The sequence below is a fragment of the Aeromonas fluvialis genome (assembly GCF_000819885.1).
GTDB classification, from domain to species: Bacteria; Pseudomonadota; Gammaproteobacteria; order Enterobacterales; family Aeromonadaceae; genus Aeromonas; species Aeromonas fluvialis.
The window spans coordinates 1-57671 of the sequence record NZ_CDBO01000005.1 but is presented as its reverse complement, the minus strand read 5'-3'; the positions used below and the strand labels follow the sequence as shown (position 1 = coordinate 57671).

The window sequence follows — 57671 nt, the reverse complement described above, 5'->3', positions numbered from 1 at the left end:
CGAATGTGCAAAATATGCAAAATATGCAAGTTGTTAACAAGGACGAGAGTATGTTACGGCCCAGTCGCCCGGAAGACATGGAAGAGATCGTCGAAATCTGGTTGCTGGCCTCCCTGCAGGCCCACGATTTCGTCGATGCCTCCTGCTGGTGGCTGGCCCAGGAGGATCTGCGTACCCGCTATCTCGAACGCGCCACCATCTGGGTGTTCGAAGAGCGCGGCGATCTGCTCGGATTTATGGCGCTGGTGGACAACTTCCTCGCCGCCCTGTTCGTGCGCCCCGATCGTCAGGGTCGCGGTGTTGGCCACGCCCTGCTGCAGGAAGCGAAGCGTCAGGGGGCATCGCTCCAGGTTCGGGTCTTCGTCGAGAACGATCAGGCGGTGCGTTTCTATCGCCGCCACGGCTTCATGATCGAGGGTGAGGAGTCCGATCCCCTGACCGGCCACCCGCAATATCGGATGCGCTGTATACCCGCCTGACGGTAAGCTGGTGGCCTGTTTTCCTTGAAAAAAGCGAGAGGGATCCTCATCTTGTCTTCATCGGGTGCCTCAGGCACCATCCCTGCAACCGGGCTGCTTTCCAATGAAAATCCTCCATACCGCCGACTGGCATCTTGGCCATCAACTCCATGGTCATGATCGCCGTTTTGAACACGATGCTTTCCTCGACTGGCTGAGCGACACCCTCAAGGCGCGCGAGATCGACGCCCTGCTGGTGGCGGGCGATCTGTTTGATACCGCCAATCCGCCCGCCAGCGCCTGGCAACAGCTCTATCGCTTTCTGGCCAGGTTGCGCGCCGAGATGCCTCACCTCAACATGGTGCTGATTGGCGGCAACCACGACTCCCCCTCCAAGCTCGATGCCCCCCACGAGCTGCTGCGGGCCTTCGATCTCCATCTGGTGGGCAGCATCAGCCGCGACGGTGAGGGCAAGCTAGATACCGACCGCCTGCTGGTGCCGCTGCAAGACAAGGAGGGCAAGATTGCCGCCTGGTGCGCCGCCGTGCCGTTCCTGCGCAGCAGCGATCTGCGGGTAGAGCCGTTGGCAGAAGGACAAGACAGACTGATTGAAGGGGTACGGCAGGTCTATGCCGAGGTATTGGCCGAGGGGCGCACCCGCTGCGGGGAGGCGCTGCCGCTCATCGCCATGGGCCACGCCTATCTGGCAGCAGGCCAGCTCTCAGAGCTCTCGGAGCGGCGGGTGCTCGGCGGCAACCAGCACGCCCTGCCTGCCGATCTCTTTGCCAGTGCCGACTACACGGCGCTCGGTCACCTCCATCTGGCCCAGAGCCCGGCCGAGGGGGTGCACTACAGCGGTTCGCCGCTGCCGCTTTCGCTCGCCGAGGCCAACTACAACCATCAGGTGCTGGAAGTGACCTTTACGGGGGGCAAGCTCACCACGGTGGCATCCATTCCGGTGCCCCGCGCGGTGGAGATGATCCGCCTGCCCCAAAGCACCCTCGACGACGCGCTGAACGCCATCGCATCGCTCGAGCTGCCTGCTTCTCCACAAGAGGCACAACCCTTCCTCGAAGTGCGGCTGCTGCTGCCCAAGCCCGAGGCCCGCATCCGCGAACGGATTCTCGCCGCCATCGCAGACAAACCGGTGCGTCTGGCCCGCATCAGCACCCAGTATCAGGGCTCGGGCGAAGGGCTGGCCGATGGTCGCGAGCGGCGCAGGCTCGATGAGCTCTCCCCCACCGAGGTGTTTCGCCTCTGCTATCAGCGCCAGTTTGAAGGTGAACCCGATGCAAAACTGGTTGCCTCGTTTGAAGAGATCCTGGCGCAGGTGAAGGAGTGCAATTCATGAAAATCTTGTCTCTGTCAGGTGAAAATCTGGCCAGTCTGACCGGCCCCTTCACCATCGACTTTACCCGCGGGGCGCTCGGCGCCGCGGGCCTGTTTGCCATCACCGGCAATACCGGCGCCGGCAAGAGCACCTTGCTCGACGCCATTTGTCTGGCCCTCTACGACGAGATGCCGCGCTTTATCGCCAATCGCAAGAACGTGGCCGAAGTGGGCCGGGTGGATGACGAGGAGAAGCTCAAGGCCAACGACGTGCGCGGTATCCTCAGCCGCGGCCACGCCAGCGGCTTTGCCGAGGTGCAGTTTCATGGCTGTGATGGCCGCATCTGGCTGGCCCGCTGGGCGGTGCGCCGGGCGCGAAACCGCTCGGAGGGGCGTTTTCAGGCGCAGGAGCGAACCCTGACCGATGTGGAGTCGGGGCAGGTCTTCTCCGGCAGCAAGCGGGAGCTGCAAGATCGCATCGACGAGCTGGTAGGCCTCTCCTGGGAGCAGTTCCGCCGCGCGGTGATCCTGCCGCAGGGGGAGTTTGCCGCCTTCCTCAAATCGGATGCCAACGAGCGCTCCGCCCTGCTGGAGCGGATGACCGGCACCGAACTCTACTCTGCCATCTCCATCCAGACCTATGAGCGGGCGCGGGAAGAGCAGCAAAAGCTGGCCACCATTGCCCAGCGCCTCGGCGACGTGGCACTGATGGACGAAGCCACCCGCGAGCAGTGGGTGAGCCAGCAGATAAGCCTCTCCACCACCCTCAAGCACGAGCAGCAACAGCAGCAGCTGATGCAGGACTTGCGCGATCTCAACAGCCGCATTGCCGCCCAGTTGCAGGGCTGCGCCGAGGGGCAAGCGGCGCTCGATGCCGCCTTGCAGGCCCACGGCGCCGCGGCCCCTGAGCGCGAGGAGTTTGCCCGTGCCGAGCAGGCCCAGGTGGCCCGCGCCGATCACGACGAGCTGACCCGCCTCACTCTCGAAGTACAGCAGCAGGAGAAGGTGATCGCCGAACTGGGGCCCGAGCTTGCCACACTCGAGCAGCAAACCCGGCAGAGCGCCCTGACCGAGCAGCAACTGCTGGCGGAAAAGATCGCCGCTGAGCGCGAATGGGGCGCCCTGCAACCCGAACTCAAGCGAGCGCAGGAGCTCGATACCCGCATTCGGGAGAAAGTGCAGCAGTTGCAGAAGATCCAGCAGGAGGGAGCACAAGAGCGAGAAGTGCAACTCACGCTGGAGCAGGGCTGGCGCGAGCAGAGCCGACAGGTGGAACTACTCAAACAGCAACACCAACAGTGGGGCCTTTGGCTCGAAGAGCACAAGGAGCTGGCACCGGTTGCCCGCCAGTGGCAGCCCCTGCTCACCGCCATGCAGGATTGGGCAGAGGATGCCGACAAGCAGCAACAGCTGCTCACCCTGCGGGATCACAAGCTGCGCGCCCTGCAACAGTTACAGCGCCAGCTGGAGCAAGGCCAGCAGGAGCGCGACTACTGGCAACAGGAGCAGGCGCGGCTGCAACAGCAACAAAATGAGTTGCAGGAGCAGCAGTGGGAGAGTCGCCTCGCCAAAGCGCAAGAGCAGTGGCAGCAGCAGACCCAACAGCTGGGCCAACTACGCCAGTTGCTGGAGCTGGCCGATTATGGCCGCAACCACGGCGAGCAGCATGGCCGCCTGCAGCAGGAGATTGCCCAGCTGGAGCAGGCCCTCGGCAAGCTGGCCAGCTTGAGCGAAGAGCTGGCGCCAGCCCGCGAGCGGCTCGCCCTGCAGCGGGATGAGGCGCGCCATGCACTGGAGCAGTCCCGCGCCATCGCCAGCTTCGAGCAGTATCGCCATATCCTGAGCGATGGCGAACCCTGCCCGCTGTGCGGCGCCGAGGAGCATCCCTACAGCCAGAGCCAGCCACAGGTGGCGGGGATCCTGGGTCAGCTGGCAGAGCGGGCCAGAAGCCTCGAACTCGAATGGGAACGGCTCAACCATCAATACATTCAGTGCGAAAGCGAGCGTCAGGAGCTGGCCCGCCAGCTGGTGGTGCGTCAGCAACATCTGCCGGAGCTGGAGGCACGCGCCGAGCAGCTGACCCAGCGCTGGCAACAGCTGGGGGGCGATACCCTGCTCGGCCATCCGCTGCCGCTGCGCCAGAGCCCCATTGAGTGGAACGAGCTGATGAGCACCCTGCTTGGCCGTGGCCAGGCGCTGGAGCAGGGGTTGGCCCAGAGCCAGCAGCAGCTGCGTCAGGCCCAGCTTGGCCAACAACAGCTGCAAGGGGTGCGTCAGCAACTGAGCCAACTGGCTGCCCAGCACCAGCAGTTCGAGCAGCAGTGGCAGGAGGCCGATCGCCAGCGCATCGCACTGGAAGGGGAAGTGAAGGGGATGGGCGAGCAGGAGGCGACCCTGCGCCAGCGCCTCGAACAGGGTGCCCACCGCCTCGATGAGCAGATGGGTGGCCAACCGTGGCGCCAATGGCTCGGCAGCCAGCAGTGGAATGAGTGGCAGCGGACCTGCGAAGCCTGGCTGCACGGCCAGAGCGAGTGGGAGCGGCTGGCCAGCGAGATCGCCAGCCTAACCCCGGCACTAAGTGCGCAGGAGGCGCGCCTGCAGACCCAGCGCGAGCTGCTGCACAAACTCGAGCGGGACTACAAGGAGCACGAGCAGCAGCGGCAGGGGCTGCTCACCAGCCGCGCCGCCTGTCTGAATGGCGAGGAGATCCCGCTGGTCGAGAGCCGCTGGCAACAGCGGCTGCAACAACTCGCCAGCGAACTGGAGCTGATGCAAAGCGGCGCCCGCGCTCTGCGGGAGCGGCAGACCGAGCTCAAGACCCGCCTCACCCATGTGGAGCAAGAAAAACAGATCAGTAGCCGCCGCAAGCGGGAGGTGCTGGGGCGCTGGGCGGCTCACGCCAGTACCCTCGGCATCAATGAGTACGACCTGCGCCGCCTGCTCGCCATCACCGCCGATGAGCTCAAGGCGCGCCGCGCCGCCCTGCAAGGGCTGGAGGATGAGGTTGGCGAGGCACGCACCCGCCTTGCCGAGCGGCAACGGGCGCTGGCACTGGAGGAGAGCAAGCGGGATCGCTACCGGGAACACCACCCCGAACTGGCCGCCCTGCCGGATGCAGAGCTGAGCGAGCAGCTGGCGGCGCGGGGTGCCCGTTGTCGCGCCCTTGAAGAGCAGCTGTTCGAGTGCAAGAGCAAGCTGGCACAGGCCGAAGCGGCCGCCCTCAAGGCGGGCAGCCTGCAACAGGAGCTGATCACCCAGCAGGCGGTGGCCGACCACTGGCAGCAGCTGGGCGATCTGATCGGGCAAGCCAACGGCGCCAAGTTCCGCACCTTCGCCCAGAGCCTCACCCTAGAGCGTCTGTTGCTGGAGGCCAACGCCCAGCTGGGTGAACTGTCGCCGCGCTACCGGCTGGAGCGGGTGCCCGGTACCGATCTGGCGCTGCAGGTGGTGGATCTCGACATGGGGGACGAGGTGCGCTCGGTGGACTCCCTCTCCGGCGGCGAGAGTTTTCTGGTGTCGCTGGCGCTGGCGCTGGCCCTCTCCAGCCTGTCGTCGCGCCAGACCCAGGTCGAGTCGCTCTTTATCGACGAAGGGTTCGGCACGCTCGATCCGGACAGTCTGGATCTGGCGCTCGCCAGCCTCGACTCCCTGCAGGCCGCCGGTCGCCAGATCGGGGTCATCTCCCACGTCCAGACCCTGGTGGAGCGGATCGGCGTGCAGATCAGGGTCGAAGCCCTCGGCGGCGGTGAGAGCCGGGTGGTGGTCCCCTGAGCGCCTTCGGCTCAATCACCAGTACCACAGGCTCAATCACTACGCCGTATAAGACAAGACCCCGCCAATTGGCGGGGTCTTGTCGTCAGAGAGGCTATCAGCCGAAGCGGTAGGCGCCCATATAAAGGCTGCCGCCATCCCAGCTCTCGTGCAGCCGGGTGGGTGCCACACCATCGGCTGCCCCCAACGCCACAAAGAGCGGGCGCAGATGGTCGTCGTGGGGATGGGACTCCACCGCCCCGGGGGCCTGCTGGCGATAGTCAAGCAGCGCCAACCGCTCCTCGTCGGCCATCTTCTGCTCCAGCCAACCGACAAACTGACTGGCCCACTTGGGCACCGGTGAATCCTCCGGCCCCAGCGCTCGCAGGTTATGGGTGATGGCACCGGAGGCGAGAATGCCAATCCCCTCACTGCGCAGCGCCCCCAGCACCTCCCCCAGTTGCCACAACTGGGCCGGGGTGAAACGGGTGGGGATGGAGATCTGCACCAGCGGGATCTCGCTCTCTGGGTCGATCAGGGAGAGCGGCGACCAGACCCCGTGGTCCAGCTTGCGCCTTACCGGTGTGGCGGTCAGCCCCGCCAGCGTCAGCTGTTCGCTCACCCCCTGCTGCAACCACTCGGGGCTGCTGGCAGGCCAGCGCATCTGGTACAGGGGCTCGGGAAAACCGTAGAAGTCGTACATCAAGGCCGGTTTGGGCTCGACGTTGATCTGCAGTTCGCGGCTGAACCAGTGGGCTGAGATGACCACCAGCCCCTTGAGCTTCCCCAGATGCAGGGTACGCAGAAAGCGGGTGGCGGGTTGCTCACGCAGCACCAGATCCGGTGCGCCGTGAGAGATAAACCAGACGGGGGCGAGAGACATAGGGCGGACTCCAACAAGGTATCAAGGGCGATACCGGAGGGGATATCGCTGTTGAAATCGATTATCCCTCTGCCATTTAAGGTGAACAATCCTGCAAGATAGATATGCACTATCAACCAATGGTTGATAATTTCACTCCTTCACAACCGGGAAGCGGCAACAGATATCAAGGCTGCGGCGCATCCGGCTGCGGTCGGGCTACACGAAGCGCCATCCGGGTCGCGGCGCCATGATCCTGCCATTCACGCCACGCCAACCTCTCGGCGGCCGCCTCCCCTTTGACCGAGTGGGAAAAGAGTACCCGCAGACAAGCGTTGTCAGGCCAGTAGCGGGGTGGCAGTGCCTGAACCAGCAGCAGGGCGGTACCCAGCAAGAGCAGAGTCCATCCGGTTTCCTGGCTGTTTTTCATCCCGACCTCCTTCACCCGTGCGCCAATGAACTAACATGTTTGCGCAAGCCGGTGACAAGACGGTGACAGCGATCGGGTGGTCATTTTACAACATGTGGACCTCAACCCGGCCACACAACCAAGAATGGCCACATTTGCATCCCTGCAACCCGAACCTGTGGCCATATGCTCTAAAATGTGACTCACAGGAAAACGTTATCCCTGAAAAGAAAACGTTATCTGGTCAAAACGTTGTTTCTGGATCATAAAAAGATTCCAAAAACTGGTGTATATTGCTCGGCGGAAATTCCTTAACCATGAAGATTGACATGAAAAAGACCAAAATTGTCTGCACCATCGGTCCGAAGACCGAATCCAAAGAAATGCTGGCCAAAATGCTGGACGCCGGCATGAACGTCATGCGCCTGAACTTCTCCCACGGTGATTACGCCGAGCATGGCGCCCGTATCAGCAACCTGCGCGAAGTGATGGCCGAAACCGGCACTCAAGCAGCCATCCTGCTGGATACCAAGGGTCCGGAAATCCGTACCATCAAACTGGAAGGCGGCAAAGATGTCGCGCTGGTCGCTGGCCAGACTTTCACCTTCACCACCGACCAGACCGTGGTTGGCAACAAAGATATCGTAGCCGTGACTTATGCCGGCTTCGCCAACGACCTGCGCGTCGGCAACCGCATCCTGGTTGATGACGGCCTGATCGGTCTGGACGTGATCGAAATCACCGAGCGCGAAGTCATCTGTAAAGTGCTGAACAACGGTGATCTGGGCGAGAACAAAGGCGTTAACCTGCCGGGCGTCTCCATCAAGCTGCCGGCCCTGGCCGAAAAAGACAAACGCGACCTGATCTTCGGTTGCGAGCAAGGCGTTGATTTCGTTGCAGCTTCCTTCATCCGTAAGAAAGAAGACGTACTGGAAATCCGTGAGCACCTGAAAGCCCACGGTGGCGAGAACATCCAGATCATCTCCAAGATCGAAAACCAGGAAGGCCTGGACAACTTCGACGATATCCTGGCTGTCTCCGACGGTATCATGGTTGCTCGTGGCGACATGGGTGTAGAAATTCCGGTTGAAGAAGTTATCTTCGCCCAGAAGATGATCATCGAGAAGTGTAACAAGGCTCGTAAAGTGGTTATCACCGCCACCCAGATGCTGGACTCCATGATCAAGAACCCGCGTCCGACCCGCGCCGAAGCTGGCGACGTGGCCAACGCAGTGCTGGACGGTACCGATGCAGTCATGCTGTCCGGTGAGTCTGCCAAAGGTAAGTACCCGCTGGAAGCCGTGACCATCATGGCCACCATCTGCGAGCGTACCGATGCCGTGATGCCGTCCAACCTGTCTGCTGCCAACGACAGCAACAAGCTGCGCATCACCGAAGCTGTCTGCAAAGGCGCGGTAGAGACCTCCGAGAAGCTGGACGCCCCGCTGATCGTGGTGGCGACCGAAGGCGGCAAATCTGCCAAGGCCATTCGCAAGTACTTCCCGAAAGCCTGGATCCTGGCTATCACCACCAACAAGAAAACTGCTGCCCAGCTGGTGCTGACCAAGGGTGTGGTTGCTCACGTGGTTGACAGCATCGCCTCTACCGACGATTTCTATCGCATCGGTAAAGAAGCCGCGCTGGAAATCGGCATGGGTCTGAAAGGTGACGTGGTTGTGATGGTCTCCGGTGCTCTGGTACCGAGCGGCACCACCAACACCGCTTCTGTTCACGTTCTTTAATTAGCGTTGAACAACTTGAAAACGGCGCCTGTGGGCGCCGTTTTTTTTTGTCCCTCCCCCCTGCTTACCTGACAAGCCCGGTGTTAGAATCCACGCGAATTTAATCTATGCGGGAAATCTCCCGAATATCGCGTAATAACCCGGAAGTTATATGCCCTCAATACGTTTTAAAAGCGTCTCGGCCACCCTGTTGCCGCTGCTCTGTCTCCTCGCCAGCCTCTGCGTGCCGCAAGCCATGGCGCAAGATGTCCCCTCTCGCAACGCAGTTCAGCAAGCGCTGGATGGTCTGGGTAAATCAGAAACCCTGACCGTCAGTCAACAAGCGGATCAGAAGTTGCTGACCGACACCCTCTCCCTGCTCGACAGCATCGACAAGGAAGAGACGAAGGCCAAGACCCAGGCACAGCGGATCCGCAACCTGCCCACCGAACTCAAAGAGATCAGTGCCAAGCTCGATGCCCTGACCAAGGGCAAGAGTGTCGAGCAGATCAAGAGCGAATACGCCAGCATGAGTCTGGCGGAGCTCGACAGCCGTCAGCCGGAAGTACTGGCCAACATGCAGGAGGCCCAGGAGGCCCTCGGCACCATCGGCAGCCAACTCACCAACTTGCAGACCCTGCCAGAGCGGGCCCAGAGCAGCATGAGCCGCGCCTACCAGCGCAGTCAGGAGATCCGCAGCCGCCTCAACGCAGGTGAAAGCGTCTCCAGCGCCGAGAAGATGAAGCTCAATACCGAGCTGGCACTGCTGGACTTGCAACTGGCCCACCTGCAAAAGGAGCTGGATAACCGTACCAGCATGCAGGATCTGGCGATCAAACAGCGCGACTATCAGAGTGCCCGCCTCGCCATCGAAGAGCAGAAACTGCAGGCCCTGCAGGAGCAGAGCAGCGTCAAGCGCCTCGGCGACACCGAGAAGACCGCCGAGCAGACTGGCGAACTGGTCGCCACCCAGGACAACCCGCTGGTGCAAAAAGAGCAGGAGATCAACCACCAGCTCAGCCAGCAGCTCATCAGCGCCACCACCAACCTCAATCTGCTCGCACAGAAAAACCAGCAGACCAAGAGCTGGCTGGAGCGCGGCATCCAGACCGAGCGCAACCTCAATGAACAGGTGCAGATGCTCAAGGGCAATCTGCTGCTGTCACGTATCCTCTATCAGCTCTACCAGCAGCTGGAAGCGGCACCGACCGTCGCCGTCAAAAACCTGGAAGAGCAGATCGCCGACCTGCATCTGGCCCAGTTTGAACTGAGCCAGCAGCGTGACAAGCTGTTCCAAAAGAACCTCTATCTGGACAACCTGATCGCCGGCAGCAAGGATCCGGTCAGCGAAGAGAACAAGGCCAGCCTTGCCAAGCTGCTCGACACCCGCATCAATCTGCTCGATCAGCTCAACCGTCAGCTCGACAGCCAGCTCACCAACGCCATCAGCCTGCAGCTGACCCAGCAGCAACTGGCCCGCACCCATGCGGCCATCGAGTTTACCCTGCAGCAACACATCTTCTGGGTAAGCAGCAACAAACCCATCGACAGCAAGTGGTTTATCAGCTGGCCCGCCCAAGCCTACAAACAGGCCTCCGACTGGGTATTGAAACCGGACTGGAAACGCTGGCGCGAAGAGCTGCTGGGGAGCGCCCTGCTCGCCTTCCCGCTGCTGCTGATCGGCGGCCTGCTGGTCTGGAAACGCCCGGCACTGGTTGAGCGACAAAAGAAGATTGCCAAGGACCTTGGCCGTTTCCGTCAGGACAACCAATGGCACACACCTGTCGCCCTCTTCTACACCGTGCTGCAGCGGCTGCCAGGCAGCCTGTTCATTCTGGCTGGCGGTCTACTGCTCACCTACTGTGGCCTGCTCAGCCCCAAGCTGATGTTCCAGATCACCCTGAACCTCGCCCTCGGTTATCTGATGTTCAGCGTCTATCTGGCCGTGATGCGTCCGGGTGGCATCGCCGAATCTCATTTCCGGATCCCGAAAGCGGAGCTGCAGGCCAAGCACTCCAGCATGCGCAACCTCTGGCTCTCCCTGTTGCCCCTCATCATGCTGTCAACCAAGGCGGTGGTTGAGCCATCATCGCTGGGCAATGATGTGATCGGCCAAGCGCTCACTCTGGCACTGCTGGGCTTGATGACCTACCTGATCTTCCCAATCTCGCGCTCCCTGATCAATGGTGATGGCAGCTCACATCACTCCGTAATGGCCGCAGCCCTGGCGCTGGCGCCGGTGGCGCTGATGGTGCTGGTCGGACTGGGCTACTACTACACCGGCCTCAAGCTGACAGGCCGGCTGATCGAGTCCTTCTACCTGCTCATCCTCTGGAGCTTGGTATACCGCACCGCCCTGCGTGGGCTGGAGCTGGCTGCCCGTCGTCTGGCCTACCGCCGTGCGGTGGCCAAGCGTGAGCACAAATCTTCGGAAGATGCGGAAGGTGGCGAATCCATCGAAGAGCAACCCATGGCTCTGGAGGATGTCAGTCAGCAGTCCCTGCGTCTGACCCGCACCGTGCTGATGCTGATCTTCGGCGTCGCCTTCTACTGGCTCTGGTCCGATCTGGTCGCGATATTCTCCTACCTCGACAGCATGGTATTGTGGCACCGCACTGAAGGCTCTGGGGCCAATGCCGTACTCTTCCCCATCAGCCTGAGTGACGTGCTGATCGGCTTCCTGCTGTTCGGCGGGGCTTGGTCACTGGCGCGCAACCTGCCAGGTTTGCTGGAAGTACTGATACTCTCCAAGCTCAATCTGGCTCAGGGCACCGCCTACGCCATCACCACCATGCTCAACTACGTGCTGATCGGCTTCGGCTCCCTGACCGCCCTCTCCATGATGGGTGTGCAGTGGGACAAGCTGCAGTGGGTCGCAGGTGGTCTGTCGGTCGGTATCGGTTTCGGCATGAAGGAGATCCTCTCCAACTTCGTCTCCGGCATCATCATCCTGTTCGAGCGCCCGGTGCGGATCGGAGACACCGTCACCATCGGCTCCTTCTCGGGCACCGTGTCGCGGATCCGTATTCGTGCCACCACTCTGACTGACTTCGACCGCAAGGAGGTGATCATCCCCAACCAGCAACTGATGACCGAACGGCTCATCAACTGGTCGCTGAGTGACACCGTCACCCGGGTGATCGTGCGAGTGGGCGTGGCTTACGGCTCGGATCTGGAGTTGACCCGTACCCTGCTCAAACAGGCCGCCGATGAAAACAGCCGGGTGTTGAAGGATCCGGTTCCCATCGTTTACTTCCTCACCTTTGGCGCCAGCACCCTGGATCACGAGCTGCGCTTCTTCGTGAGCGAACTCGGCGATCGCAACCCGGCCATCGATGAGTTGAACCGCAAGATCGACCAGCTGTTCCGCGAGAACGGCATCGAGATCGCCTTCAACCAGATGGATGTCTATATCAAGAACATGCAAAGCGAAGAGCAGAAGGTAGCGCCCAACTCCGCCGCCCTGCCGCCGCCCGCGGAAGATGGCAAGCAGCCAGCCTGATAGCTGGCAGCCATTATCTGATGACAAAGCCGCTCCTGACGTGAGCGGCTTTTTTATGCCTCCATCGCTATGGCCATCCTTCGGGCGATGCCCTGCGATAGCAAGCGACAACCCTGCCTGTGCTTGCCAAGCAAGGGGAACCGCTTTCCCCCCGTCAGCTTGGGATGAGGGGCCGAGATAGAGGGGCAGGAGAGTATTGACTATCTACTGATGATGGCCGATCAGGGCAGTAACCGGGTTGTCATCTCGGCACAATAGAGTGGTCATCAGAAAGGGAAGCCGACTCGCGGCCATAAAAAAACCGAAGCACAAGGCTTCGGTTTTTTACTGCGCAACTGGCGTGAGCCAGCCGGGCATTACTTCTTGATGCGGATAACCGGGGTCTCGCCCACAGTCACGGCACCCGTCATTTTGATCAGCTCTTTGATCTCGTCCATGTTGGAGATGACAACCGGAGTCAGGGTAGACTTGGCTTTCGCTTCCAGAACGGCCAGATCGAACTCGATGATGGTGTCGCCGCGCTTGACCTGCTGGCCTTCCTGAGCGATACGCTTGAAGCCTTCGCCTTTCAGTTCAACGGTATCGATACCGAAGTGAACGAACAGCTCGATACCGGAGTCGGATTCCAGAGAGAACGCGTGGTTGGTCTCGAAAATCTTGCCGATGGTACCGTCGCACGGCGCAACCATCTTGTTGCCAGCCGGCTTGATGGCGATACCGTCACCCACGATCTTCTCGGCGAAGACAACGTCAGGCACATCTTCGATCGGCACGATTTCGCCAGACAGCGGAGCAAAAATTTCGATGCCGCCGGTGTCAGAACTATCGTCAGATACCAGTTTCTTCAGTTTGTCGAACAGACCCATATAAAGCTCCTAGAGATGATTTGTCGCTGTTTGCAGCCGATCTTAGCAGACTGCCTTCTGCTTGATAAAGTTATCTACGCACGCTTCGATTTCAGCGGCGGTGGCAAAGCTCAGTGCCTGGTCAGCCATTGCCTTCACATCTTCGAAGTTGGTGTTGCGGATAAGCTTCTTGATACGCGGTACCGAGATGGCGCTCATGGAGAACTCATCCAGACCCATACCCAGCAGCAGCAGGGTGGCGCGCTCGTCACCAGCCAGTTCACCACACATACCGGTCCACTTGCCTTCGGCGTGGGACGCATCGATAACCATCTTGATCAGGGTCAGGACGGAGGGTGACAGCGGGTTGTACATGGCGGAGATCATCTCGTTACCACGATCGACAGCCAGGGTGTACTGGGTCAGGTCGTTGGTACCGATACTGAAGAAATCCACTTCCTTGGCCAGATGATGAGCCATCACGGCAGCGGCCGGGGTCTCGATCATGATACCCACTTCGATGGCTTCATCAAAGGCTTTGCCTTCGGCACGCAGTTCGGCTTTCAGCGTCTCTACGGTGGCTTTCAGGCTACGGAACTCTTCGACAGAGATGATCATCGGGAACATGATGCGCAGTTTGCCAAAGGCAGATGCACGCAAAATAGCACGCAGCTGGGCGTTCATGATGTCGGCGCGGTCAAAGAAGATCCGCACGGCACGCCAGCCCAGGAAGGGGTTCATCTCTTTCGGGAAGTTCATGTACGGCAGTTCTTTGTCGCCGCCAATGTCCATAGTGCGCACGATGATCGGCTGATCCGGCATCGCTTCGGCCACTTCTTTGTAGGCTTTGAACTGCTCGTCTTCGGTCGGCAGCGCATCACGATCCATGAACAGGAACTCGGTACGGTACAGACCCACGCCTTCGGCGCCATTGCGGATGGCACCTTCGGTATCCTTGACGGTACCGATGTTGGCGCACACTTCAACCTGATGACCATCCAGGGTGATGGCAGGCAGGTCTTTCAGCTTGGCCAGCTCATCTTTCTCGGCCTGGAACTGGGCCTGGAACTTCTTGGCGTCGTTCAGCTGTTCAGCGGTCGGATTGATGATGATCTGGTTGTTGATCGCATCCAGCACCAGCATGTCACCGTTCTTGGCACGCTCGGTGATGTCATTGGTGCCCACGATGGCCGGCAGCTCCAGGGAGCGGGCCATGATGGAGGTGTGAGAAGTACGGCCACCGATATCGGTGACGAAACCCAACACATATTTCAGGTTAATCTGAGCAGTTTCAGACGGGGTCAGGTCTTTGGCGACCAGGATGACCTCTTCGTCGATGGTGCTCAGGTTGACAACGGCAATGCCCAGTACGTTCTTGACCAGACGGGTACCGATGTCACGGAAATCAGTTGCGCGCTCGCGCAGATAAGGGTCATCCAGCTCGGCCATCATCTTGGCGTACTGTTCGATCACCTCATAGATGGCTTTGTCAGCGGAAGCCTTGTTGTCTTTGATGAAGGATCTGATATCCCCTTCCAGCTCCTCATCTTCGAGCAGCATGATGTGGCCTTCGAAGATGGCCTCTTTTTCCTCACCGAAGGTGCGACCAGCCATCTCTTTGATGGCTTCCAGCTGGGCAGCTGACTTGGTACGAGCTTCGAGGAAACGGTTGATCTCGGCATCAATCTGCTCGGCGGGAATCTTGCCCTGATTGATAACGATTTCATCTTCTTTAAGAAGAAGCGCCTTACCGAATGCGATACCGGGGGACGCAAGAATGCCAGATATCATAATCCTTCCTATTAAAACGACTGTGGGGGAGGAGTTAAAGCTGGATTACTCCAGCTCGTCCATCAGGGCAACCAGCTTCTCAACAGCTTGCTGGGCATCCGGGCCGTCAGCCTGGATGGTTACGTTGGTGCCCTTGGTCAGGCCCAGGGTCTGCAGCTTGAACAGGCTCTTGGCGCTGGCGGACTTGCCACCAGAGACCACAGTGATCTCGCTTTGGAATTCTTTGGCTTCTTTCACGAACTGAGCTGCCGGACGGGTGTGCAGGCCGTTTTCAGCAGTAATAACAACAGACTTCTCGTACATGGTTTCACCCCATATTATTGATATTTTTGATGAGTTGGTCGTTTTTGAAGCAACCTGACCCACCGTGTCAGTATGGATATGTTGTAAAGTAACGAAAGCAGACCCGCAATGGTTTAATCCAGGTCAAGTTTCTGTGCAGTAATCGGCAAGCTGGTTGGCAATTTTCAGTTATTGGGCTACAAGCCGCATCAGGACTGGCCTGAAATTATTTTATAACGAAAAATAACACTTTGTTACTTTGTGATACTCAGCCAACAAACACCGCGTGACGCCGCACAGGATATGAGATTTATCACAGAATGTCTGCTTTTTTTGTCACAACAACGCTTGTTATTTTACCCAAAAAAATAAGGATCAAGTGACACTAACAGAGGTTGAGTCTAGCCCATAAAACAGCGGCGCTCCTGGGAGCGCCGCTGTTTTGAAAGATTCCGATCAGTTACTGCTGCAGTTCCTGCTCGCTGAATACACCGGCAAAGAGGGCGCTGGAGAGGTAACGCTCCGCCGCGCTCGGCAGGATGACCACAATGGTTTTGCCTGCAAATTCCGGCAGCTCAGCCAGACGGCTGGCTGCCACCACCGCAGCCCCGGAGCTGATACCGGCCAGGATCCCCTCCTCCTCCATCAAGCGACGGGCCATCTCGATGGCTTCGTCGCTGGTCACCTGCTCCACCCGATCGATGAGGGAGAGGTCCAGGTTGCCCGGAATAAAGCCGGCGCCGATCCCCTGAATTTTGTGCGGGCCCGGTTTGATCTCTTCCCCAGCCAGCTTCTGGCTGATGACCGGCGACTCGGCCGGTTCGACCGCGACAGAAATCACCGCCTTGCCCTGAGTCTGCTTCAGATAACGGGAGACACCGGTAATGGTGCCACCGGTACCGACCCCGGCCACGAACACATCCACTTCGCCATCGGTGGCATCCCAGATCTCGGGGCCGGTGGTCTTTTCGTGGATCTCCGGGTTGGCCGGGTTTTCAAACTGTTGCAGCAACACATACTTGCCCGGCTCGGATTCGAGGATTTCGTTGGCCTTGGCAATGGCCCCCTTCATGCCGAGCGGCCCTTCGGTCAGCACCAGATTGGCACCGAGCGCCTTGAGCAACTTGCGGCGCTCCAGGCTCATGGTGGCTGGCATGGTCAGGGTGATGGGATAGCCGCGAGCTGCAGCGACAAAGGCCAGAGCAATACCCGTGTTGCCACTGGTGGGCTCGATGATCTCCTTACCCTTGGTCAGGATGCCGCGCTTCTCGGCATCCCAGATCAGGTTGGCACCGATACGGCACTTGACGCTGAAGCTGGGGTTGCGGCTCTCGATCTTGGCCAGCACGCGGCCTTTGGTAACACGGTTGAGACGAACCAGCGGGGTGTGACCGATAGTCTGGCTATTGTCCTCAAAAATTTTGCTCATGGTGCTATCCCTGTGTTTGTTACGACGATGAAACAAGATTACCCTGTGGTTTCTGAATGAGAAGTGACGATTCGTTATAACCATATGGCATTACAACATATAGAGCTTATTCTCTCTGGCCCCTGACTCCGGGCGCCAATCGTCAAAGGAACCGACGTTATGGGATTTTCAGGAAGCAGCCAGTATCTCGCCTCCGATGCATTGAAGATGGCGGTCAATGCCGCCATCACCCTCGAAAAACCGCTGCTGATCAAGGGGGAGCCGGGCACTGGCAAGACGGTGCTGGCGGAAGCGGTCGCCGACCACCTCGGCAGCGATCTCATTGCCTGGCATATCAAGTCCACCACCAAGGCCCAGCAGGGGCTCTACGAATATGATGCGGTGGCCCGCCTGCGCGACTCCCAGCTCGGCGACCCCAGAGTGGCCGACATCAGCCACTACATTCGTAAGGGAAAGCTGTGGCAGGCTTTCAGCGCCGAGCAGCGACCGGTACTGCTGATCGACGAGATCGACAAGGCCGACATCGAATTTCCCAACGATCTGCTGCTGGAGCTGGATCGGATGGAGTTCGACGTCTACGAGACCGGCGAGCGAGTCAAGGCCCGCCAGCGGCCGGTGGTCATCATCACCTCCAACAACGAAAAAGAGCTGCCGGATGCCTTCCTGCGCCGCTGTTTCTTCCACTATATCCGCTTCCCCGACAAGGCCGAGATGCAGGCCATCGTCAAACTCCACTACCCCGACCTCAAGGAGAGCCTGCTTGGCGAAGCGATGGAGCTCTTCTTCGAGCTGCGCGAGGTAGAGGGGCTGCGCAAGAAGCCCTCCACCTCCGAACTATTGGACTGGATTCGCCTGCTCTTGGCCGACGATATCGCCCCCGAGGCGATGCGCGCCCGTGAACCCGGCAAGCTGGTGCCCGCGCTATATGGCGCCCTGCTCAAGACCGAGCAGGACCTGCATCTCTTCGAGAAGCTCGCCTTTTTGGCCCGGCGCGGCAGCTGACTCATGCTGATCGACTTTTTTACCCACCTGCGCCGCCACAAGCTCCCCTGCAGCCTGCGCGAGCTGCTGGACTTGCACGCCGCGCTGGCCGCCCGGCTGGTCGCTGTCGATATGGACGAGTTTTACCAGCTCTCCCGCTGTCTGCTGGTAAAAGACGAAGCCCACTACGATCGCTTCGATCGCGCCTTCGCCGAGTACTACGAGGGGCTGGAAGCCATCCCCCTGTTGCCGGAGAGCCTGCCCGAGGAGTGGCTGCGCAAGGAGTTCGAACGGCGGTTGAGCCCAGAGGAGAAAGCTTTACTCAAATCCCTCGGCGGACTCGACAAGCTGCTGGAAACCCTCAACCAGCGGTTGAACGAGCAGAAAGAGCGCCATGCTGGCGGCAACAAGTGGGTAGGAACCGGCGGCAGCAGTCCGTTCGGCCACGGCGGTTTTCACCCCGAGGGGGTGCGCATGGGTGGAGAGGGGCAGCACGGCAAGGCGGTCAAGGTGTGGGAGGCCCGTCACTATCGTAACTTCAGCGACGATTCCCCCCTTGGCCAGCGCGCCATCCAGTTGGCACTGCGCAAGCTCAGGCGCTGGGTGCGCAAAGGCAATCCCGAGGAGCTGGATCTCGACGACACCATAAGCAGTTCTGCCCGGCAGGGGTGGCTCGATGTGAAGCTCAGGCCCGAGCGCCACAACGGAGTCAAGCTGTTGGTCTTTTTCGATGTGGGCGGCTCCATGGATGCCCACGTGGCCGAGGTGCAGCGCCTCTTCTCGGCCCTGCGCCACGAGTTCAAGCATCTGGAGTACTTCTATTTTCACAACTGCCTCTACGACTTCGTCTGGAAGGACAACAACCGCCGCGTTGAGGAGCGGTTCGATACCCTGCGGCTGCTGCGCACCTACGGCAGCGACTACCGGGTGATGCTGGTGGGGGATGCCACCATGGGCCCCTACGAGATCACTTGGCCGGGCGGCAGTGTCGAGCAGTGGAACGAGGAGTCGGGTCAGGTGTGGCTCACCCGCTTGCAGCAACACTTTCCGAAACTGGTGTGGATCAACCCCACCCCGCGGCGGGAGTGGCTCTGGCACCCCTCTATCAAGCTGATGAATGACGTGGTTGGCGGGCGGATGCATCCGCTGACTCTGGCGGGTCTCGCTGCGGCGATCGACCAGTTGTAACCCTCTCAACCCTAATAAACCGACAAGCCGGGAACGCACCCGGCGAGGAGCAAAGATGACCTCTATCGTGATCAGTGGCTCAGGCCTCTATACCCCACCCTTTGCCGTCAGCAATGAAGCGCTGGTGGCCGCCTTCAACCAGTATGTGGATCTCTACAACGAGGAGAATGCCTCCGCCATCGACGCCGGCCAGCTCCCCGCCAAGCAGCATTCGAGCTGCGAGTTCATCGAGAAGGCCTCCGGCATCAAGAGCCGTTATCTGGTGAGCAAGGACGGTGTGCTGGATCCCGACATCATGCAGCCATTGATGGTGGAGCGTCCCGATGAGTTGCCCTCCATCATGGTGGAGATGGCGGTGGCCGCCGCCGAGCAGGCGCTGATCGCCGCCGGCCGCGAGCCGGGGGAGATCGACCTGATCATCGTCGCCGCCTCCAACATGCCGCGCCCCTATCCGGCGCTGGCCATCGAGCTGCAGCACTATCTGGGAGCGAGCGGCATGGCCTTTGACATGAACGTGGCCTGCTCGTCCGCTACCTTCGGCATCAAAACAGCCGCCGACATGCTGGCGGCTGGCACCGCTAAACTGGCACTGGTGGTCAACCCGGAGATCTGCTCGGGCCACCTCAACTTTCGCGATCGGGACAGCCACTTTATCTTCGGTGATGCCTGCACCGCGGTGCTGCTGGAGCGGGAGGCCGGTTGCAAGGTAGCCAACCCCTGGCTACTGATAGCCAGCAAGCTGGTAACCGACTATTCCAACAACATCCGCAACAACTTCGGCTTTTTGAACCGGCTGAGCCCGCGCACCCGCTACGGCGATGACAAGCTGTTTCGCCAGCAGGGACGCAAGGTGTTCAAGGAGGTGCTGCCCATGGTGTGCGACCAGATTGCCAGCCAGCTCGATGAGCAGGGCTGGTCTGCCGAGAGCCTGAACCGGCTCTGGCTCCATCAGGCCAACCTCACCATGAACCAGTTCATCGGTCGCAAGCTGCTCGGTCACGATGCCAGCCAGCAGGAGGCGCCGGTCATTCTTGATAGCTATGGTAATACCAGCTCGGCGGGTTCCATCATCGCGTTTCATCTGTACAATCGCGACCTTCCTGCGGGGGCCCGCGGCGTACTTTGCTCCTTTGGCGCAGGCTACTCCATCGGTAGCCTGCTGCTACGGCGCCTTTAGTGGCGGGCCTCCCGCCGACATAACAATAACCAGCAACATGGGTGGGAATATGCAGAGGATCACGGGACGCTGCGCCCTGCACTACGGGGTAACCCTGTCACTATTTTGTCTCTATGGCTGGCAGGTCTGCCCGTTTCTCGAGAGTCTCACCCTGCCCCAGTTGCTGGGGCCGACCCTGGTGACGTTCGCCATCATGTTCGCCGTGCGCAACGGGCTGCTCTCAAGGCGGCCCCTGCCGCGCAACGGGCTGAATGGGTTCGGACTGGAGGTAGGCTTTTACCTGCTGGGGGCACTGCTGCTCTCGGGCTACAACGCCCTGGCCCACGACTTTCCGCTGGAGAGTCACCTCAAGGTGCTGCTGGGGATGGCCACCCTCGGCTTTCTGGTGGCGGCCGATCTGACCCTGGCCCGGGGCTGGCTCAGTGCCCGACAGCGGGAACAGCAGGGCTCCTTCGCCCTGAGCCATCCGCTGGCGATGCCGGTTTCACGCAAGTTCACCCTCTTTACCCTGGCGACCCTCACCCTGCTGGGAGCCGTCTTCTTCCTGCTGCTCAACAAGGATCTGGAGTGGCTGATCACGGTCGGGGATACCTTGCCGCACCTCGTAGCCCAGCACTACATACTGCTGGAAATAGCCTTCGTGATGGCGGTGACTTTCGGCTATCTCTCTCTGATCATTCACGGCTATGGCCGCAACCTCTCCCTGACCCTGATGCACCAGACCCGCACCATGGCCAGAGTGCAATGCGGTGACTTCGATGCCCGGGTGCCGGTCACCCGGGATGATGAATTTGGCCTGATTGCCGCCAGCACCAATCAGATGATCGGGGAGCTGAAAGCGCGCCATGACGAGCTACACCTGACCCGGGACGTAGCCATCCTCGGCCTCGCCTCCCTGGCGGAGACCCGGGACAACGAGACCGGCGCCCACATCATCCGTACCCAACACTACATCAAGGTGCTGGCCGAATACCTGAGCCGCCACGAACAGGCCCGCTACCCGCTGGACGACGCCACCATCGATCTGCTGTTCAAGTCAGCCCCCCTGCACGATGTAGGCAAGGTGGGCATTCCCGATGCTATCCTGCTCAAACCGGGCAAGCTGACCGACGAGGAGTTCGCCATCATGAAGCGCCACCCGCAGATCGGCGCCGATGCGCTGGCGAACGCCGAAGCGCAGCTGGGTTCCAACTCCTTCCTGCGGCTGGCCAGGGAGATCTCCCTCGCTCACCACGAGAAGTGGGATGGCAGCGGCTATCCGACCGGGCTGGTCGCTGAGGCTATTCCCCTCTCCGGGCGCTTGATGGCGGTAGCGGATGTCTATGATGCCCTCATCTCGAAGCGGGTCTACAAACCCGCCTTCAACCATGAGAAGGCGAAGGAGCTCATCGTGAAGGGGAGCGGCAGCCATTTTGATCCCGGCATCGTCGCGGCTTTTATCGCCTGCGAGGCGCAGTTCAGGGAGATTGCCGCGCAGTTTCAGGATAACCACCAGCCAGAGAATAACCCGACCACCCGGTAGCGAGATCTGAGGCGACGACCCGGGCCAGCACAGGTGTGCGAACAGGTCTGAAAATAACCAGTTCAGAAGCACACATCAGGCCTTGGCCACGCGGCTGCGATATTGATATCTCCCTTTATTTACAGATGTTTTTTTTCATTTTGTGATCCAGGTTCATGCCGATGACGCAACCGGGATCACAAGATGACAGGGAAAGTCTGCAATTTGCCCTCCTTGACCAATGATGGCTTCCAATGAAAGCGAGGTTTGCTATCATCCGAAGACATTTTTCATCTGTTTCCGGCTACAAAAGAATACCCTCATGTACACACAGTTCTTCGGCCTCTCGGAACACCCGTTTTCCATCTCGCCCAATCCCAAATATCTCTATATGAGTGAGCGCCACGGCGAGGCCCTTGCTCATCTCAACTATGGATTGCAGGATGGCGGTGGCTTTGTGCTGCTGACCGGCGAAGTGGGCACCGGCAAGACCACTGTCTCCCGCTGCCTGCTGCAACAGCTGCCCGCCGAGACCGAGATCGCCTACATCCTCAACCCCTCGCTAACCGAACGGGATCTGCTGGCGGCCATCTGTGACGAGTTTCAACTCGCCTATGCCAATGATGCCGGGCTCAAGCAGCTGTTCGACCTGATCCGCGATCACCTGCTGGCCAACCTGGCGGCAGGCAAGCGCAGCGTGGTACTGGTGGATGAGGCGCAGCACCTGCTGCCGGGGGTGCTGGAGCAGTTGCGTCTGCTCACCAACCTCGAGACCGACGAACGAAAACTGCTGCAGGTGGTGCTGATCGGCCAACCCGAGCTGCAACAGATGCTGCGCCAACCGCTGCTGCGTCAGCTGGCCCAGCGCATTACCGCCCGCTACCACCTGCTGCCGCTCTCCCACAGCGACGTCGATGCCTATGTCCGTTTTCGCCTGCAGGTCGCCGGCTGCGTGCAACCCATCTTTACCCCGCGCGCCATCAAGACACTCCACCGTCTGAGCGGCGGTATTCCCCGCCTGATCAACCTTATCTGTGATCGCGCCCTGATCGCCGCCTTCGCCCGTGGCAGCTACAAAATTGTCCACAGCGATATCAGCCAGGCTGCCTTCGAGGTCAATGGCGTTCGGGACGAAGGAAGCTGGGCCTCCGGTCTGATGGTGACGCTGGCGGGCGCCCTGCTGGTGGTCGCAGGCTGGTGGGGCTGGCAGCTCTTTGGCATCTTCCCGGAGCGTCCTGTGGTCAAGGTCGAGGTGCCGGTCACCATCGACGAGACCGCCGAGCAGCAGGAGCAGCTAACCGAGGCGATCAATCAGGCTATCGACCCCGACAGCGCTATGCAAAATCTCTATCGGGTCTGGGGTTATGAACCGGAACCGTTCGAGGCGACCTGCGACAATGCCCCTCGCGCCGGCCTGCGCTGTCAGGAAGGCGAGGCGAGCCTCGACGAGCTGCGCGCCCTGCAGCATCCCGCCATGATCACGCTCACTGACCAGACTGGCAGCCTCTATTACGCGACCCTGGTCAATCTGGGGCCGGGCAAGGCCAGCTTGATGATCGGCGACCAGAGCTGGCAGGTTGATCGTCAGTGGCTCAGCGACAACTGGGGCGGCAGCTACACCCTGCTATGGCGTATGCCCAAGGGGGGCGTCAACCTGATCGCCAGCAACGCTGGCCAGACCCAGATCCAGTGGCTCGACAACGCCCTCAGCCGTGCGCTGCAGCAACCCGAGCGCAAGGTGCGCCGCTTCGATGGCGAGCTCAAGCACAAGTTGCAACAGTTCCAGCGGGATCAGGGGCTCACCCCGGATGGCATCGCGGGCAGCAATACCCTGCTGCGCCTCAACGCCCTCTCCGGTGAACCCATGCCCAGACTGGAGGAGGCCTCCTGATGTCTACCCTGCTCAAGGCGCTGCGCCGCGCTCAGCAACCGCCGCTATCTGCCCATATTCCGGCCATGGGCTTGCCCATGCCCCGGGAAGAGGAGCGCAGCCCCCGCCGCATCGGCTGGCTGCTGGCCCCCCTTGCCCTGCTGCTGGGGGCGGGCGCCAACTATGGCTGGCACCTGATCCACCTGCGCCCCCTCGAGGAGAAGGTGGAGGTGAAAGAGGTGATCACCCCGCCCTTCGTGCGGGTCGAGCCCAAGGCGATGGTGACTCGCCCCCTGCCCCCTCCCCTGCCGGAGCCTGTGGTGCAAACCAAGGCAGTCGCCAGAAACGAAGGGGCCAGCCAGGGAAAATTCCCCTCGCTGAGTCTGGCCGAGCAGCTGATGCGGGCGCTTAATGAAACCCCGTTGCAGGAGCTGCCCAACCCGGCCAACCAGAACGTGCAACCGGCCCAGTTGATGGCGTTGGCAGCGGCGCCGCAGTCGGTGCGCCAGCAGGTGCCCGCGTTCAGCTATGGCTCTCATGTGTTCTCCTCCAATCCCGCCAAGCGTGCCGTGGTGCTCAATGGCCGCGAATACCGGGAGGGCAGCGAGATAGCGCCGGGGGTCGTGCTCGCCACCATCGATCAGCAGTACATAGTGCTGCAGGTGGCCGGCCAGAGCGTGACCCTCAAGGCATTGCAGGATTGGACCCCGTGAGCCATCACCGGCAAGGCTGCACTGTCGGATGCCGCATAAACAATCACCACACAGTGCGGTTATGACCAGTACCGCAACTGAGGGCGACTACTTTTGTCAGCACTCATTCAGTCCAGATGTGATGAAATATGCATTTTTGCGCATTGGAGTGCCCGGACCCGTTGTGTCACGGCAAACAGCCGTACACAATACGCAGCCGCCCCAGAGCCTGGAATTTGTTGATTAATATGACGCTACGATTCAGGGATGACATCTTGACCCTGCTACTGGCCCAGTGCCGGCGGCTGCCCATGACCAGAGTCACCCAGCTGGCCTTTCTGGCGCTGCTGATTATGTTGGCCCAGCAGAGCGCGGCCCTTACCTGGCGTCTGTTCACCCTGGCCAGCCCGCAAACCAGCCAGCCGTGGCAACCGTCCATCGTGGCGGTCAACAGCCAGAGCACCCCACGCCTTGAACTGGGCGAGCTCAGCCGTTTGGCCCTGTTTGGCAAGGCGATCCCCAAGACGCAGACCCAAGCCGCCACCTTGGCCACCAATGCCCCGCGTACCCAGCTCAATGCCCAGCTCAACGGGGTGTTGGCGAGCTCGGATCCCGCCAAATCCATCGCCATCATCACCATGTCCGGCACCCAGAACTCCTACGGGATCGGCGATATGATTATCGGCACCCAGGGTCGGATCCGACAGGTCTATCCGGATCGGGTCATCATAGAGCGGGATGGCCGCGACGAGACCCTGATGCTGGATGGCGAGGAGTATGGCAAGCCACTGCCACAAACAGCAAAAGCTCCCCCCCTTGGCTCCCTGCGCGGCGAGCTGATGGCCGATCCGGCCAAGATCACCGATTACCTCAATATTTCACCGGTTCAAATGGATGGCCAGATGGCCGGTTATCGCCTCAACCCGGGCAGCAATCCGGAACTCTTCAACCAGAGCGGGCTGAAGGCCAATGATCTGGCTATCAGCATCAACGGACTGGATCTGCGTGACAACATGCAAGCCATGCAAGCCATGCAGCAGCTGGCCAGCGCTACCGAATTGACAGTGACCGTCGAGCGGCAGGGTGAACAGTTCGATGTCTATGTTCGCTTGTCAGAATAATGATTTTGGAGTCGTACCAAGAATGAGCACTAAAGCAAAAGGCTGGCGTCTGGCCGCCATGGCGGCGGCACTGATGATGGCAGGTTCAGCCTGGGCCACCGAGTATTCGGCCAGCTTCAAGAACGCCGACATCGAAGAGTTCATCAATACAGTGAGCAAGAACCTCAACCGCACCGTCATCATCGAGCCCTCGGTGCGCGGCAAGATCAACGTGCGCAGCTATGACCTGCTCAACGAGGATCAGTACTATCAGTTCTTTCTGAGTGTGCTAGACGTTTACGGTTTTGCCGTGGTGCCGATGGATAACGGCGTGCTCAAGGTGCTGCGTTCGCGGGATGCCAAGACCTCCGCCATTCCGGTGGTGGATGGCAACAACCCGGGCATGGGCGATGAAATGGTGACCCGGGTAGTGCCGGTGCGCAACGTCTCGGTGCGCGAACTCGCCCCCCTGCTGCGTCAGCTCAACGACAATGCTGGCGGCGGCAACGTGGTCCATTACGATCCTTCCAACGTACTGTTGATTACAGGCCGTGCCGCCGTGGTCAATCGTCTGGTGGAAGTCGTCAACCGGGTCGACCGCGCCGGCGATCAGGAGGTGGACATCATCAAGCTGAAATACGCCTCCGCCGGTGAAATGGTGCGCCTGGTCACCAACCTCAACAAGGATGGCAACACCCAGGGGAGTACCGCCAGCCTGCTGCTGAGCCCCAAGGTGGTCGCTGACGAGCGCACCAATGCGGTGGTGGTCAGTGGCGAGCCCAAGGCGCGCGCTCGCATCATCCAGCTGGTGCGCCAGCTCGATCGTGACCTGCAAAGCCAGGGCAATACCCGGGTCTTCTACCTCAAATACGGCAAGGCCAAAGACATGGTCGACGTGCTCAAGGGGGTCAGCTCCAGCATTGAAACTGGCAAGCAGGGGGGAGCGGCAACAACCGGAGGTAGCAGCATCGGCGGCAGCAAGCTCGCCATCTCCGCCGACGAGACGACCAACGCCTTGGTGATCACCGCCCAGCCGGACGTGATGGCCGAACTTGAACAGGTGATTGCCAAGCTCGATATCCGCCGCGCCCAGGTGCTGGTGGAGGCGATCATCGTCGAAATGCAGGACGGTGACGGCCTCAACCTCGGGGTGCAATGGGCCAACACCAGCGGGGGCGGAACCCAATTTGGCAATTCAGGATTGCCCCTCGGCACCCTGCTCGGCGCCAAAGACGGCGAGGATGGAGATAACGGAAACGTAGGCAACTTGCTCAGTGGCTTTAACGGTATGGCGGCCGGTTTCTATCATGGAAACTGGGCCATGCTGGTGACAGCGCTCTCCACCAACACCAAGAACGATATCCTTTCTACCCCCAGCATCGTCACCATGGACAATAAGGAGGCGTCGTTCAACGTGGGTCAGGAGGTGCCGGTGCAGAGCGGCTCCCAGAGTTCCACCTCCGGTGATAACATCTTCAACACTATCGAGCGTAAAACCGTCGGCACCAAGCTGATTGTGACGCCCCAGATTAATGAAGGGGATGCGGTGTTGCTCAACATTGAGCAAGAGGTATCCAGCGTGGCCAAGGCGCAAGCCACCGGAACGGCGGATCTGGGCCCTACCTTTGATACCCGTACCGTCAAAAACGCGGTACTGGTCAAGAGTGGCGAAACCGTGGTGCTGGGCGGCCTGATGGACGAGCAGACCAAGGAAGAGGTGTCCAAGGTGCCGCTGCTCGGCGACATTCCAGTACTGGGCTACCTGTTCCGCTCCACCTCCAACACCACTGCCAAACGCAACCTGATGGTCTTTATCCGGCCGACCATACTGCGCGATGCCAATGTCTACTCCGGCATCTCCAGCAACAAGTACACCCTGTTCCGCGCAGAGCAGCTTGACGCCGCCGCCCAGGAGCGTTATCTCACCTCGCCCAACCGCCAGGTGCTGCCCGCCTACGGTCAGGATGTCATGGTGTCACCCGAGCTGCAAAAGGAAGTACAAAAGCAGGTTGAACAGATAAAAATTCGCCAGCAAAACACTGCCGACAGCACCACCCCGTTTGTGCAGAGTCAGCCCTGATGAGTGCCTATCATCTGGACGGCAGCGTCGGGCCTGCGCACCTGCCCGAGCTCCCCTTCGTCTTTGCCCGCAACTTCGGGGTGATCCTGATTGAGCGGGACGGCGCCCCCGTGCTGCAGTGCCGTCCCGGCGTCACCCCGCAAGCCCTGCTGGAAGTGCGGCGGGTGGCGGGTTGCAGCTTCGCGGTTGAGCAGCTCGACAACGACGCCTTCGAAGAGCTGCTGATGGCCCACTACCAGCGCGACTCCTCCGAGGCGCGCCAGCTGATGGAAGATCTCGGCAACGAGATGGACTTCTTCGCCCTGGCCGAAGAGCTGCCCCAGAGCGAAGATCTGCTGGATGCCGATGACGACGCCCCCATCATTCGCCTCATCAACGCCATGTTGAGCGAGGCGATAAAAGAGGAGGCCTCGGATATCCATATCGAGACCTTCGAGCGGGCGTTGGTGATCCGCTTTCGCATCGACGGGGTATTGCGGGAGATCCTGCGCCCCCATCGCAAGCTCGCCTCGCTGCTGGTGTCGCGGATCAAGGTGATGTCACGAATGGACATCGCCGAAAAGCGGGTACCGCAGGATGGGCGGATCTCCCTGCGCATCGGCGGCCGCGCCGTCGACGTGCGGGTCTCCACCATGCCGTCAAGCTACGGCGAGCGGGTGGTACTGCGACTACTGGACAAGAACAACGTCCGCCTCGAGCTCAAGCAGCTCGGTATGACCAAGGCCAACCGCACCATCATTAGCGAGCTCATTCGCAAGCCCCACGGCATTATTCTGGTGACCGGGCCGACCGGTTCCGGCAAATCCACCACCCTCTATGCTGCCTTGTCAGAAATCAACTCGCGGGATCGCAACATACTGACGGTGGAAGATCCCATCGAATATGATCTCGAAGGGGTGGGCCAGACCCAGGTCAACAGCAAGGTGGACATGACCTTCGCCCGTGGTCTGCGCGCCATCTTGCGTCAGGATCCGGATGTGGTGATGGTGGGTGAAATCCGCGATCTGGAGACCGCCCAGATCGGCGTGCAAGCATCCCTCACCGGTCACCTGGTGATGTCGACCCTGCACACCAACACCGCCATCGGCGCCATCACCCGGATGCGGGACATGGGGATCGAGCCCTTCCTGCTCTCCTCGTCGCTGCTGGCGGTGCTGGCTCAGCGGCTGGTGCGTACCCTCTGCCCCGATTGCCGCGCCCCCCACCCCGTCACCGAGCAGGAGCGCCTCGCCATGGGGATCGCACTGGCCCCCGACCAGCGGGTGTGGCGCCCGGTCGGCTGCGAGCAGTGCAACCACACCGGCTACCGTGGCCGGACCGGCATCCACGAGTTGGTGGTGATCGACGAAGCGGTGCGGGAAGCCATTCACAGTGCCAGCGGCGAGCTCGCCATCGAGCGGCTGATCCGCGGCCACACCCCCAGCATCCGCCGTGACGGCATCGACAAGGTCCTTCAGGGGCAAACCAGCCTCGAAGAGGTGCTGCGCGTGACCCGGGAAGATTGAGATGGCGGCATTCGAATACAAGGCTCTCGACAACAAGGGGCGCAGCAAGAGCGGCGTGATGGAGGGCGACTCGGCCCGCCAGGTACGTCAGCTGCTGCGCGAGCAGGGGCTCACCCCCCTCGAGGTAAACGAGACCACCGAGAAGGCGAAACGGGAAGCGACCCGCTTCTCCCTGTTTCGTCGTGGCGCCAGCACCGCCGAGCTGGCCCTCATCACCCGCCAGCTGGCGACCCTGGTGGGCGCCGGTCTGACCATCGAAGAGGCGCTCAAGGCGGTTGCCGAGCAGTGTGAGAAGGCTCACCTGCGCAGTCTGGTGGCGACCGTGCGCAGCAAGGTAGTGGAAGGTTATTCGCTGGCCGACTCGCTGGGAGCCTTTCCCCATGTGTTCGACCAGTTGTTTCGCTCCATGGTGGCAGCCGGTGAAAAATCGGGCCATCTGGAGAAGGTGCTCAACCGCCTCGCCGACTATACCGAGCAGCGCCAGCACATGCGCACCAAGCTGCTGCAAGCGATGATCTACCCCATCGTCCTCACCTGCGTGGCCATCGGGGTCATCTCGATCCTGCTCACGGCCGTGGTGCCCAAGGTGGTGGCCCAGTTCGAGCACATGGGTCAGCAGTTGCCGGGCACCACCCGCTTTCTTATCGGCACCAGCGAGCTGATGCAGGCCTATGGTCTCTGGTTCTTGCTGCTGCTGTTTGCTGGCAGTCTGGTCTGGCGCTGGTGGCTCACCGATGAGAAGCGCCGCCGCCACTGGCATCAGGTGATCCTGCGTCTGCCGGTGATTGGCCGGGTCAGCCGTGGCCTCAACACTGCCCGCTTCGCCCGGACTTTAAGCATCCTCAACGCCAGTGCGGTGCCGCTGCTTGAAGGGATGAAGATCTCCGGCGAAGTGCTCTCCAACGACTTTGCCAGAATGCGCATTCTCGAGGCCGCCGAGCGGGTGCGCGAGGGGACCAGTCTGCGCAAGTCGCTGACCGAGACCAAGATTTTCCCGCCCATGATGCTGCACATGATCGCCTCCGGCGAACAGAGCGGCGAGCTCGACAGCATGCTGGAGCGGGCGGCGGACAACCAGGATCGGGAGTTTGAATCCCAGGTCAACATCGCCCTCGGGGTGTTCGAACCCATGCTGGTGGTCTCCATGGCCGGGGTGGTGCTGTTTATCGTGATGTCGATCCTGCAGCCGATCCTGGAACTCAACAATATGGTGAATTTATGATGCGGGCATGCAGGTGAGGTCGGTCGATCCTGCAGTCAATTCGCTGGAGCCCAACAACATGGTGAATTTATGATACTGGCCTGCAGATGAGGTCGGTCGATCCTGCAGTCAATTCGCTCGAGCTCAACAATATGGTGAATATGTAAGGTTCGGACGTCCGAATACGCGTCGCTATTCGAACCTGCCAATCCAGTCGAACCCGTAGGTTCGATTAGCCGACAGGCGTAATCGAACAATCGCGGTTCAACAATATGATGGTCAATTTCTGATGGCCCACGCCATCTTATTTCGTTAGGGAGTTAGTCATGCACAAACGTCGTCAATCCGGTTTTACCCTGCTGGAAGTCATGGTGGTCATCGTGATCCTGGGGATCCTGGCCAGTCTGGTGGTGCCCAACCTGATGGGCAACAAGGAGAAGGCTGACCAGCAGAAAGCGGTCTCCGATATCGTGGCGCTGGAAAACGCCCTCGACATGTACAAGCTGGACAACAACCGCTACCCGACCACCGAACAGGGTCTTGACGCGCTGGTGACCAAGCCTTCCATCGATCCGGCGCCACGCAGCTACCGTGATGGCGGCTACATCAAGCGCCTGCCGCAAGATCCCTGGGGTAACCCGTACCAGCTGCTGAGCCCGGGCCAGTTCGGCAAGCTCGACATCTTCTCCATGGGTCTGGATGGGGAAGCCGGTACCGATGACGACATCGGCAACTGGAACCTGAAGGATTTCCAATAAGTGATATGTCGCCACCGCACTCCTTGTGAGCTGACTGCATGAAGCGATCTCTCTCCTTTCATCGCCAATCCGGCTTTACTCTGCTGGAAGTGTTGCTGGTCGCCATGCTGATGGGACTGGTGGCCACCGCCGTCACCCTCAGCATGGGTGGCGCCAAAGGGGACAGAGTACTCGACAAGCAGGCACGGCGCCTGATGGCGACCCTGCAACTGGCGCAGGAGTATGCGGTGATGGATGGTCGGCTGGTGGGCATGCGCATCGAGGAGAACGGCTGGCAGTTTATGCAGCGCCAGCTGAAGGATCGCAAGTGGCTGGCCCTGACCGGCGACAAGCAGCTCGGCCCTGTGCAGTTGCCCGACAACATGGCGCTGGCACTGGAGCTGGAAGGCTTTGGCTGGCAACCGGACCCCGACCAGCAAACCGAACAGACCCGCGAAGAGAAGGAGCGCACGCCGCAACTGCTGATCTTCCCGGGCGGTGAGCTGAGCCCCTTCGTGCTCACCTTCAGCCAGCAGGATGACGAGGCGCGCTACACCCGCATCGTCAAGGGTGACGAGTTCGGCCGCCTCACCCTGCTCACCGGCGATGAAGGAGACGAGGTGTCCGAGTGAACGCCCACGACATGACCTGGTTTGAGAAAGACGTGATGGTGGCACCACATCCGTGCCAACAAAACGCTCAAGGGGTAACCAATTGAACGCCCGTGGCATGACGTTACTCGAGGTGATGGTAGCACTGGCGGTGTTTGCCATCGCTGGACTTGCGGTGATGAAAACCGCCAGCGAGCACCTCGCGGCCCTCAGCTATCTGGAGCAAAAGACGCTCGCCACCTGGGTGGTGGAGAACCAGCTGGTGCAGCAAAAACTCGAGAACAAGTGGCCCGGCGACAGCTGGGTGGAAGGGGATGAACAGATGGCGGGCAGCATCTGGTACTGGCGCTATCGCGGGGTGGCAACCGCCGACAGCAACTTCCGGGCGCTCGATATGGAAGTGCGTACCGAGGCCAAGGCCGAGAACCCAGTGGCCATGATGCGGACCTATATCAATCGATGATCCAGCCCTTCTCCCGCACGCCTCGCCCCGCACACCTCGCCGGTTTTACCCTGCTCGAAATGCTGGTGGCGATCGCCATCTTCGCCAGCCTCAGCTTGGGCGCCTATCAGGTGCTGCAAGGGGTGCTCACCAGCGACGAGGTGGCCAAGCGCAAGGAGGCTCGCCTCGGCGAGTTGCAGCTCGCCTTCACCCTGTTGGAGCGGGATGTCACCCAGATGGTGCCGCGCAGCGGCCGCATCGAGGGGGAGAACAACAAGGTGCTGCTGGCGGCCTCCCGTTTTGGCCAGCAGAGCGATGACTGGGGCATGACCTTTATGCGCAGCGGCTGGCTCAACCCGGATGGCATGCTGCCCCGCTCCCATTTGCAGCGGGTCGGCTGGCGGCTCAAGGATCAGACGCTGGAGCGGCTGAGCTACCTCTATCCGGATCCGGTGATCGGCACCGAGCCGCGCATTCAGCCGGTGCTGACGGGGGTCACAGCGTTTCGCCTCTACTTCTTCGACAAGGGGGGCTGGAAAGAGGAGTGGACCCAGCGCAGCGTGCTGCCCCACGGACTGGCGGTGGAGCTCGATCTGGAGGATTACGGTACCCTTCGCCGCCAATTCCTGATCGGTGCCGGTGGCCAGCGCGCTGAGGAGAACAGCCAGAGCAGCAACCCCGATCAAGGGGGCGGCAACGACAGCAATAACGGGAACAACAGCGGCAACGGCAATGCCAATGGCGGTAATGGTGACAGCCAGAACGGAGGCGGCGCCAATGGGGGCTAATCGCACGCCGCCCTCTCGCCAGGGCGGCATGGCCCTGCTGGTGGTGCTGCTGATCCTCTCGGTGATGGTGATCATCGCCAGCAACATGAGCGGCCGCCTGCAACTTGAGTTGCGCCGCACCGCCAACATCACCAGCGGCAAACAGGCGTGGTGGTACGCCCTCTCGGCGGAGGCGCTGGTGAGCAAGGTGCTGGCACAGGATTTCAAGGATGACCCGGAAGTGGTCAACCTAGGCCAGAACTGGGCCCGCAAGAATACGGTTTTTCCGGTGGATGATGGCCAACTGAAGGGCGAGGTGACCGATCTGCAATCCTGCTTCAACCTCAATAGCCTGAGCGTGGCCTCCAAGGCGGGGAGCGGCGAGGATCTGGATAAGCAGCCCTATCAGGTACAGGTGTTCCGCACCCTGCTCAAGGAGCTGGCGCTGGATGATTACGAAGCGGCCCAGCTCACCGATGCCATCCGCGACTGGACCGACAAGAATACCGTGCTGGTCTCGAGCCTTGGCGCCGAAGATGCCTATTACGAGGGGTTAAAGCCGCCCTACCTCACCGCCAACCAGTGGATGCTGGGCAGGGATGAGTTGCGGGCGGTGCGCGGGGTGACCGCCAGGGTCTATGCCAAACTGGCCCCCTACGTCTGCGCCCTGCCCAGCGACAAGCTGAAGATCAATATCAATACCCTGGTACCCGAGCGGCCCGAGCTGCTGGTCGCCCTCTATCTTGGCAAGATTGGCAGCGACGATGCCAAGCGGGTACTGACCGATCGCCCCAGGAAGGGGTGGAAAGAGATCAAGCTGATGATGGACCAGCTGCCCGTACCTCTTGAGAGCGTACAAGGCCTCAAGGAGGCGCTGGTGGTCAAGAGCGACTTCTTTGAGGCCCGGGTGGTTGCCGAGGTCGGCGACAACCGCGCCTGGCTGGAGAGCCTCTTCCAGCGGGGCAAGGACAATAAACTGGTCATGCTGCGCCGCCTCAGTAGCGGCACCGAATAAACAGTGCACCCGCGGGCCTGGCCTGCGGATGCGAGAGATGTGGGATGCAGCCTGCGGGCTGCGCACCGGTTGCCATGGCACACAACACGCCCGAGCGACCGGTATCGCAGGAGAGAGATGCGTGAGCGAAAGTCTGGTCATCCGACTGGGGACCAATAAACAACAACCCGTGGCCTGGCTGGTCTGGTCCGGTCAGGAGCAGGAGATCATCGCCTCCGGCACCCTGCCCTCGGCCGATGCCCTAAGCGAGCTGCAGGAGCGGGCCGGTGGCCGCCCCGTTGTCACGCTAGTGCCGGGCAGCGATCTGATCTTCCGCCGGGTCACCCTGCCGGGGCGCTACAACCGGCAGTCGGCGGCGGCCCTCCCCTATCTGCTGGAAGAGCAGATCGCCTCCGACGTGGACGAACTTCATCTGGTGGTGCTGGCCCACACCGGCCCGCAGGTGGATCTGATGGCGGTGGATCGGCAGAAGATGGGCGAGTGGCTCGGCTGGCTCGATGCCGCTGGCCTCAAGAGCCTGCATCTGCTGCCCGATGTGCTGGCGCTGCCACAGGCGGCCGATGGCTGGTCAGCCCTGCAACTCGGCAGCGAGTGGCTGGTGCGCCAGGGCCCCTGTCAGGGGATCGTGGCTGACGAGCAGCTGCTGGCCATCTTGCTGGCGACTGAAGCCGAGCCGGTCACCATCCACAGCCACACCCCGGTGCCCGCCATTGCCGCGGCCAACTGGCAGGCGGCGGAGCCCGAGCTGCCCATGCTGCTGCTGGCCAAAGGAGCCCTCATCTGCCGGGCCAACCTGCTGACCGGCCCCTACCGACCCCAGACCGAATATGCCCGCTACTGGTTGCAGTGGCGCAAGGTGGCCATCACCGCTGGGTTGTTGCTGCTGGTGGCCCTCGGCCAGCGCGGCGTGCAGATCTATCAGCTCACCGAGCAGGACAAAGCGCTGAAAGCGGAGATCCGTGCCGTCTATACCCGCATCTTCCCGGGGGAGAGCCGCATCGTGAACGTGCGCAGCCAGATGAACCAGCACCTGCAACGAATGGGACAGACACCGCAAAACGGTGTGCTGCTGATGCTGACCGAGCTGGCCCCCACCTTTGCCGAAGTGCCCGGCCTGAAACCACAGGTGATGCGCTTTGATGCCAGCCGCCGCGAGCTGCGGCTGCAGGTGACCGCTCCCGGCTTCGCCGAGATCGAGCGGTTCCGTGAGCTGGCAGGCAAACAATTCGAGGTGCAGCAGGGCGAGGTGCGCAGCACCGAGGGCAAGGTAGAGGGCGCACTGGTGCTCAAGGGTAAATCATCATGATGGAAAAATTGCAGAGCTGGTGGCAGGGCATCACCGCACGGGAACAGCGGCTGGTGGTCGCAGGCAGCATACTGCTGCTGGTCGGCCTCTTCTACTGGAGCGCTTGGCATCCCCTCAACAATCGTATCGCCGAGCGGGAGCGGCAGGTGCAGAACCAGCAGCAGACCCTCGCTTGGCTCAAGGAAAAAGGGGAAGAGGTGCTGGCCATGCAGGGTGGGACGGGTCGCCAGATCGACACCAGCGGCACCCTGGAGGGGGTCGTCAACCGCACCGCCTTCAACCACAAGATCAAGATTGCCCGGCTGCAACCCCAGGCGCAGGAACTGCAGGTGTGGATCGACACGGTCCAGTTCGATGACTTGCTGCTATGGCTCGCCACTCTGGTGGAGCAGCACGGCATTCAGGTTCAAATCATCGAGATCGCCCGCGAGGAGCTGGCCCCGGGTCTGGTCAAAGTCAGACGCTTGCAGTTGAGTCGCCCACAATGAAAAAATCCATCCTGATTGCCAGCCTGTTTCTGGCAGCCTATTTCATGTTCCTGCTGGCGACCCTGCCAGCGGCGCTGGTGGCACGCCATCTGCCGCTGCCGGCCAACATGGCCAACCAGCTGAAGCTGGAAGGGGTAAGCGGCACCCTCTGGAGTGGCCAGGCGGCCCGGCTGCACTATGCCAGCGAATCGGTCAGCCAGCTGCGCTGGGATCTCAACGGCTGGTCGCTGCTGCGCTTCGCCCCCGAAGTGGCCATTCGCTTTGGTGATCGCAACGGGCTCAACGGTCAGGGCGTTGTCGGCTGGAATGGCACCGCCTTCGGCCGGGATCTGACCCTCAACGCCCCCGCCCCCTGGTTGCTAAGCCGGGTGCCGATACGCCTGCCGATCCCGATCACCGTCACCGGCCAGCTGCAGCTCAAAGTGGAGCAGTTTGCCCAGGGCAACCCCTGGTGTGACAACCTCTACGGCAACCTCGACTGGTACAACGCCAGCGCAGATACCCCGGCGGGCAAGCTGGATCTGGCCGACCCCGATCTGAAACTCACCTGCCTCGACTCCAAACTGGTGGCCGAACTCAAGCAGGGCTCAGATGCCGTGCAGACCATCGGTCGCCTCGAGCTGCAACCCAATGGCCAATACCTGTTCCAGGGCACCCTGAAGCCAGGCCCAGAACTGCCACCACAGATGCAACAAGGGCTCCCCTTCCTCGGCCAGCCAGATAGTCAGGGCCGCTTCCCCCTGCGCTATCAGGGGCGGATCTAACGCCCTCCCCACTGACCCCGGAGCCACTCCGGGGTCAGCTTTTTTACCCCTTTGTGTCCTTCTCCTCTCACTGCACTGACTCCCTCAGCCCTCACTCATTTAGCCCTTACTCATTCAGTCCTCACTTAGCGCCATATCCCCTGCAAGTGCACCTGTTTATCCTCCCTACCAGCCCGCTCAATGCAGCAACAACCAGCCTCTCTCGTCAATTCACCTGCCGCCAATGGTCAATGAGCGCGCACCTTGTTGAGAAAGCGGCAACTCACCTTAGCAAAGCTGAATATCAACCAGGTTACATTGCTTGTTAAATGTGAGCTGCCACTCGTTATTGATTTTTTCCAGCCAGATTGTAGCCAATCACAAGAGAGCGAATATAACCAGCTGAAAAATAACGACTAAACAAGAATTAAAGTCCTCATTACGCGCCATTCCGCCTCATTCCCTCTGTGCCTGCCCATCAAAATTGTGAGCGATGGTAAAACAATAGGTCAACCAAAGACAATTGATATGAATATCGAAATACCAGATGGAACCCGAGGCTAGATACAATCAGGTCAATTGGAGATGATTGATTTGTCTTTGTAGTGCGACAGGCAACCATCTCGACTGATCTGTTCATCTGTTCATTCGGTTTTCAAGCGTTGAGGGAAGGGTTATGGAAAAGAAGCGTATCTACCTGTTTTGCTCTGCCGGGATGTCCACTTCACTGCTGGTTTCAAAGATGAAGGCGCAGGCGGAAAAATATGATGTGCCGGTGCTGATCGATGCCTATCCGGAGACCCTGGCTGGCGAGAAGGGACAGGATGCTGATCTGGTGCTGCTGGGCCCGCAAATTGCCTACATGCTGCCGGAGATCCAGCAGCAACTGCCGGGCAAGCCGGTCGAGGTGATCGATACCCTGCTCTACGGCAAGGTCGATGGTCTCGGCGTACTGAAAGCGGCGGTAGCCTCCATCAAGAAGAGCATCGCGCAGTAAGGAGATCACTGTGAGCAACATCATCGCATCGTTGGAGAAGGTCATACTGCCCATTGCCGTCAAGCTGGGCAAACAGCCTCATGTCAACGCCATCAAAAACGGTTTTATCAAGCTGATGCCCCTGACGCTGGTGGGGGCCATGTTCGTGCTCATCAACAACGTCTTTTTGAGCTTTGGCGAAGGATCCTTCTTTTACTCCATCGGCGTGCGGATCGATCCCGCCACCATCGCCACCCTGGACGGCCTCAAGAGCATCGGCGGCAACGTCTACAACGGCACCCTGGGGATCATGTCCCTGATGGCCCCCTTCTTTATTGGTCTGGCGCTGGCCGAAGAGCGCAAAGCCGACCCGCTGGCCTCTGGCCTGCTCTCGGTGGCCGCCTTCATGACGGTCACCCCGTTCAGCGTCGGCGATGCCTATGCGGTCGGGGCCAACTGGCTCGGTGGCGCCAACATCATCTCCGGCATGCTGATCGGTATCGCCGTCGCAGAGATGTTTGCCTTCATCGTCCGTCGCAACTGGGTGATCACCCTGCCCGACAGCGTCCCGGCCTCGGTCTCCCGCTCCTTCTCGGCGCTCATCCCGGGCTTTATCATCCTCTCCATCATGGGGGTACTCTCCTACCTGCTGAACAACACCGGCACCAACTTCCACCAGATGATCATGGACAGCATCTCCACGCCGCTGGCCAACATGGGTGGTCTGGTGGGCTGGGTCTACGTGATCTTCTCCTCCTTCCTGTGGTTCTTCGGGGTACACGGCATGCTGGCGCTCACCGCGCTGGAGTCCGGCGTACTGTTCCCCTTCGCCCTCGAGAACGTCGCCCTCTACAACCAGTACGGTTCGGTCGAAGCGGCCATCGCGGCAGGCAAGGAGTTCCACTTCTGGGCCAAGCCGATCACCGACTCCTTCGTGTTCCTTGGCGGTACCGGTGCCACGTTGGGCCTCATCATCGCCATCTTCATGGTCTCCCGTCGTGATGACTACCGTCAGGTCGCCAAGCTGGGCCTGCCCTCCGGCATGTTCCAGATCAACGAGCCCATCCTGTTCGGCTTGCCGGTCATCATGAACCCCATCCTGCTGGTGCCCTTCATCCTGGTTCACCCGGTGCTGATGGGGATCACCATGGCGGCCTACTACGCTGGGATCATTCCCCCCATCACCAACATTGCGCCATGGACCATGCCTACCGGCCTGGGGGCCTTCTTCAACACCAACGGCAGCGTGGCCGCCTTCTGTCTGGCGATATTCAACCTGGGGGTCGCCACCTTGATGTATATCCCCTTCGTACTGATTGCCAACAAGGCGCAAGAGGTGATCGAGGAAGAAGAGGAGAGCGAAGAGGATATCGCTCTGGCCCTGAAGTTCTGATGACCGCCATTCAATTGACAACAAGGGAGGAGCAAAACTCCTCCCCCACCAGCCTGGAGAAGTAACCCATGCAGTATCGTTTTCCGGATAACTTCTGGTGGGGCAGCGCCAGCTCGGCCCCGCAGATGGAAGGTGCCGCCAACCGCGGCGGCAAATCCGCCAATATTTTTGACTACTGGTTCTCCATCGAACCGCAGCGTTTCCACAACGGGGTCGGCCCGACCGACACCTCCACCTTCTATGACAACTTCGAAAGCGACATCAAACTGCTCAAGCAGTTGGGGCATAATAGCTTCCGTACCTCCATCTCGTGGTCACGGCTGATCCCGGACGGGGTGGGCGAAATCAACCAGGAGGCGGTCAACTTCTACAACGCCGTCTTTGACCGGCTGCTGGCCGAGGGGATTACTCCCCTGATCAACCTCTACCACTTCGACATGCCGATGTGCATGCAGGAGCGCGGCGGCTGGGAGAGCCGTGAAGTGGTCGCCGCCTATGTGCGCTACGCGACCCGCTGCTTCGACCTGTTTGGCGGTCGTATCAAGCACTGGTTCACCTTCAACGAACCGATCGTGCCGGTCGAGTGCGGCTACCTTGGCCACTACCACTACCCCTGCGTGGTGGATTTTGGTAGGGCGGCCACCGTCGCCTACCACACCGCACTTGCCCATGCCGGTGCCGTGCAGGCCTATCGCGCCTGCCAGCATGATGGCGAAATCGGCATCATCCTCAATTTGAGTCCGACCTATCCCCGCTCGCAGGATCCGACTGATCTCGCCGCCTCCCGCATCGCGGATCTGCTGCTCAACAAGAGCTTCCTCGATCCGGCCCTGAAGGGGAGCTATGACCCCGAGCTGGTCGCGCTGCTAGAGCAGTACGACTTGCTGCCGCAGATCGAAGAGGGTGACAAGGCGCTGCTCGCCGCCGGCAAGGTGGATATCCTCGGCATCAACTACTACCAGCCGCGCCGGGTCAAGGCCAAAGAGGTGGCGTGGCAGGGCGTTCCACGCACGCCGGAAGATCTGTTCGACTACTACGAGATGCCGGGCCGCAAGATGAACCCCCACCGGGGCTGGGAGATTTACGAGCAGGGAATTTACGACATCCTCACCGAGTTGCGAGTCAACTACGGTAACCTGCCCTGCTACATCTCGGAAAATGGCATGGGTGTCGAAGGAGAGGAGCGCTTCATCGGCCCCGAGGGACGGGTGGAGGATGACTACCGCATCCAGTTCATTCGCGAGCACCTCGAGTGGCTGCATCGCGCACTGGAAGAGGGCAGTGCCTGTCGCGGCTATCACCTGTGGACCTTTATCGACAACTGGTCGTGGCTCAACGCCTACAAGAACCGTTATGGCTTCGTTCGCCTCGATCTGGAGAGCCAGCAGCGCACCATCAAGAAGAGTGGCTACTGGTTTGCCGAGGTAGCGCGCAACCATGGTTTTAATTAACGGTTTCAATCAACGCATTCACGTAAGGAACGACACATGTTCGATCTGGACAACATCACTGAAGAGGCCGCCACCTGCAACGATCTGGAAGAGGTGGTAATGGGGCTCATCATCAACTCAGGGCAGGCCCGCAGTCTCGCCTACACCGCCCTTAAAAAAGCCAAGGAGGGGGATCTGGCCGCCGCTCACCAGCTGATGGCCCAATCCCGCGAGGCGCTTAACGCCGCCCATCTGGTGCAGACCCAGCTAATCGAGGACGATCAGGGTGAGGGCAAGATCCCGGTCACTCTGGTGCTGGTCCATGCCCAGGATCACCTGATGACCTCCATGCTGGCCCGTGAGCTGATCAGCGAGCTGATCGAGCTGCACGAAAAGCTGCAGAACAAGTAACCTCGGGACGGGGCGAGAGGCCCCGCCATCGGCCAGCAGATCAGGAGGTGACTCATGAGCGTTAAAACAATCCGGGAAACCGAACTGTTTAACAACAAACCATTCCAAATGTTCATCTACAACAAGCAGGTGAGCGGAACCGGTTTGCACCAGCACGACTATTACGAGTTCACCCTGGTCCTGACCGGTCGTTACTATCAGGAGGTCAACGGCAAGCGGGTACTGCTGGAGCGGGGAGATCTGGTGTTTATCCCTATCGGTTCCCGCCACCAGAGCTTCTACGAGTTCGGCACCACCCGCATCTTCAACGTCGGGATCAGCCGCACCTATTTCGACGAGCACTTCAAATACCTGCTGCCGGAACACTTCGTCGCCTCACAGGCCTATGCGCTCAAGAGCGAGTTCCTCAGCTACATCGAGTCGGTACTGGTCTCGCCGGGCTTTAGGGAAGAGGCACTGACCGAATTTCTCGAAGTGGTGACCTACGCGGTGATGAACCGGCTGCGTCACTACAAGGACACCTCCGCCAGCGACGATCTCCCGCTCTGGCTCCACGATACCGTGGAGCGGATGCACGATCGCCCCCTCTTTGCCGAAGATGCGCTGGCCAACATGGTCTCCCTCTGTGGCAAGAGCCAGGAGTATCTGACCCGGGCCACCCGGCGTTACTACAACAAGACGCCGATGCAGATCATCAACGAGATCCGGATCAACTACGCCAAGATGCAGCTGGAGGTGACCAACAACTCGGTGGCCGATATCGCCTTCGAGACCGGCTACAACGACGTCAGCCTCTTTATCAAAAACTTCAAGAAGCTCACCTCGTTTACCCCGGGCAGTTACCGCAAATATCTCTATCCGAAATTCGAAAGTTCAGCCTGAGACCAGCGAGTTGCTGACCTAAACAACCCGGTTCAAGAGAACCCATCCATTGTGACCAGCCCCTGCCACAGGCGGCTGCGGCCTCTCTCACCATGAAGACAGAGCGGCCACCATCAAACCTAGAAAGATCGATGAAGAGGGATTTATGAGCGAGAAAATCAAGGTAGTCACCATAGGCGGCGGCAGCAGCTATACCCCCGAGCTGGTCGATGGTTTCATCAAGCGGTATGCCGAGCTGCCCATCAGCGAGCTGTGGCTGGTGGATATTCCCGCTGGCGAAGAGAAACTGAACATCATCTTCGACCTCTGCCAGCGGATGATCCGCCAGGCCGGCATCCCCATGATCCTGCACAAGACGCTGGATCGCCGCGAGGCACTGGTGGGTGCCCACTTCGTCACCACCCAGCTGCGGGTCGGCCAGCTGCAGGCACGAGAGAAGGATGAGCGCATTCCCTTGAGCCACGGCATGCTGGGGCAGGAGACCAACGGTGCAGGCGGCCTGTTTAAAGGGCTACGCACCATTCCGGTCATCTTCGACATCATCCGCGACGTCGAAGAGCTTTGCCCGGATGCCTGGCTGATTAACTTCACCAATCCGGCCGGCATGGTGACCGAAGCGGTGCGCCGTCATACCCACTTCCGCCGCTTTATCGGGGTGTGCAACATTCCGGTCGGCATGCAGATGTTTGTGCGCGACGCCCTCAAACTGACCGAACATGATCACCTCTCCATGGACTTGTTCGGCCTCAACCATCTGGTCTTTATCGGCGATGTGCTGGTCAACGGCGAATCCCGCTTTGACGAGCTGCTGGAAGGGGTCGCCGATGGCAGCCTGACCCGCGCCAGCTCGGTCAAAAACATCTTCGACCTGCCGTTCGACCCCGGTTTTATCCGCGGCCTGCGCCTGCTCCCCTGCTCCTACCTGCGTTACTACTTCAAGGAGAAAGAGATGCTGGGGATCGAGATGGGCGAGTTCTACAAGGGCGGCGCCCGGGCTCAAGTGGTGCAGCAGGTCGAGAAGAAGCTGTTCGAGCTCTACCAGAACCCCGAGCTGTGCGAAAAGCCCAAGGAGCTGGAGCTGCGTGGCGGCGCCTACTACTCCGATGCGGCCTGCGAGGTGATCAGCGCCATCTACAACGACAAGCAGAGCGAGCACTACGTCATCGTGCCCCATCAGGGTCATGTCACCAATATCCCGGCCGACTGGACGGTAGAGATGAGCTGCCTGATCGGGCGTGATGGCGCCATCCCCCACCCGCGCCTCACCCGCTTTGACGACAAGGTGAACGGGTTGGTGCACCTCATCAAGAGCTTCGAGATCGCCGCCGCCAAGGCCGCCATCAGCGGTGACTTCGATGACCTGCTGCTGGCGATGAACCTCAACCCGCTGATCCACTCCGACAACGATGCCCGCATCGTCGCCCGCGAGCTGCTGCTGGCCCACCGCGAACACCTGCCCCACTTCGCCGCCGCCATCGACGCCCTCGCCTGAGGCCAGCACGCCCCGCCCGAACCGGCGGGGCGCTTAACCGCAAGGGAACCCTCATGAGCAAGAGATTGATCATCAACGCCGACGACTTCGGCCTCTGCCGCGCCCAGAACTACGGCATCGTAGAGGCGTTCGAGCACGGGGTCGTCAGCTCCACCACTGCCATTGTCACCTCCCCCGCCATCGAGCACGCCGCCTGGCTGGCCAAACGCTTCCCCGATCTGCCAGTCGGGCTGCACTTTATGCTCAGCTGGGGCAAACCGCTCACACCGCTCCCCTCGCTGGTGAACGAACAGGGCGAGCTCAACAAGGGGATCTGGCACAAGAGCGAGGCGGGAGAGCTGGATCTGGCGGAGATATCCGGCGAGCTGGCGAGTCAGTATCAGCGCTTTGTCGCGATCTTCGGCAAGCAGCCAACCCATATCGACAGCCACCACCATGTTCATATGTTGCCGACTATCTACCCGCTGGTGGAGGCTTTCGCCAAGGCACATGGACTGCCCCTTCGCATCGACCGGGGCGAAATAGCCCGCCACGGCCTGACCGTCAACCACCCGCAAAGCTGCGATCGGTTCTACGACCGCTTCTACGGCGCGCAGCTGACCCAAAACAGCCTGCTGCAACTGCTCGATGAGGCCAGTGAACAGGGAGCCAATTCGCTCGAGATCATGTGCCACCCCTCCTTTATCGATCTGGAGATGCAGGGCAGCTCCTACTGCCAGCCCCGCCTCAACGAACTGGCGATCCTGACCGACCCGTCCCTGCCCGCCCTTATCGCCGAGCGCGGCTACCGCCTCGCCAGCTATCGGGAGTGGCAATAGCCAAAACGCCATCAGGTAGACCGGAAGAACCGCAGATACAAAAAAGCCCAAGCGGGTGACCGCTTGGGCTTTCTCTTTGAATATGGCGGAGGAGGTGGGATTTGAACCCACGGATGGTCGCCCATCGCCGGTTTTCAAGACCGGTGCATTCAGCCGCTCTGCCACCCCTCCGAACGGAGTGCATACTACGCTAAGCCCTTGTTCATATGCAATACATATTTCCTGTGGGATAGTGTGCGGGAGCAAAATGGCAGGTGGCTTGAAATTGTTCCTCGTCATCCCTATTTGTTCTACATACAATGCGTAAACATGCAGTAACAAACAGCGATCACGAGGCGGCTGCTCGCCGTCTCACCCGGACATCAAGAGGACACCCAAGATGGATACCCGTTCTATCTACACTGGCACCCAAAGTGCCGTACGCGATACCAACAAGGTGCTGCGTAACACCTATATGCTGCTCTCCCTCACTCTGGGCTTCTCTGCCGTGGTGGCGGGGGTCGCAACCGTGATGAACATGCCGCCCCTGCACTGGGCCGTGTTCCTGATCGGTGTCTACGGTCTGATGTTCCTGACCGAGAAGAATCGCAACAACGGTATGGGGCTGGTCTTCACCTTCGCCCTGACCGGTCTGCTGGGCTATAGCCTGGGCCCCATCATCAACATGTACATGAACAATGGTGGTGGCGAGATCGTGATGACCGCCCTGGGCGGCACCGCGCTGACCTTCTTCGGTCTGTCGGCCTATGCCCTGACTACCAAGCGTGACCTCTCTTTCATCGGCGGCATGCTGTTCGTCGGTTTCTGGGTACTGCTGGTGGCCATGGTTGCCAACATCTTCCTGCAGATGAGCGCCCTGAGCCTGGCCCTGTCCGCCATGTTCATGCTGTTCTCCTCCGGCGCCATCCTGCTGACTACCCAGCAGATCGTGCGCGGGGGCGAGACCAACTACATCTCCGCCACCGTCACCCTGTATGTCTCCATCTACAACATCTTCCTGAGCTTGCTGAGCCTGCTTGGCGGCAACCGCAACTAATCAAACACCCCGCTTCGGCGGGGTTTTTATTGGCGCCGATTTTTGTCAGGATAAGTGGTAAATCAAGGATATGAAGCGAAGTGGCCCTGATTTGGATCAGGGCCACTTCGCGCTTGGCGGGTTACTATCCCGCTCTCGTTTCGATCAAGGGTTTCACCTGTCTCATGCCGATGGATCTCTCTGGCCTGCTGCGCCGACTGCTGACCGATAGTCACATCTACTTCGCCCTCAAGGTGTTGCTGGCCATTCTCGGTCTGCTCGCCTTCACCCTGGCGACCGGCGACATCCAGCTCACAGTGCTGCTCTCCCTCGGGGTAGTGGCGGGGGCCATCGCCGAAACCGACGACAGCCTGTGGGGCCGGGTGAAAAATTTGGGGATGACCCTGCTCTGCTTCCTGTTTGCCTCATTGTGCGTGCAGTACCTCTACCCCACTCCCTGGCTGTTTGCCATCGGACTGGCGAGCTCCACCTTTATCTTCGTGATGGTGGGGGCGCTCGGTGCCCGCTACGCTACCATCAGCTTTGGCACCCTGCTGATCGCCATCTACACCATGCTGGGAGCCGCCCATGCGCCGAGCCTCTTCTACCAACCGCTGGCCCTCGGCGCCGGCGCCCTCTGGTACGGGCTGGTGTCGCTGCTCTGGCTCTGGCTGCTACCCTACAAGACGCTGCACGAGCAGTTGGCCCAGAGCTACTTCGCCCTTAGCCGCTACCTGCTGGAAAAATCCCGCTTCTTCCCGGCGGACGAGCACGGCGCCCAGGCCATTCGCCACAATCTGGCCCAGCTCAACATCAACCTAGTAAGCGCCCTCAACCTCACCAAGTCGGCCCTCAATGCGCGCCTGAGCCGCCGCCATCCGGCAAGCCCGGAGCTCGCCAGCCTGCTGCGTCTCTACCTGCTGGCGCTGGAAATTCACGAGCGGGCCACCTCCAGCCACTACCCCTACAGCCGGCTGGAAGCGGAGCTAAAACAGGGCATCGTACTGGAAGGATTTCAGGAGGTGCTCCTGCAACTCTCCGAGGCGTGCCAACGGTTGGGTTACGCCATTCTGGTCCACAAGCCCTATGCCCATAACAAGCGTATTCACTGGACGCTGGAGGCCCTTGGCGATCAGCTGGAGTTCACCCACCTCAAGCAGCACTACCCGAAAACCCTGCTGACACCGATGAAGTTCCTGCGCCGCAACCTGGCCAGCATCAACCTGCTGCTGGGCAGCGCTGAAGTGCTGCAAAACCCCGAACAGCCAGAGCAGGAGCTGCCCGCGCTGGCCAAGCCGCCCCGCCTGCCGCTGCTGGCCCAGCTCAAGCAGCACCTCACCTTGCACTCCATGGTGTTTCGCCACGCGCTGCGTTTGTCGCTCGGGCTGGTGATTGGCTACGGCATACTGCAAGCTTTTGACATGGAAAAGGGCTACTGGATTTTGCTGACCCTGCTGTTTGTCTGCCAGCCCAGCTACAGCGCCACCCGGCGCCGGCTGGTGCAGCGGATGCTCGGCACCTTCGCAGGTATTCTGGTGGGTATTCCGGTGCTCTGGCTCTTCCCCGAGTTGCACGCCCAGCTGGTGGTGATGGGGCTGGCAGCCTTCCTCTTCTTCACCCAGTTGCGTAATAACTACAGCGCTGCGGTCTGCTTTATCACCCTCTACGTGCTGATGGCATTCAACCTGCTCGATGGCATCGGCTTTGCGATCCTGGGACCACGGCTGCTCGACACCCTGCTCGGCTGTCTGCTCTCCTACGGGCTGGTGGCCTGGCTCTGGCCGGACTGGCAATACAAGCGCCTGCCGACCCTGATCGCCAATTCGCTGTCGGCCAACGCCCGCTACCTCTCGGCGGTGCTGGCGAGCCTCAAGCAGCAGCGGGATGAATCCATCGACTACCGGGTGGCGCGCAAGAGCGCCCATCTGGCGGACAGCGAACTGGCCACCGCCTGGCAGAGCATGCTGGTTGAGCCGCAAAAGCGTCGCAGCTTCCTCGATCTCTGCTTTACCCTCACCTGGCGCAACCACGCCCTGCTCTCCTACATCTCGGCGCTGGGGGCCCATCGCGACAAGCTGGAGGCCATCAGCGGGCTGGATGAAGTGCGCCACCACATCTGCCACACTCTGGAGCAGGCCGCCGGTCACTTGGCGGGCGCCCCCTCCAGCTCCATCGGTGGTCAGTGTCCCATTCTTTGCACGGACAGCAGCCCGGATAGCAGCGAGGAGCAGCTGATGCTGACCCAGCAGCTCAACCTGATCAGCGAGCTGGCGGATCAGCTGCTGCATCTGGCCAACGAGAGCCGGTTGCTCACCGGGGATCAAGGCGCTACCATGCCCGCCCAATCCTGATAGCCCCATTAGCGAGGAGCCCCCATGTCTGCGTCCGAACAACATCAGCTGGAATTCAACGGCCAACTCATCGAGACCGATGCCAAGGGCTACCTGCTCAACAGCAACGACTGGAGCGAGGAGCTGGCGCGGGTGTTGGCTGCGCAGGAGGGGATCGTGCTGGAGGAGCCGCACTGGGAAGTGGTGCGCTTTGTGCGCGCCTTCTATCTGGAGTTCAACACCTCCCCCGCCATCCGCGCGCTGGTCAAGGCGATGGAGAAGCAGTATGGCCCCGAGAAGGGCAACAGTCGCTATCTCTACAAGCTGTTCCCGGAAGGGCCCGCCAAGCAGGCGACCAAGATTGGCGGCCTGCCCAAGCCGGTGAAGTGCATCTGATCCCATAAAAACGGGGGCCGCAACTGCGGCCCCCGTTGTTTTTGATGCGCTATCTTCGCGCACCTTCCATTCATATCTCTTGCACTGACTCGGCCAGCCTTATCCTCGCTTGTCAGCCTGCGCCACCAACTGCTCCGCCAGCCGATGACCGTGCAGGTAGGAGGCGATCAGCTCGCTATCCGCTTTGCCGATTTCAATCTGCTGGTACCAGTGCGCCAGCATGGCGGCAAAGCCGCGCTGGGCCAGCACCGGCTGCCAGTCGTTGGGAGCCAGCATCTGCGCCTGCTTGTCGCGGGCCATGATGCCGCGGGTGCAGTTCTCAAGGTGCAGGGAGAGATTGTCGCCGTAAGCATCGATGCGCTCCTCGGTGATCCCGGCGCTGCGGTTCATGCTGCCGCTGATGGCGCGATCGCCGCTCTGCCAGCTGACACTCACCCCGGCCAGCAAGCTGTTATCCTGCGCATCGGGGCGCAAGACTGCATGGAGATCCCCCTGCGGCACGCCGCCATAGAAGCAGAGGCTGTCGAGCACATGGATAAAGTCGTCGAACATAAAATCCCGCGCCTTGCCGGGCAGAGCGAAGCGGTGTTTTTGCCAGTTAAGCTCGGTGAGCGGCTGGGCACGGGCCTCGAGCATGGCGGGCAGATAGCGGCGGTTAAAGCCGACAAACAGCGCACAATCCTGCGCGATGGCGAGGTTGGCCAGCACTTCTGCCTCGGCCAGATTGTCGCACAGGGGCTTGTCGACAAAGGTGGGGATACCCGCGCACAGGCACTGCTCGGCAAGCTCGCGGTGCACCGCGGTGGCGGCGTGGATCATCACGGCATCGGGACGGCTGGCCAGCATGGCCGCCACATCGGTAAAGCACTCTGCGACCCGATACTGGCGGGCCAGCTTCTCCAGCACCGATGGATTGCGGGTGCAGAACAGCGGGGTGATCCGCTCGTCGCTCGCCAAGAGCGGCAGATAGGCTTTCTGGGCGATATCGCCAAGACCAACCAGGGCAATGCGCATCTCAACTCCTTTTCACTCGATCACGGGACAAGCGGATAACTGCCCGCACCATTGCAGGATTTTCCCCGCAGATCCAGCCTGCCGTTATCGCGCTGGCTGGTGACAGCTTGTCTCTGCAATCAAACAGGCAGATATCCCGTACAAGGGTTTTCCCCGAAAGCACCTGCTCTCGGGGCTTTTTAAAAACCCTATCAAAAGGCTTCGCACGAAGCATCACCTCATCACATAAAATATTAAAAACAATGGGTTAGCATCATCACGGTGCTAACCCATTGGTCGTTTTTGGCCCCGTACCACACCGGGTACCGATGGCATACCCCACCATCGCAGGCGTTGCTGGCGCAGCCAGCACATCCCCATTGATGATAAGGGATGAAAAAGAGAGAACGCGCCTACGGCTGCCCAACATAACGCTCAGGTCAGCGCGCTCGATGCAGCACGATCAGCGTGCCGGGCCCGTCACCTCCGCCAGCCAGCTGATCAAGCGCTGCCAGGATTTGGTATCCGCCTGCTGATGATAACGCTCACTGCCAAACACGCTAAAGGCGTGGGGCGCGCCACTGTAGGTGGTCATCTCATGGCGCACGCCCGCTTGCTCCAACTGCTCAGCGAGGGTAGCAAACTCCTGCAGCGAGACCGAGGCATCTGCCGAACCGTGCTGGATCAGCAAGGCGGCATCGGTCTTGCTGTAATCCTGCCCCTCGGGGGTGGCCAAGCCACCATGCACACTCACCGCCCCGGCAAGCGGGCTACCGCTGCGAACCATTTCAAGCGCGGCCGCCCCACCAAAACAGTAACCCAGCAGCACCACCGGCCCCTGCCCCAGCGCTTGCCGCGTAGCAACAAGCCCCCCTTCGAGCAGTTGCCGCATCCGCCCACGATCCTGATAAAGCGCTCCGGTCGCCGCGCGCCTAGCCTCGACCGTGGCAGGGCGCACCCCCTTGCCAAACAGATCGACCGCAAAAACGTTGTAACCCAACTTGCCCAACATGGCACTGCGGGTGATCTCATAATCCGTCAAACCATCCCAATCGTGGATCAACAGAATAATCGGCCCCCCTGCCCGCCCCTTGGTCACATAACCTTCAAATTCGCCACCGGCAACCTGATAGTTCAGGCTGGCCGCCCACAGCGGGGCCGCCATCAATCCGCCGATCAGGGCCGTTATCAGTGAGCCTATCCCTTTCATCTGCTCTCTCCTTTGTGTTGCTTGACCATCTGCTGCGTGGTGTGGCGGTCGTCAGCGGGTTGGGCCGCATATGAACCACAGCCAAGTGTAGGCAGAAGAGCGCTCTTCCACCGTAATACATCAATAGGTATAACAGCTCAAATTGGGACACCCTCCTTTTGGTTGGGGCAAATTGAGACACCCTCCTTTTGGAACAAGCCACTATCGAGCAGTTGCAGGCACCATAAGGGTGTTGCATCTGAACTGATGCCTGCAAAAGTCAGCTAGTGAGAGCGATTTTCAGGTTTAGAAAGCAGCAGCCCCTGCACAGCCATTCATTGAACTGTGTGCAATACCCGGAGCTATCGGCAGGGTGGACGCGAAGCAATCAAAGCCGTGGCTGATGGCAGCGCCGCTGGCCACAGTGGCGGGCAAACTGCTGGCATTGATCTCTGTCTCCCACCACTCTGATCCCTTGTCGCCTGAACAGCGTCACCTGTTTCAACCAGCGAACACCATCAAGACCCAATCGTTCCAGAATTGGTCCAAGTTGGGCCGGAATATGACCCCGCTTGTCGGGCCGAATAGCACGGCCTGTCCAATCAACCAGCATCAGGTAGTCGGTTAAGGCATAGGGTAATTCTTCAGGCTTCCCCTGGCTGGCAAAAGGCAGCAAAAGTGGTGGCAAAACCTCAGTAGTAGCAGGCTTATCAAGGCGCTGTTTGATACTGGTGTAGTCACTCTGCTCTGGCCGATCGGTCAACGCGGCTCGTATCGGGTTGAGGTCAACATACGCCATACAGGCCAACAAGGCTGATTCGGTGAGCAACGCCTGGCTCTTGAAGCGGCCCTCCCAGAAATGGCCCTTGCAACCATCTTCCTGATTGGCCTGACGGGCCAGATTTTCATTGAGTAGCCGAATAAACCAGCTGATGGAGTGAAGCCGCTCCCGCCATTGGGCCAGCAATTGCTGCACAACAGCCAGTTCAGGCTCGATCAACATCTCCCCTTGATACCAACGCCTAACCAACAGCGGCCACTGGAAAAGCGCAGCCCAGCGCTCAGCCACCTCCCGCTCACTCCAGTTGGCTGCGGTATCGGGCTCCACCTTTAGCACCAGATGATAGTGATTGCTCATCACCGCATAAGCACAAATACCGATTGCAAACAGCCGCGATAGTTGCCCCAACTTGTCGACCACCCACTGACGCCGATGCTCGTAACTCTGGCCTGAATGGGCATCGTCACCACACAGAAAGGCTCGCCGCACACAGCGGCTGACCACATGGTAGTAAGGCGTATCCTGCAAGCTGATTTGACGTGAACGGGCAATGGTCATGGCACATCCCTCAAAGGTGACCTCTCAAGTCAAGAACAGCACTACGCCACTGTCAAAAAGGTGGGCAAAAAGGTGGGTGTCCCAGATTTCCCCAGATTTCCGGTAGGTGTCCCAGATTTCCGGTATCTCGAACCAACATGGCCCGAAGAGCGATCCCCTCTCACAAACGACATGAGAGTAACGCGCCCTCCCCGCCACCAATAAAAAACAATTTGATAACATATTTTAAAAGACGAAGCTTTTCTGATGGTTACATCACTTTTGCGCTCGCCTGAACAGCTTCGTTTGGCTTATCATAGCCACTCGATACCTATGAAAACGCATAGATATTGCTTCTTCTGACAATCAGGTCATATAAGACACAGCAATTGAAGTGAATTAGTGCATTTGGCGCTGATAATCAAAAGCAGCCAGCGCTAATGCGTCCAAAGCCAATAGCTGTCGATATTTTACCGCCCCCGAAGAAGCTTTGATGCCGGTTTTATTGGTATGTCTCAATCTCGCGATTAAATAAAAATGGCAAGGAATAGCTATGGATAAATCGTTTCGTCTTGCGTCTATCAGCGGTGTGCTGATCGTGGCTGTTGGTTGCAGTTCTCAGCAGATGCAGAATTTCAAATCTACTGTCAATGACATTGGCAAAGATTACGGTATGCCGGTTCTTTGTGGGGCTGGCATTATAGCCGGTGGAGCTGCAGGTTACGCGCTCAACGGGAAGAAAGGTGCTGTCGCAGGGGGCGCCATCGGGGGAGCACTAGGCTGTGCTGCAGGCTATATGTGGCAGTCCCGGCTACAAGAGCTGGACCGGATAGCCAAGGAAGAAAATCTCAACATTGCCACCGAGAAACTGACCGTTGCCGAGCCAGCAGCAGTTACGGGAGTGCCACAGGATGCAGGACTGGTAGCTCAGATACCCGATTCCGGCATGTTTGCAGTTGGCTCTGATCAATTGACAGAAAGCGGTCTGCGAGTGGTCACAAAACTGGCCCAGCTCTATTCCAAACCCGCCGCCGCTGACGCCTCGAATGCGCGCCGCATTCTCCTCGTCGGCCACAGTGACGCCACCGGCCCTACAGAACTCAATCTGCGACTGTCAGAGCAACGTGCAAGAGCCGTCGGCAAGGTCCTGGTCGCATCGGGTATCCCGGCCTCTTCCATTTATTATCAAGGTGCTGGTTCTTCTCGCCCTATCGCAGACAACAGTGATCCCTTGCTTCGCGGCCAGAATCGCCGGGTCGAAATTGTAGAACTGGCAAACGAACAGGCCTTGGTCATGCGAGCCCAATCCGAAGAGAGCAATACCCGATATCTGCGTTATGGGACTTCCGAGACCATCAAACCTCGTGTGGCGGCGACCAGACCTGCGGCTCAGTCCGCAAGCGGTTCAAGCAAGGTGACGGCCACGTCGCAAACAGCTCCTCGTCAAACCACAGCCAAGCAAAGCGCCCCAGACACCAGCATGGCCAAGGCCGCTCCCGACGCCAAGGCAGCAGTGGACTTCGGCGGCAAGCCTGCTGACACCTATCAATGGAACATGGCTCAGAACATCAAGCCCAAAGCGAGCGGTTTTGCACTGATTAGCAGCGCATACGCAAGCGACATGCCGATGTCGAGCTGTGAGGCAGATAAGCCCCGCAGTGCTGGCCAGGTACTGAGCATGGCGGACGACAAACCTCTCCCACGCCATGCCACCAAGGAGTACATGCCCGGCTATAACAATCGCGTCTGGGCCAATACCGTCAACGGCCACCTAGTGACAGTCTCTCCAGTTTCCATCTTGCGTGACAACGCCAAGGTCGATCGTCAACCGATCCTGCAGGTGGTTCAGGGTTACAAATCTTCGAATCAGAAGAAGCCTCAGACCCTCAAGGCGGTAGCCAACACCTATGAGGGAGAAAGTGAAGTGCTTTACCGCGTCTTCACCAGCGATCCCAAGGCATCGGTGTCCTGCATGGATCTCGTGTTCAGCAAAGGCAACGCCGAGGTAAGCCAAGGAGCCCTGTTCTATCCGGCAGGTCCCGAGGCTTATGTTGCCTCCTACAAGCCCATTCCCGCCACCCATTCCAAATAAGAAAACGGAGAAACTTAGTGGAAGACTTTTCTTTGGCAGCGCTCAAAGCGCTGATCCTCGCCAACCAGATGCTGACCGTTGGCCTTGTTTCATTCCTCATCAGTGCCGTTGTGGTATGGCGGCATTGGGAGAATGTCTCCTACTTCCTGATCCGGGTATGGCACAGCCTCCCTCTCATCGGGACCGTGGCTCGCCTCGCGCGCAAACCAGCCTCGGTCGATGGGGATGGCTGGATCAACCATGAAGTGACCCTGTCCAATGTGTATTACCGCGAATACAAGAAGCATTTAAAAGGAACCGATGCCTACAACGCATCCCTCGACTACCTGGCCAAGGCAGGAGAGGCTGGTCGCTCCCCGCGTCCTGCGTGGGTTCTGGCCTTGGTGCTGGTGCTGGTACTGGTCGAGGCAATGGGGTTTGCCTACGTGCTCGCAGGTTGGATGAACATGGACGCATCAACCAATGACCGTCACCTGCTGGCGGCCGCGACAGCGCTATTGCTTGCCGTCGCATCCGCATTTCTAGCGGAAGTTGCCGGGCACTCCCTGCATCACAACAGTCTGATAGCCCGTGCGCGCCACTGGTGGCAAGGGGAAGAGCCATCCAAACGCTCTCGTACCCTCAAGGCAAACAAGGCCATCAATCTGGAAGACTCCTTCTCGGATTCTGACAAACCTGACTATGAACAACTGCTGGCACGCCTGAAGGATGTGAATTCCAATGTTAGCCGCAAGTTTGTCTGGCTGATTGTCTGTGCTTCGTTTGTTGTCTGCATGGCTGTTGGCGCCTTCGTGGTACGCTCCGCGACCCTCGACAGCATCGAGACCGAGATGGTCAACAACATGCGTGCAGAAACAACGGCGCAGCATGACAGCAGTATGAGTTCGCCATTTGATCTGCCGGAAGAGTCTCAAGCCATCAACAACGAGGCGGAAGAGGCCACCATCGAAGACAAGATGCAGGCAATCCGTGAGGCCAGCCTGACCACCTACGTCATGCTGTCGCTCATCTACATCGCCATCCAGGGGATCAGCATCTGGCTTGCCAGCAAATACCATTTTGCGGGCACCCATTCCAAAACAGCCTGGCGTCTGACTCACGAGTACGCGACTGCCGAGGAGATGCTGGACGCGATGGACCAGCAACGCACAGCCATTGCCAGCCATGCCGATGACAAACTCCGCCGTTTGCAGACCCTGTTGTCGAGCCGTGACCATACCAACTCTGCTGTGCTAGGTGCGCTAGAAGGGGAGAAATCTGCCCGTCGTAACTTCCTGGCCTTTATTGAAAAACCGAGCACTGTACCGTCCAAGGCAGCCCCTCAGGCAACTCCGGCAGCGCAAGCCGAAGCGGCACCTGCCGTACAACCTGCAGTTGCTCAAGCAGAAACGAAGGCCCTATCTACCACAGATGTCCCCAACCAAGCCGGATCTATCGTCAAGGCCACTGATTTCCATGATGTCACTGGCCTGCCCGAAGAGAGCCTGGCCGCGGCCAGCCGCGCACTCGGGGTAGATGAAGAGCAGTTGCGTGATATCCGTGAGCAACAGATGGCCCTCAAGACCCTGGGCCTCTTTCCCGCCAAGCAGAGAGCCTAATCGTGAAGATCACCCAGATATTACTACTGGCGTTGACGCTGCCTTGTGCAGCGTTGGCGGCCGAGCGTAACGATATACAGAGCTGCTATGAGCGCAATGGTCTGACCGACATCAAACCGGCGGGCACCGGCCGCGAGCTGGTAGTCATCATCGACCAGACCATTCCGATGCCTGAAGACCTGCAACGGAGCAGTTGGGGGCAGATCGAACGGTTCGTCCAGGCCGGTGATCGCGTCAAGCTCTATACCTTCTCCGCCTTCTTGCCTGGCGAATACCTTCGCCTGACTTACGCGGGGCAACTGGATATGCCGCTGGAAGGGGAAGTCCGGGACGATGTCAGCATGCGCAAATTGCGCGGTCTGGACACCTGCCTGACAACGCAGAGCAAGGTATTTCGTAACGGCTTTGGCAAACAGTTTGTCAAAGCGCTGCGTGATGCCCGCCAAGACATCCCCAAGAGCGAGATCATGAATTCGCTGCGAAAGGTTGGCGAAGATATGAAGGCCGAGCAAGGCGTCAACGACCGCGTCGTGTTCCTACTTTCAGACATGCTGGAACACTCCGATTACACCAGCTTCTATGCCACCAACAAGATCAAGCAGCTCAATGTCGGCGACGAACTCAAGCAGGCCAAGAGCAAGGGGCTGTTTGCCGATCTGCAAGGCGCTCGCGTCTACGTCACGGGCGCCGGGCTGGTTACCGACGCGGTTAAACATGCCTATCGTTCCGGCAAAACCATGGATTCACTCGGTGACTTCTGGTCACAGTACTTCGAGCACTCCCATGCCACTCTGGTGAACTTCGGAGCCCCCAGCCTGAGCACGGATTTGCAGTAACCGTCACATCCACAGGCAGAGCTCCGCGCTTCCCCCTATCACACAAGGGCGACCAACCGGTTGCCCTTGTTATTTTCATTGCTGCCCACCTGCTCCCTGCGGGATCGCGTTTTTATTGCCATCTGATTGCTCCTGCCAAACACGTCATGGACGGATCCCATGCCCATCGATCAGGCAGGCCAAGATCACAGAAGCGCTCCCTGATGGGCATGTGCGTATTCCCACGTCTGTCCCCTTGCTCACTTTTTTATCAGAAGTCATCTCTCTGTCATCTGGCTGACATCCCGCGGTCATTTTCAAGCCATAGAGTTTTTCACTTATTTTTCATATTGATAGATAAGGAACATCATGACTTTCCCGCGCTCTTCTTATGTGGCTTTGGCCGTCTCGCTGGTCTTGCTTGGCGGCTGCCAGTCAGAGAACAAATCGTCTGCCGACAACCAGGACAAAACCGCCTATCAATACAGCACCAAAGCGGTCTACAGCCCGCAGCAGCAGGCAGAGAGCTACGAGCCAGCGCCCCAGGGGTTCAGCCCGGTCTTTACCGAGATGGTGGCGCGCCACGGCTCGCGCTCCCTCTCCAGCCCGAAATATGACGTGCTGACCAAGCTGGTATGGGAAGAGGCGCAGCGTCAGGGGGCGCTCACTACCCTCGGGCAGGGGCTGGGAGGCAAGGTCGATCTGGTGACGGCCGCCAACCAGAAACTGGGCTATGGCCTGCTCTCGGCGCTGGGCAAGGAGGAACACGCCAATCTCGCCACCCGGCTGGCGGCGCGGCTGCCGACCCTGCTCAACAGCAGCGAGCCCCACTGCATCAAGGTGGTCACCTCGGGCAAGGACAGGGCCAACGAAAGCGCCTTCTACTTTATGGAGAGCCTCAAGCGCAACGTGAGCTATGTCAGCGACTCGGCGCAGTGCTACCTCACGCAGGATGACCCCTCGAAGATCGACAAAAAGCTGGTCAACAAGTTCGAGCTCTACTTCCACAAGACCACGCCCGAGGGGGATTACGCCCGCTACCTGCCCGCCTATGAGAGCTACCAGCGCTTTATCGGCGACGAGGATGCCGCAATCGCCCCGGCCCCCGAGCTGGCCAGGGCGCTGGATCAGCTTAAAAACCTGAGCAAGACCAAAGAGATGGCCCGCAGCATGCTGGAGCGTATCTACAGCAAGGGCTTTGTCGACTATCTGGCGGGCGGCGTCGAGTTTGTCGCCGTCAACCCGGAAGATGGCGGCATGACCTATGTGCGCGACGAAGTGGATGCCGCCCTGATGCTCTACAACCTCTTTATCATCGGCCCCGGCATGATCCGCGAAGCGCAGGCACAGGGCAGCGAACCCTGGGCGCTGGAGCAGTTCCTGACCCCGGAGGAGTCGGCCTGGTTCTCCTACCTCTCCGATGCGGAAGATTTCTACGAGAAGGGGCCGAGCTTTGCCAACCAGAGCGCCCCCTACGCCATTGCCCAGCCGCTGCTCGACGGCCTGTTTGGCGAGGTGCAGCGTCAGGTAGTGGAGGGCGAGCAGAGCCGACGGGCCACCCTGCGCTTTGCCCACGCCGAAGCCATTATCCCCCTCGCCGCCCTGATGAAGCTGGAAGGGAGCCGTCAGGGGGCCAGCCCGGATCAGCTGTTCAGCCAGCAGAACAACGAGTGGCGCGGCGGCTGGGTCTCCCCCTATACCGCCAATATCCAGTGGGATATCTACCAGAACGGGCAGCGGCAGGTGCTGGTCAAGATGCTCTACAACGAAAAGGAGATCGCCTTTAAAACGGGCTGTCAGCCCTACCAAAGCGGCAGCCACTACTACGACTTCGAGGAGCTCAAGCGCTGCTACGGCTATAACGGCTAACCCCAAACACGCCGGATATGGCAATCACAAGGGGCGACCTGCTGGTCGCCCCAATTCACTCCCCTTCCCTGCTTGTCAAAGCGGGATATGGCTATAAAGCCGCCTTCCAGTTCCATTTGCTGATCAAGCTCAAAAAATGATTAATTTTTGATAATTGAGTCACTTAAAGGCTCGCTTCGGCAGTTTCGTTTGGCTTACCATGGCCAGCCAGAACCTGTTGAACTGCGATGGGTTGCTGCCAGCGCAGGTCAAGGGAGCATATTGGAGGCTGTAATCCACGGGCGGTAGCGTGAGATTTGGTGGCGTTACGCCTCACACAAAAAGGTGGGTGTCCCAGATTTACCAGATTTACCTTTCCCATATATTTTTAATAGTGAGCTTTGTAATGAAAAATAACACCTTACGGGTGCTTGTTACTAAAAATGGACATTGCAACCTTGATTCATTTCCGTTGCGATTTGGTTTTAAATGTGACATTGATACAACAATCGAAATATCAAATGCATTCACAGTTAATATTGATTGTAAATCAGAAAGAATAAAATACGAGGGTTCGATTAAATGCCCCGTAACCGGTAGAATGATCCGAGGTTATTTTGTTGTTCAGGAATCTAACAAAGGATTACCATTAGAACTTGTGACTGCTTGGCGATTTAATGACAATGTGGAATTTTACTTGTCAGAGGTGTTGAAACGTTTAAGAAAGTCTGGTGTTATATCGTCAGAGTGGTTGCTGAGAAATCATAAACTATATATTTCTGGCAAGCTGAGAACCCACAAAGATCTTGTAGAGATTTTATCAAAAGAGATGAGTTTATCAGCAATAGAGAACGTTAGATCTGAGGCTGAAAAGACAACCTGATTACCCATGA

46 protein-coding genes, 1 tRNA gene and 1 pseudogene are annotated in these 57671 nt (G+C 59.7%); 38 read left to right on the top strand and 10 right to left on the bottom strand.

The features are described 5' to 3' along the window. Nucleotides 1-50: 50 nt before the first annotated feature. From BN1125_RS00860 to BN1125_RS00850, 3 genes are all read left to right on the top strand, one after another. Nucleotides 51-479 carry a GNAT family N-acetyltransferase gene (locus tag BN1125_RS00860; protein WP_042009926.1) on the top strand — a complete coding sequence of 143 codons (429 nt, stop codon included), beginning with the start codon at nucleotides 51-53 and terminating at the stop codon, nucleotides 477-479. A 103-nt stretch (nucleotides 480-582) separates the two neighbouring features. Beyond that, complete coding sequence (locus BN1125_RS00855; protein ID WP_042009924.1) at nucleotides 583-1809, top strand: exonuclease SbcCD subunit D C-terminal domain-containing protein; 1227 nt, start codon at nucleotides 583-585, stop codon at nucleotides 1807-1809. Next, on the top strand, nucleotides 1806-5558 hold the full coding sequence (locus BN1125_RS00850; RefSeq protein ID WP_042009922.1) for an AAA family ATPase: 3753 nt from the start codon (nucleotides 1806-1808) through the stop codon (nucleotides 5556-5558). Before BN1125_RS00855 ends, BN1125_RS00850 begins: the two co-directional genes overlap by 4 nt. A gap of 97 nt (nucleotides 5559-5655) precedes the next feature. Here the strand turns inward: BN1125_RS00850 and BN1125_RS00845 are convergent, their stop codons facing one another. Further along, entirely contained in the window at nucleotides 5656-6420 is a 765-nt protein-coding gene (locus BN1125_RS00845; protein ID WP_042009920.1) for a DODA-type extradiol aromatic ring-opening family dioxygenase, read from the bottom strand. A gap of 166 nt (nucleotides 6421-6586) precedes the next feature. After that, on the bottom strand, nucleotides 6587-6829 hold the full coding sequence (locus BN1125_RS00840) for a hypothetical protein (protein WP_042009917.1): 243 nt from the start codon (nucleotides 6827-6829) through the stop codon (nucleotides 6587-6589). Between the two features lie 308 nt (nucleotides 6830-7137). Here BN1125_RS00840 and pykF point away from each other — a divergent pair, with 308 nt between their 5' ends. Together pykF and mscK are read left to right on the top strand one after the other, a co-directional pair. Next, a complete protein-coding gene (gene pykF, locus BN1125_RS00835) occupies nucleotides 7138-8550 on the top strand; it encodes a pyruvate kinase PykF (protein ID WP_042009915.1) in 1413 nt (470 codons plus the stop codon). Nucleotides 8551-8701: 151 nt separating this feature from the next. Beyond that, nucleotides 8702-12031 (top strand): mechanosensitive channel MscK, encoded by a 3330-nt coding sequence (gene mscK, locus BN1125_RS00830; RefSeq protein ID WP_042009913.1) that lies wholly within the window; start codon nucleotides 8702-8704, stop codon nucleotides 12029-12031. 356 nt (nucleotides 12032-12387) lie between these two features. Here the strand turns inward: mscK and crr are convergent, their stop codons facing one another. The 4 genes from crr to cysK form a co-directional block, all read right to left on the bottom strand. Further along, the gene (gene crr, locus BN1125_RS00825; RefSeq protein WP_005338264.1) at nucleotides 12388-12897 is read right to left on the bottom strand and encodes a PTS glucose transporter subunit IIA; all 510 of its coding nucleotides are present in this window, start codon (nucleotides 12895-12897) and stop codon (nucleotides 12388-12390) included. A gap of 42 nt (nucleotides 12898-12939) precedes the next feature. After that, a complete protein-coding gene (ptsI, locus tag BN1125_RS00820; protein ID WP_042009909.1) occupies nucleotides 12940-14667 on the bottom strand; it encodes a phosphoenolpyruvate-protein phosphotransferase PtsI in 1728 nt (575 codons plus the stop codon). 45 nt (nucleotides 14668-14712) lie between these two features. Further along, nucleotides 14713-14970: an HPr family phosphocarrier protein gene (locus BN1125_RS00815; protein WP_005338266.1), complete on the bottom strand. Its 258-nt coding sequence runs from the start codon at nucleotides 14968-14970 to the stop codon at nucleotides 14713-14715. A gap of 439 nt (nucleotides 14971-15409) precedes the next feature. Further along, complete coding sequence (gene cysK / locus BN1125_RS00810) at nucleotides 15410-16378, bottom strand: cysteine synthase A (RefSeq protein ID WP_042009906.1); 969 nt, start codon at nucleotides 16376-16378, stop codon at nucleotides 15410-15412. A 159-nt stretch (nucleotides 16379-16537) separates the two neighbouring features. Here cysK and BN1125_RS00805 point away from each other — a divergent pair, with 159 nt between their 5' ends. From BN1125_RS00805 to chbG, 25 genes and pseudogenes are all read left to right on the top strand, one after another. Continuing rightward, nucleotides 16538-17380, top strand: coding sequence for an AAA family ATPase (locus BN1125_RS00805; protein WP_042009904.1), 843 nt, complete (start codon nucleotides 16538-16540; stop codon nucleotides 17378-17380). 3 nt (nucleotides 17381-17383) lie between these two features. Further along, nucleotides 17384-18547 (top strand): vWA domain-containing protein, encoded by a 1164-nt coding sequence (locus tag BN1125_RS00800; protein ID WP_042009902.1) that lies wholly within the window; start codon nucleotides 17384-17386, stop codon nucleotides 18545-18547. A gap of 55 nt (nucleotides 18548-18602) precedes the next feature. Beyond that, complete coding sequence (locus BN1125_RS00795) at nucleotides 18603-19724, top strand: beta-ketoacyl-ACP synthase III (RefSeq protein ID WP_042009900.1); 1122 nt, start codon at nucleotides 18603-18605, stop codon at nucleotides 19722-19724. 49 nt (nucleotides 19725-19773) lie between these two features. After that, on the top strand, nucleotides 19774-21246 hold the full coding sequence (locus BN1125_RS00790) for an HD domain-containing phosphohydrolase (protein ID WP_042009898.1): 1473 nt from the start codon (nucleotides 19774-19776) through the stop codon (nucleotides 21244-21246). A 301-nt stretch (nucleotides 21247-21547) separates the two neighbouring features. Further along, nucleotides 21548-23116, top strand: coding sequence for an ExeA family protein (locus BN1125_RS00785; RefSeq protein ID WP_042009897.1), 1569 nt, complete (start codon nucleotides 21548-21550; stop codon nucleotides 23114-23116). Then, a complete protein-coding gene (gene exeB / locus BN1125_RS00780; RefSeq protein ID WP_042009895.1) occupies nucleotides 23116-23808 on the top strand; it encodes a GspB family T2SS assembly factor variant ExeB in 693 nt (230 codons plus the stop codon). The genes BN1125_RS00785 and exeB overlap by 1 nt, the downstream gene beginning before the upstream one ends. A gap of 254 nt (nucleotides 23809-24062) precedes the next feature. Further along, on the top strand, nucleotides 24063-24908 hold the full coding sequence (gene exeC / locus BN1125_RS00775) for a GspC family type II secretion system variant ExeC (RefSeq protein ID WP_280136054.1): 846 nt from the start codon (nucleotides 24063-24065) through the stop codon (nucleotides 24906-24908). Between the two features lie 22 nt (nucleotides 24909-24930). Continuing rightward, nucleotides 24931-26967 (top strand): GspD family T2SS secretin variant ExeD, encoded by a 2037-nt coding sequence (gene exeD / locus BN1125_RS00770; RefSeq protein ID WP_042009891.1) that lies wholly within the window; start codon nucleotides 24931-24933, stop codon nucleotides 26965-26967. After that, nucleotides 26967-28472 (top strand): GspE family T2SS ATPase variant ExeE, encoded by a 1506-nt coding sequence (gene exeE, locus BN1125_RS00765; protein WP_042009889.1) that lies wholly within the window; start codon nucleotides 26967-26969, stop codon nucleotides 28470-28472. The genes exeD and exeE overlap by 1 nt, the downstream gene beginning before the upstream one ends. A gap of 1 nt (nucleotide 28473) precedes the next feature. Next, the gene (gene exeF / locus BN1125_RS00760; protein WP_042009886.1) at nucleotides 28474-29694 is read left to right on the top strand and encodes a GspF family T2SS innner membrane protein variant ExeF; all 1221 of its coding nucleotides are present in this window, start codon (nucleotides 28474-28476) and stop codon (nucleotides 29692-29694) included. Nucleotides 29695-29999: 305 nt separating this feature from the next. Next, a complete protein-coding gene (gene exeG / locus BN1125_RS00755) occupies nucleotides 30000-30431 on the top strand; it encodes a GspG family T2SS major pseudopilin variant ExeG (protein WP_042009882.1) in 432 nt (143 codons plus the stop codon). A 38-nt stretch (nucleotides 30432-30469) separates the two neighbouring features. Beyond that, on the top strand, nucleotides 30470-31042 hold the full coding sequence (exeH, locus tag BN1125_RS00750) for a GspH family T2SS minor pseudopilin variant ExeH (RefSeq protein ID WP_042009879.1): 573 nt from the start codon (nucleotides 30470-30472) through the stop codon (nucleotides 31040-31042). A gap of 82 nt (nucleotides 31043-31124) precedes the next feature. After that, nucleotides 31125-31484: a GspI family T2SS minor pseudopilin variant ExeI gene (gene exeI, locus BN1125_RS00745; protein WP_042009878.1), complete on the top strand. Its 360-nt coding sequence runs from the start codon at nucleotides 31125-31127 to the stop codon at nucleotides 31482-31484. Next, a pseudogene (gene gspJ, locus BN1125_RS00740) lies at nucleotides 31481-32128 on the top strand (type II secretion system minor pseudopilin GspJ); the annotation flags it as partial. The gene exeI and the pseudogene gspJ, both read left to right, overlap by 4 nt. A gap of 112 nt (nucleotides 32129-32240) precedes the next feature. Further along, a complete protein-coding gene (exeK, locus tag BN1125_RS00735) occupies nucleotides 32241-33245 on the top strand; it encodes a GspK family T2SS minor pseudopilin variant ExeK (RefSeq protein WP_084202215.1) in 1005 nt (334 codons plus the stop codon). 121 nt (nucleotides 33246-33366) lie between these two features. Continuing rightward, a complete protein-coding gene (exeL, locus tag BN1125_RS00730) occupies nucleotides 33367-34551 on the top strand; it encodes a GspL family type II secretion system protein ExeL (RefSeq protein ID WP_042009873.1) in 1185 nt (394 codons plus the stop codon). Continuing rightward, entirely contained in the window at nucleotides 34548-35039 is a 492-nt protein-coding gene (exeM, locus tag BN1125_RS00725; RefSeq protein WP_042009872.1) for a GspM family type II secretion system protein ExeM, read from the top strand. The genes exeL and exeM overlap by 4 nt, the downstream gene beginning before the upstream one ends. Next, on the top strand, nucleotides 35036-35803 hold the full coding sequence (gene exeN / locus BN1125_RS00720) for a GspN family type II secretion system protein ExeN (protein ID WP_042009870.1): 768 nt from the start codon (nucleotides 35036-35038) through the stop codon (nucleotides 35801-35803). The genes exeM and exeN overlap by 4 nt, the downstream gene beginning before the upstream one ends. A gap of 655 nt (nucleotides 35804-36458) precedes the next feature. Beyond that, entirely contained in the window at nucleotides 36459-36779 is a 321-nt protein-coding gene (locus BN1125_RS00715) for a PTS sugar transporter subunit IIB (protein ID WP_042009869.1), read from the top strand. A 10-nt stretch (nucleotides 36780-36789) separates the two neighbouring features. Next, on the top strand, nucleotides 36790-38151 hold the full coding sequence (gene chbC / locus BN1125_RS00710) for a PTS N,N'-diacetylchitobiose transporter subunit IIC (RefSeq protein ID WP_042009867.1): 1362 nt from the start codon (nucleotides 36790-36792) through the stop codon (nucleotides 38149-38151). Nucleotides 38152-38219: 68 nt separating this feature from the next. After that, a complete protein-coding gene (locus BN1125_RS00705) occupies nucleotides 38220-39602 on the top strand; it encodes a glycoside hydrolase family 1 protein (protein ID WP_042009865.1) in 1383 nt (460 codons plus the stop codon). A gap of 36 nt (nucleotides 39603-39638) precedes the next feature. Next, nucleotides 39639-39992 (top strand): PTS N,N'-diacetylchitobiose transporter subunit IIA, encoded by a 354-nt coding sequence (chbA, locus tag BN1125_RS00700; protein ID WP_042009863.1) that lies wholly within the window; start codon nucleotides 39639-39641, stop codon nucleotides 39990-39992. Between the two features lie 54 nt (nucleotides 39993-40046). Continuing rightward, the gene (chbR, locus tag BN1125_RS00695; RefSeq protein ID WP_042009862.1) at nucleotides 40047-40874 is read left to right on the top strand and encodes a transcriptional regulator ChbR; all 828 of its coding nucleotides are present in this window, start codon (nucleotides 40047-40049) and stop codon (nucleotides 40872-40874) included. Between the two features lie 145 nt (nucleotides 40875-41019). Beyond that, nucleotides 41020-42366: a 6-phospho-beta-glucosidase gene (locus BN1125_RS00690; protein ID WP_042009859.1), complete on the top strand. Its 1347-nt coding sequence runs from the start codon at nucleotides 41020-41022 to the stop codon at nucleotides 42364-42366. A gap of 53 nt (nucleotides 42367-42419) precedes the next feature. After that, nucleotides 42420-43184: a chitin disaccharide deacetylase gene (chbG, locus tag BN1125_RS00685; RefSeq protein WP_042009858.1), complete on the top strand. Its 765-nt coding sequence runs from the start codon at nucleotides 42420-42422 to the stop codon at nucleotides 43182-43184. 83 nt (nucleotides 43185-43267) lie between these two features. Here the strand turns inward: chbG and BN1125_RS00680 are convergent. Further along, nucleotides 43268-43355 (bottom strand) — tRNA-Ser (locus BN1125_RS00680). 208 nt (nucleotides 43356-43563) lie between these two features. On the opposite strand from BN1125_RS00680, the gene BN1125_RS00675 reads away from it, so the two are divergent. The 3 genes from BN1125_RS00675 to BN1125_RS00665 all read left to right on the top strand — a co-directional run bounded on the left by BN1125_RS00675 (nucleotide 43564) and on the right by BN1125_RS00665 (nucleotide 46925). Beyond that, a complete protein-coding gene (locus BN1125_RS00675) occupies nucleotides 43564-44220 on the top strand; it encodes a Bax inhibitor-1/YccA family protein (RefSeq protein ID WP_042009855.1) in 657 nt (218 codons plus the stop codon). 164 nt (nucleotides 44221-44384) lie between these two features. Continuing rightward, nucleotides 44385-46550, top strand: coding sequence for a YccS family putative transporter (gene yccS, locus BN1125_RS00670; RefSeq protein ID WP_042009990.1), 2166 nt, complete (start codon nucleotides 44385-44387; stop codon nucleotides 46548-46550). 24 nt (nucleotides 46551-46574) lie between these two features. Continuing rightward, a complete protein-coding gene (locus BN1125_RS00665) occupies nucleotides 46575-46925 on the top strand; it encodes a TusE/DsrC/DsvC family sulfur relay protein (RefSeq protein ID WP_042009853.1) in 351 nt (116 codons plus the stop codon). A 99-nt stretch (nucleotides 46926-47024) separates the two neighbouring features. Here BN1125_RS00665 and BN1125_RS00660 read toward each other — a convergent pair whose 3' ends face one another. The 3 genes from BN1125_RS00660 to BN1125_RS00650 form a co-directional block, all read right to left on the bottom strand. After that, nucleotides 47025-47939 (bottom strand): Gfo/Idh/MocA family protein, encoded by a 915-nt coding sequence (locus tag BN1125_RS00660; protein WP_042009852.1) that lies wholly within the window; start codon nucleotides 47937-47939, stop codon nucleotides 47025-47027. Nucleotides 47940-48381: 442 nt separating this feature from the next. Next, nucleotides 48382-49128, bottom strand: coding sequence for a dienelactone hydrolase family protein (locus BN1125_RS00655; RefSeq protein ID WP_042009851.1), 747 nt, complete (start codon nucleotides 49126-49128; stop codon nucleotides 48382-48384). Between the two features lie 367 nt (nucleotides 49129-49495). Continuing rightward, nucleotides 49496-50446: a transposase gene (locus BN1125_RS00650; protein WP_042009849.1), complete on the bottom strand. Its 951-nt coding sequence runs from the start codon at nucleotides 50444-50446 to the stop codon at nucleotides 49496-49498. A 532-nt stretch (nucleotides 50447-50978) separates the two neighbouring features. Here BN1125_RS00650 and BN1125_RS00645 point away from each other — a divergent pair. The 5 genes from BN1125_RS00645 (at nucleotide 50979) to BN1125_RS18790 (ending at nucleotide 57661) form a co-directional block, all read left to right on the top strand. Beyond that, nucleotides 50979-52517 carry an OmpA family protein gene (locus BN1125_RS00645; RefSeq protein WP_042009848.1) on the top strand — a complete coding sequence of 513 codons (1539 nt, stop codon included), beginning with the start codon at nucleotides 50979-50981 and terminating at the stop codon, nucleotides 52515-52517. 17 nt (nucleotides 52518-52534) lie between these two features. After that, nucleotides 52535-54115, top strand: coding sequence for a hypothetical protein (locus BN1125_RS00640; RefSeq protein WP_042009847.1), 1581 nt, complete (start codon nucleotides 52535-52537; stop codon nucleotides 54113-54115). Between the two features lie 2 nt (nucleotides 54116-54117). Continuing rightward, the gene (locus tag BN1125_RS00635; RefSeq protein ID WP_042009845.1) at nucleotides 54118-54951 is read left to right on the top strand and encodes a hypothetical protein; all 834 of its coding nucleotides are present in this window, start codon (nucleotides 54118-54120) and stop codon (nucleotides 54949-54951) included. 348 nt (nucleotides 54952-55299) lie between these two features. Continuing rightward, nucleotides 55300-56799: a histidine-type phosphatase gene (locus BN1125_RS00630; RefSeq protein WP_042009842.1), complete on the top strand. Its 1500-nt coding sequence runs from the start codon at nucleotides 55300-55302 to the stop codon at nucleotides 56797-56799. Nucleotides 56800-57184: 385 nt separating this feature from the next. Continuing rightward, the gene (locus BN1125_RS18790; RefSeq protein WP_156993000.1) at nucleotides 57185-57661 is read left to right on the top strand and encodes a hypothetical protein; all 477 of its coding nucleotides are present in this window, start codon (nucleotides 57185-57187) and stop codon (nucleotides 57659-57661) included. Nucleotides 57662-57671: the final 10 nt, after the last annotated feature.

Excerpts from the sequence above, each read along its gene's own strand:
- BN1125_RS00665 (WP_042009853.1), top strand. The coding sequence starts at position 46,575 with ATGTCTGCGTCCGAACAACATCAGCTGGAATTCAACGGCCAACTCATC.
- BN1125_RS00660 (WP_042009852.1), bottom strand. The coding sequence starts at position 47,939 with ATGCGCATTGCCCTGGTTGGTCTTGGCGATATCGCCCAGAAAGCCTAT.
- BN1125_RS00855 (WP_042009924.1), top strand. The coding sequence starts at position 583 with ATGAAAATCCTCCATACCGCCGACTGGCATCTTGGCCATCAACTCCAT.
- exeE (WP_042009889.1), top strand. The coding sequence starts at position 26,967 with ATGAGTGCCTATCATCTGGACGGCAGCGTCGGGCCTGCGCACCTGCCC.
- chbR (WP_042009862.1), top strand. The coding sequence starts at position 40,047 with ATGAGCGTTAAAACAATCCGGGAAACCGAACTGTTTAACAACAAACCA.
- yccS (WP_042009990.1), top strand. The coding sequence starts at position 44,385 with ATGCCGATGGATCTCTCTGGCCTGCTGCGCCGACTGCTGACCGATAGT.
- exeN (WP_042009870.1), top strand. The coding sequence starts at position 35,036 with ATGAAAAAATCCATCCTGATTGCCAGCCTGTTTCTGGCAGCCTATTTC.
- BN1125_RS00785 (WP_042009897.1), top strand. The coding sequence starts at position 21,548 with ATGTACACACAGTTCTTCGGCCTCTCGGAACACCCGTTTTCCATCTCG.
- BN1125_RS00805 (WP_042009904.1), top strand. The coding sequence starts at position 16,538 with ATGGGATTTTCAGGAAGCAGCCAGTATCTCGCCTCCGATGCATTGAAG.
- BN1125_RS00800 (WP_042009902.1), top strand. The coding sequence starts at position 17,384 with ATGCTGATCGACTTTTTTACCCACCTGCGCCGCCACAAGCTCCCCTGC.
- crr (WP_005338264.1), bottom strand. The coding sequence starts at position 12,897 with ATGGGTCTGTTCGACAAACTGAAGAAACTGGTATCTGACGATAGTTCT.
- exeM (WP_042009872.1), top strand. The coding sequence starts at position 34,548 with ATGATGGAAAAATTGCAGAGCTGGTGGCAGGGCATCACCGCACGGGAA.
- cysK (WP_042009906.1), bottom strand. The coding sequence starts at position 16,378 with ATGAGCAAAATTTTTGAGGACAATAGCCAGACTATCGGTCACACCCCG.
- BN1125_RS00860 (WP_042009926.1), top strand. The coding sequence starts at position 51 with ATGTTACGGCCCAGTCGCCCGGAAGACATGGAAGAGATCGTCGAAATC.
- mscK (WP_042009913.1), top strand. The coding sequence starts at position 8,702 with ATGCCCTCAATACGTTTTAAAAGCGTCTCGGCCACCCTGTTGCCGCTG.
- BN1125_RS00715 (WP_042009869.1), top strand. The coding sequence starts at position 36,459 with ATGGAAAAGAAGCGTATCTACCTGTTTTGCTCTGCCGGGATGTCCACT.
- BN1125_RS00675 (WP_042009855.1), top strand. The coding sequence starts at position 43,564 with ATGGATACCCGTTCTATCTACACTGGCACCCAAAGTGCCGTACGCGAT.
- chbG (WP_042009858.1), top strand. The coding sequence starts at position 42,420 with ATGAGCAAGAGATTGATCATCAACGCCGACGACTTCGGCCTCTGCCGC.
- exeK (WP_084202215.1), top strand. The coding sequence starts at position 32,241 with ATGGGGGCTAATCGCACGCCGCCCTCTCGCCAGGGCGGCATGGCCCTG.
- exeD (WP_042009891.1), top strand. The coding sequence starts at position 24,931 with ATGAGCACTAAAGCAAAAGGCTGGCGTCTGGCCGCCATGGCGGCGGCA.
- BN1125_RS18790 (WP_156993000.1), top strand. The coding sequence starts at position 57,185 with ATGAAAAATAACACCTTACGGGTGCTTGTTACTAAAAATGGACATTGC.
- BN1125_RS00815 (WP_005338266.1), bottom strand. The coding sequence starts at position 14,970 with ATGTACGAGAAGTCTGTTGTTATTACTGCTGAAAACGGCCTGCACACC.
- exeB (WP_042009895.1), top strand. The coding sequence starts at position 23,116 with ATGTCTACCCTGCTCAAGGCGCTGCGCCGCGCTCAGCAACCGCCGCTA.
- BN1125_RS00650 (WP_042009849.1), bottom strand. The coding sequence starts at position 50,446 with ATGACCATTGCCCGTTCACGTCAAATCAGCTTGCAGGATACGCCTTAC.
- BN1125_RS00790 (WP_042009898.1), top strand. The coding sequence starts at position 19,774 with ATGCAGAGGATCACGGGACGCTGCGCCCTGCACTACGGGGTAACCCTG.
- exeF (WP_042009886.1), top strand. The coding sequence starts at position 28,474 with ATGGCGGCATTCGAATACAAGGCTCTCGACAACAAGGGGCGCAGCAAG.
- BN1125_RS00705 (WP_042009865.1), top strand. The coding sequence starts at position 38,220 with ATGCAGTATCGTTTTCCGGATAACTTCTGGTGGGGCAGCGCCAGCTCG.
- pykF (WP_042009915.1), top strand. The coding sequence starts at position 7,138 with ATGAAAAAGACCAAAATTGTCTGCACCATCGGTCCGAAGACCGAATCC.
- BN1125_RS00630 (WP_042009842.1), top strand. The coding sequence starts at position 55,300 with ATGACTTTCCCGCGCTCTTCTTATGTGGCTTTGGCCGTCTCGCTGGTC.
- exeG (WP_042009882.1), top strand. The coding sequence starts at position 30,000 with ATGCACAAACGTCGTCAATCCGGTTTTACCCTGCTGGAAGTCATGGTG.
- exeH (WP_042009879.1), top strand. The coding sequence starts at position 30,470 with ATGAAGCGATCTCTCTCCTTTCATCGCCAATCCGGCTTTACTCTGCTG.
- BN1125_RS00845 (WP_042009920.1), bottom strand. The coding sequence starts at position 6,420 with ATGTCTCTCGCCCCCGTCTGGTTTATCTCTCACGGCGCACCGGATCTG.
- BN1125_RS00690 (WP_042009859.1), top strand. The coding sequence starts at position 41,020 with ATGAGCGAGAAAATCAAGGTAGTCACCATAGGCGGCGGCAGCAGCTAT.
- BN1125_RS00795 (WP_042009900.1), top strand. The coding sequence starts at position 18,603 with ATGACCTCTATCGTGATCAGTGGCTCAGGCCTCTATACCCCACCCTTT.
- BN1125_RS00850 (WP_042009922.1), top strand. The coding sequence starts at position 1,806 with ATGAAAATCTTGTCTCTGTCAGGTGAAAATCTGGCCAGTCTGACCGGC.
- BN1125_RS00645 (WP_042009848.1), top strand. The coding sequence starts at position 50,979 with ATGGATAAATCGTTTCGTCTTGCGTCTATCAGCGGTGTGCTGATCGTG.
- chbA (WP_042009863.1), top strand. The coding sequence starts at position 39,639 with ATGTTCGATCTGGACAACATCACTGAAGAGGCCGCCACCTGCAACGAT.
- BN1125_RS00655 (WP_042009851.1), bottom strand. The coding sequence starts at position 49,128 with ATGAAAGGGATAGGCTCACTGATAACGGCCCTGATCGGCGGATTGATG.
- ptsI (WP_042009909.1), bottom strand. The coding sequence starts at position 14,667 with ATGATATCTGGCATTCTTGCGTCCCCCGGTATCGCATTCGGTAAGGCG.
- BN1125_RS00840 (WP_042009917.1), bottom strand. The coding sequence starts at position 6,829 with ATGAAAAACAGCCAGGAAACCGGATGGACTCTGCTCTTGCTGGGTACC.